This is a genomic window from Thermomonospora sp. CIF 1, from assembly GCF_001896795.1.
In the GTDB taxonomy this organism is placed as follows: Bacteria; Actinomycetota; Actinomycetes; order Streptosporangiales; family Streptosporangiaceae; genus Thermomonospora; species Thermomonospora curvata.
Window position 1 is genome coordinate 114,347 of record NZ_MOYN02000014.1, and the last position, 57,671, is coordinate 172,017.

Sequence of the window (57,671 nt, forward strand, 5' to 3'; positions counted from 1 at the left end):
GGCGTGGGGGCGGATCCGCACTACACTTTCACAGGCTGCGGTTGCCGTCTCCGTTGGGGCATGCGGCCGCGGGCCGGGGTGTGGCGCAGCTTGGCTAGCGCGCGTGCTTTGGGTGCACGAGGCCGTGGGTTCGAATCCCGCCACCCCGACGCGAACTCGCAGGGCAGAGGCCTGATCGCCGAAGCGGTGGTCAGGCCTTCGCGCGTTTTCGGGGGCGGTGTCACCTGGTCGGCGCCGGCTTGGTCTCCCTGGGAACTTCGGGGCCGGTGCACATGGCGGGAGACGCCTGCGAGAAGGGGCGTCCGTCTCGGACGGCCGGAGGTGTTCTCCGTGGGGCCGTTCAGGAGCGGTCGGGGGCGTTGCAGGGGGAGGAGCGGGCGATGCGGATCATGGCGCGGTACAGGGCCTGGGGGTCTGGGGCGTCGGGGAGAGGGGGGAGTGGGGCGCCGGGGGTGGCGTAGGAGCGGAGCATGTGGCCTACCAGGCGGCGCCAGGCGTCGGGGGCGGCGTCGGCGGTGGCGGCGATGACGCCGGCGTTGGCCATCAACAGGATGGGCAGGTCGCGGTCGGTGAAGTCCTCGCGCAGGTGGCCGGTGGCCTTGGCGCGGGCGATGAGTTCGAGGAAGCCGCGGTAGGCGCGGTCGCGGCGGGACTCCAGGGCCTTGGCGGTGGGGAAGGTCATGGTGAGGACCTCGGCGAAGCCGCGGTCGGCGGCCTGCATGGCGCATACGGCGTAGACGTAGCGGACGAAGCCGTGCCAGGGGTCGGGGTCGGCCAGGGCCTCGGTGACGGCCGTGAGGTAGGCGTCCATGCGGTCGGCGAAGACCGCGGTGATGAGGTCTTCGCGGGTGGCGAAGCGCCGGGACAGGGTGGCCTTGCCCACGCCGGCCTCGCGGGCGATCGCCGCCATCGGCACGTCGAGCCCTTCGGCGGCGTACAGGCGGCGGGCGGCGGCCAGGATCCGGTCGCGGTTGCGTTCGGCGTCGGCCCGCAGCCCGCACCCGGAGCGCCTGCCGGTGTCCGGCTCGAGGACGTCGTCCCGGGGGACCTTCGCGGAGGCCATGAATTCATCCTAATTAAGTGGAACAACCTTCCCACTTGTCTGGTTACGCTGTACGGCACCCAAACGGGAAGGTCGTTCCACTTGTGCCGGGACGGTCCCCGCCGTGCCGCTGTTTTCCCTGGTTGGTGAGGACGAGGCGATGCGGTCGAGAGGCCGGAGCACGGGCCTGCCGGCGACCGCCCCAAGAGACCTCGCCGAGGACGAAGGACGTGCGCGATGAACGTTTTCCTGTGGATCCTGCAGGCGCTCCTGGCCGTGATGTTCGCCATGGCCGGGGTGATGAAGTCCACCCGGCCCAAGGACAGGCTCGCCCCCAAGCTGCCGTGGGTGGAGGACTTCCCCTCCGGGATGGTCAAGTTCATCGGCGTCGCCGAACTGGCCGCGGCCCTCGGCCTGATCCTGCCGGCGGCCACCGGCATCGCCCCCGTCTTGACCCCGCTGGCGGCGGCCGGCCTGGTCATCGTGATGATCGGCGCCATGATCACCCACGCTCGCCGCAAGGAGCCCCAGGCCATCGCCTTCAACGTCGTCCTGCTCATCCTCGCGGCCGTCGTCGCCTGGGGCCGCTTCGGTCCCTACTCCCTGTAGCGCCCGCCCCTGCACCGCAACCTTCGGGAAGCCCCCGGCTCTTGGGACCGTGCCGTCAAAGACCCGCACCGGATCCGCCCGCCGCGCGGCCGGGCAGGCTGAACATCGCCCGACGGGCACGGACTCAAGCGCCAGGGTTCAGCCGCCCCTGCACTTTCGAAGACTTCGGGGGCGGGCGCCGGAACCGCCGTTCGCATCGTGAACCGCGGGACGTCCGGCAAGCCCCGCCGCCCGCACCGGCCGCCACCGGCGGCCGGTCACCGAACGAGGAGGAAACCCCGTATGACCATCGCGATCATCGGCGCCACCGGACAGCTCGGCGGCCACACCGTCGATGCCCTGCTCGCCCGCGGCGTCCCCGCGGGCGACATCCTGGCCCTCGGCCGCAACACCGACCGCCTCGCCGCGCTCGCCGAACGCGGGCTGCGCACCGCCACCGTCGACGTGGACGACATCGACGGCACCGCCGCCACCCTCACCGGGGCCGACAAACTGCTCCTGATCTCCTTCGACAGCGTGGGCGCCCGCGTGGCCCAGCACGCGAACGCCATCGAGGCCGCCCGCCGGGCCGGCGTGAACCACCTGGTGTACACCTCGGTCCTGCACGCCCCGACCACGCGTCTTCGGCTCGCCGCCGACCACAAGGCCACCGAGGAACGCATCACCGCCTCCGGCATCCCCGCGACCTTCCTGCGCAACGGCTGGTACACCGAAAACCACCTGCCGGACTTCTCCGCGGCCCGCGAACGCGGCGTCATCGCCAACAGCGTCGGCCCCGGCCGCATCGCCACCGCCCCGCGCAAGGACTACGCCGAGGCCGCCGCCGTCGTCCTCACCACCCCCGGCCACGAGGGCAAGGCGTATGAGCTGTCCGGCGACGTCGCATGGAACTTCGCGGAGTTCGCCGCCACCGCCCAGGAGCTGCTCGGCACCCCGGTGCGCTACCAGGAACTCACCCCCGAGGCCGAACGCGAGCAGCTGCTCGCGGCCGGCCTCGACGAGGGCACCGCGGACTTCGTGGTCGGCCTCAACGCCGACCTGCGCGCGGGCGCCATCGCCGACACGCCCGGCGACCTGGCCCGCCTCATCGGCCGGCCCACCGAGCCGCTGGCCGAGACCATGAAGACCTGGCTTTGATCTCCCGGTGGTGAAGCCCCGTCCCCACCCGGACGCGGGCGTTCCGACCTCACCGGCGGCGGGCGGCGTGCGAAGACGGCGACACGGCGTTCGGACGGAGGCGACGGAAACACGGCGCCCGCCGCTCACCGGTGATGGGGTCAGCGTTCGGGAGCCCGGCAGGTGTCGGTGGTGGGTCCAGGGGCCAGGACGCTGAGCTCGACGCGGGACGCGGTGGTGATGCCGGGGATGAGGAAGGTGCGCGAGTTGGTCTCGTCCGGCAGCCGCTCTTGAAGCTGTTTGACCGGCTCGGTGCGTCCGTCCTGCAGCACGCTGATGACGAGCATGGCGGGCCCGGGGAAGCGCACCTTGACCTCCAGGCCCTTGGCCGTGGAGGTGTAGAAGGCGGTGGTGCACAGCGGCGTCCCGCCCTGGGGGTCGTCTTGTTTGGCCAGCAACCCGCCCTGCCCGCCGGCAGGCGGCGAGGCGGTGGGCGCCGATGCCGGCGGAGGCGAGGCGGCCGCCTTCGGCGAGTCCCCGCCGCAGCCCGCGGTCCCCAGCGCGAGCGCGGCGCAGCATGCGATCCCGGCGAGCCGGGCCCGCCTCGGTGGGATTCCGTCACGTGTCATGGTCGTCCTTCCCGGCCGTGAACGTCATTGCGTGGGACGGCCCGCACCGCCGCGCCGTCCGGACCCCGGGGGCGGCCCCGGGCCCGGACGGCGCGGCGGTAAGGGGGCGGGTCAGCGGCCGAAGATGCCGCCCGCCCGGCGGTCGGTGCCCTCCTCGGCGGCGCCGGCGCCGCGGATCTTCTGCGCGGCGAACTGGGCGGCCCGGCCGGCCTCGGAACGGTAGGCCAGGTGGGCCGCGATGTTGACGCCCGCGCCGCACACCGGGTCGCCCTGGTTGCAGATGTCGAGGGTGCGGTCGGCGAACTCACCGGTGTCCGGCTCGCCGGGGCCCAGCCGGGCCGGGTTGCCGAACAGCAGGACGGCCGCGATCTGCGGACGGACCTCGCGGGGCAGCTCGGTGGCGCCGCCCACGACGCCGGTGCCGATGGCGCCGTTCACCACGCTGGCGCCCTGGGAGTAGCCGACCAGGACGAACTTCTGGTTCGGGCATTCACGGGCCTGCTGGGTGACGTGCCGCACCAGGTCCTGCACGCCCTGCCGGGGCGAGGTGGGGCTGGCGTCGGCCGGGTAGTCCACCGGGTAGGAGGTCAGGTCCGTGCCGCGCAGCTCGCCCTGCAACGCCCGGAAGACCGGGTCGCCGACGATCACCCCCAGCCGCCCGGGTTCGAAGGTTCCCCGGGCGGCGACCATCTCCACCTCCGAGCACGCCGCGGCGGCCGGGGAGGTCGTCGCCAGGGCGACCAGGCCGCCGGCCGCCACCCCCGCGAGCGCGGTCACCCTGGCGATGAGACGGAAGGCGGCGGACGTGAAGGAACGCATGCGATTCACCTCTTGGCTGGATCGGACGGGCGCCGCCCCGCAGCGCACGGCGGACGAATCGCCGCGGGGGATGCGCCTTAGAACACATTGGCAAGAGATGGTGGGCGGGCCGCCGCGCGCCTCTCTACACGTCCGTCCGAGGAAAAATCCCGATAACAATGTGGCCGGCTGCGAAACCATGACGGGGGTGTTGTACGTATCACCCGGATCGGCTCGCCTTGCCGAGCCGGACGGCCATAGCCGGACCGCGAGGGGCGATGTGCGTGCGCACAACGACTCATGGGAGGCGGCATCGCGATTGCCCTTCCCGCCGCGGTCCGCACCCGGCAAGGCGCCCTTTGACGTCGGGTTTTGCGTCCCCGATGGACTCTGGCGTCAAAACCGTCCGCTGTTTTTGTCAGATGGGCCGGCATTTCCTCACCGGGACGCGGCGTACAAACGTCACGCCCGCACCCGTCCCCGAGGAGGAACTCATGCGGATCTTCCCCAGCCGTGCCAAGGCGGCCGGCCTGGCCTGCGCGGCGCTGGCCGCTGCCGGGGCCGTCGTCGCCGTCGCCCCACCCGCACAGGCGGCCTGCGCGGATGTGAGCATCATCTCCGCGCGCGGCACCGGTGAGCCCCAGGAGGGAAGCTGGCTGCTGCAGCCGATGGGGGAGCGGATCAGAACCGGGCTCACCGGGCTGAACACCACCTACACCGAGCTGCAGTACCCGGCCCGGCTCACTTTCGACACCAGCGCCACCGAGGGCGTGACCAACCTGGTGCGGCTGCTGAACACCTCCGCCCAGGAATGTCCGGACCAGCGTTACGTCCTGCTGGGCTACTCCCAGGGCGGCGGCGTGGTCGGCGACGCCCTGCTGCCGAACGGCCAGCGGATCTGGGGCAAGAACGCCCCGCAGGTCTCCTCGGCGGCCTCCTCACGGATCGCCGCGATCGTGATGTTCGGCGAGATGCGCTTCACCGCGAGCGACCCGTTCAACGTCGGCGACTTCGACCCGAACAAAGAGTCCATCCGGCCGCGTCCCCGGGGCGCGCTGAACGCCTACGCCGACCGGATCCGCAACTACTGCGTCGCCGACGACTTCGTCTGCCAGGACCCCGGCAGCACCCTCGCCCACCTGCGGTACTTCGTCAACGGCATGCCCCGTGACGGCGCGGACTTCGCCGTGTCGAAGGTCCGGGCCGCCCTGGGCCGGTGACCTGAGGAGAACCGGGCCTCCTCACCGCGTGCGTCCCAGAGCGACGGGGGCCTCAAGGCGCTCCGGCTCCCGCATCGGTCAAAAGGGTCGCCCTGCGGAAACGGCGTCCTCCCGGAACGCTCTTCGACGGCTTCCCCAGGACGCCGGACAGGCGACCCCTGGGCACGGCGACTTCCCCTCGGCCGTCAGCGCCGCTCGCCCCGGTCCCGCTCATGTGACGCAAGGCGTGCCCGTCCGTTCCCGCATCGGGCGGGCACGCCCGGCGGCGGTCAGCCGGGGAACCGTTTGCCGAGCGCTTGCGACAGGGCCTGATCCAAGCCCAGCCGTTCCCCGGCACGGTAGGACTTCTCAAAGGAAGCCTCGCCGAGCATCCGCCGGATCTGCTGGACGCCGCGGTCGCGGTACCGCACCAGGTGCGAAAACCCCCACAGCTGGGGAGCTCCGGCCGGACGCCAGGTGGTGTGGGCCGCCCCCAGCAGCAAAGCCGCGGTGTGCGGGTCGCCGCTTTGCGCCAGCACCCAGGCGAGGGTTTCGCTCACCGTGGCCATGCCCAGCAGGTCGCCGAGCTGCATCTTGAAGTCCAGGCTCTGCCGCAGCAGGGGGACGGCCTCCCGGGCGCGGCCCTCTTCGGTATAGGCGATGGCCAGCGTCCACAGCAGGTAGGAGCGGTGCCAGGTCTCGCCGCACTCTTCCGACAGCTCGATCGCCCGCCGGATGAAGTGCACCGCCTCCTCCCCGGCTCCCCGCACCGCCGCCGACAGCCCGATCTGGGCCAGCGCCTGCTGGGTGGTGAGCAGCCCGGGACGGTGCCCGCCGAAGCGCAGGGCCTCGTGCGAATGCCGCTCGGCCCGCTCGGTGTCGCCGCGGAACAGCGCCGACAGGCCGCGCTGCTGGTGGACGGCGGCCTGCAGCCCGGCCCACTCGGCGCCGCCGTCGCCGGCCCGGGAGGCGGCCGACTCCACGCGGTCCAAGAACGCGGCGCAGCCGCCGTGGTCGCCCTGCAGCAGCAACGCGAACGCCGCCGCCCACATCGCCCAGCACCAGGCGGTGGTCAGGTCGGGACGGGGCGGCTCGGGGAACCGTTCGCTCAGCCGGCGCATCCAGTGCACGCCCTCGCCCACGTTCCCGCAGGCGATCCAGTACAGCCACAATGCGCGGGCGCCCTCGAAAAGCAGCGGGGAGGGCTGCTCGTCGGCCAGCGCGTAGCGGAACGCCTGCCGCAGGTTGGCGTGCTCCTCCCGCAGCCGCAGCAGCCGCCGGCACTGCCGGGGCGAGGCGTACTCGTCCTCGGCCCGCCGGGCAAGGCCCAGGTAGTGCTCCAGGTGCCGGCGCCGGGCCTGCTCGTCCCGGCCGGAGGCGGCCAGGTGCTCCCGCCCGTACATGCGGACGGTCTCCAGCATGCGCAGCCGGGTCCGTCCCCGCACCTCGATCCGGGTCAGCAGCGACTTGTCCACCAGCCCGGCGATCGCCTCCAGGGCGGGCTGGGCGGCGGGCCGCTGGTCGGCGCACAGCGCCTCGGCGTCGGCCAGCGACACGGTGCCGGCGCACACCGACAGCCGCTCCCAGGCCGCCCGTTCCTCGGCCGAGCACAGTTCGTGGCTCCAGTCGAACACCGCCCGCAGCGTCCGGTGCCGCGGCGGCGCGGTGCGGTCGGCGCCCGCCGCGCCCAGCAGGGCGAACCGCTGGTCGAGCCGTTCGGCCAGCTCCTGGACGGTCAGCAGGCGCAGCCGGCGCGCGGCCAGCTCCAGCGCCAGCGGCAGGCCCTCCAGCATGCGGCACACCCGCACCACCGCCTCCCGGTTGGCGTCGGTGAGGCGGAAGTCCGGCACCGCCGCCTTGGCCCGGTCGACGAACAGTTCCACCGCCGCCGAGCAGCACTGCTCCGCCGAGCCGTCCCGGTGCGGCAGCGGCAGCGGATCGACCGCCAGCACCTGCTCGCCCGCCTCGTTCAGCGGCTGCCGGCTGGTGGCCAGCACGCGCAGCTGCGGCACGGCGTGCAGCAGGGCGCGCGTCAGCGCGGCGGTCGCCTCCAGCAGGTGCTCGCAGTTGTCGAGCACCAGCAGCGTCCGCCGCCCGCGCAGCGCCTCGGCCATGGCCTCCAGCGGGGTCCGCTCGGCCTCGGTCTGGACGCCGAGCGCGGTGGCCACGGCGCGGTCCACCATCGTCGGTTCGGTCAGCTCCGCCAGCTCCACCAGGTGGACGCCGCCGGGAAAGCGCACGGCGACGGCCTCGGCCAGGTGCAGCGCCAGCCGGGTCTTGCCGACCCCGCCGATCCCGGTCAAGGTCACCAGGCGGCTTTCCGACAGCAGCCGCAGCCCGGTGGCCAGTTCCGCTTCCCGTCCCACGAACCTGGTCAGCGTCGCCGGCAGCCTGCCGGGCGCGCCTGCGGCGAACCGGTCGGGGGAGCGGGCGCCCGGCTGGGCGGCGGCCGGCTCGCCGGACAGTGAGATCGCCTGCCAGCGCGCCGTCCAGATCGCCAGCAGGTCGTCGGTCTTCCATTCCCCCGCGGCGCTGTCGGCGCGGCGGGGGTGTTTGCGGGCGAAGGCGACGCAGGCCCGCACGAACATCTCGGTGACGTCCCAGGACGGCCGGGTGCGTCCGGAGGCGGCGTTGCGCAGCGAGGTCGCCGAGTACGGAGAGCCCAGCTGTTCGGTCTCCCGGGCCAGCGCCTCATAGCTCGGATCCCCCGCCTGATCCCGCAGCTCGCGCAGCCCTTGGGCGAACCTTCCCAGCGGGCTGTCGGGGTCGGGAACGGGGGAAGGCCGTCGCCCGGGACGCGCCACCCGCCCCATGCAGCCTCCGTCCCGAGGGTTCCCAGCAACAGGGCACTGATTTTAACGGCGCCTTAAGCGGTTCCTCTCTGAGAGGAGGGGGCGCGTCTTTTCCGCCTGCTATGTCTTATGTGTTCGAGAAGGGGGCGGTACGCCCGCGCCCCTGTAACGGGCGTACCGTAAACCGTGATTGCGGGGACTGTTTCGGGCCCCCGCGCCGGCCCGCCTCCCCCTCCTCAGGCGGGCCAGCGCAGGGAAGCACTGCACGTCCCGGTCCACTGCGGCGGCCAGCTCGGAGGAAGCTCCTGGTCGACCGTGGAGGTCGCGGCGGCCGAGTGATAAATCCCCGGCCCGGGCGGGGTGAAGGAGTAGGGGCCGCAGCTTCCCTCGTCCTCCTCCGATTTCAGCCTCATCCGGCATTTATGCAGGCTGGCCCGGTATTTGGTGTTCTTGTCGTTGGCGATCCACACCCAGACGGTGACCGGTCCCGGGGTGCCCTGCGGTTCCAGCGCCTTGACGTTCACGATCATGTCCAGCCCGCTCTTGGTGGCGCGGATGCACGGGCTGATGGCGACCTTGTCCTTTTCGACCGGCGCGTAGACGCGGCAGTTCGCCCAGGCGGGCGGGACGGGCTGCTGGGACGGGCCGGGCCGCTGCCGCGGCGCCCGGGAACGCTCCCCGCGCGGAGCCGCTGACGAGGGAGCGCCGGCCGGCGGGGATGCGGTGGAGGAGGGGTGATCGCCTGCCGGCTCCGCCGCCGCCGATCGCTGCGGCGCGGCCGTCCCGGCCGGGGAGAGCGCCGCGGCGACGGACGGCACCGCGGAGGCCACGGCCACCGAACGCGAGCCGGAGTCGGAGGAGGCCGCCCGCCACCACGTCGTGCCCGCCGCGCCGGTGGCGACCAGCAGCACCGGGACGCCCGCCAAGGCGACCGTCCGCCACCTGCGGCGCCGCACGGGGTGAGCGGGCCGCGCAGGCCCGGGGGGCGCGGCCGCGACGGCGGGCGGTTCTTCCGGCAGCGTCGACCTGTCGGCGATCATCGAGGCGACCGCCGGCGGCAGCCAGCCGGCGGTGATGGTCGCCCGTCCCCCGAGCCGCTGCAGCAGCTGCGGCACGCCGGGCCGGGCGGCCGGGTCCTTGGCCAGGCAGTCGGCGATCAGGCTCCGCAGCGGCGCGGGCACCCGCCTCAGATCGGGCTCCTGGTGCAGGATCTTGTGGACCACGGCCGCCAGGGAACCGGCGTCGAACGGGCCGTGCCCGCAGGCGGCGAAGGCCAGCACGCAGCCGAAGGAGAACACGTCACTGGCCGGCCCGGGCGGCTCGCCGCGGGTCTGCTCGGGCGAGGCATAGGCCGGGGTCCCCACGAAGGCGCCCGTCGCGGTCACCGTGGAGGCGTCCAGGGCGCGCACGATGCCGAAGTCGATGATCCGGGGGCCGTCGGGGGCCACGATCACGTTGCTGGGCTTGAGATCGCGGTGCACCAGCCCGCAGGCGTGCACCGCGGCCAGCCCCTCGGCCAGGCCCGCCCCCAGCCGCGTCAGCGCGTTCAGCGGCAGCCCGCCGTGCTCGGCCACGATCTCCTGCAGCGACAGGCCCGGCACATAGGCGGTGACCAGCCAGGGCGGGTCGGCGGCCGGATCGGCGTCGACGACCTGGGCGGTGTAGAACCCGCCGACCCGCCGCGCGGCCTCCACCTCGCGGGCGAACCGGGCGCGGAAGTTCGGCTTGGCGGCGACGGCCGGGTGGATGACCTTCACCGCGACCGGGCGGCCTCCCGGCGAGCGTCCCAGATAGACCTGGCCCATGGCGCCGCTGCCCAGGCGCGCCGAGAGCCGGTACGGGCCGATCTGCCGCGGGTCGGTGGGCTGGAGGGGTTCCATTGACGTGTCGGTTCCTGTTCGGCTCGGCCACGGGCGGCGGATCCGGCGGCGCGCCCTCCGGGCCCGCCGCCTTCGTTCGTTTGAACGACCTGCATGTCAAGCTTGGTCGGTCCCGCTGTCAGGAACCGGCTTCGCCGCGATCTCTCCGGTAAGGCTGCGCAATCACCGCGCAATTACGGAAAGCCCGGCCCTGCAGGACGCCCGGAGCGGCCGCCGGTGCCCGTGGTGCACTATGGGCGGGTGAGCGGGAACGAAGGGCGCTGGGAGTTCTGGATCGACCGCGGAGGCACCTTCACCGACGTGGTCGGACGGCGACCGGACGGGGAGCTGGTCGCCTGCAAGCTGCTGTCGGAGAACCCGGGCCGCTACCGGGACGCGGCGGTGGCCGGCATCCGCCGGCTGCTGGGCGTGCCGGAGGGCGAGCCGATCCCCGCCGACCGCATCGCCGCGGTCAAGATGGGGACCACGGTGGCCACCAACGCGCTGCTGGAACGCAAGGGCGAACCCACGGTGCTGGTGATCACCCGGGGTTTCCGGGACGCGCTGCGCATCGGCTACCAGAACCGGCCGCGCATCTTCGACCGCGCCATCACCGTGCCCGAGCTGCTGCACACCCGGGTGATCGAGGTCGATGAGCGGATCGGCGCGCACGGCGAAGTGATCGTCCCGCTGGACGAAGAAGAGGTCACCCGGCAGCTGCAGCGCGCCTACGACGACGGGCTGCGCTCGGTGGCGGTGGTGTGCATGCACGCCTACCGCTACCCCCGGCACGAGGCGCGGATCGGGGAGATCGCCCGCCGCATCGGCTTTCCTCAGGTGTCGGAGTCGCACAAGGTCAGCCCGCTGATGAAGCTGGTGTCCCGGGGCGACACCACCGTCGTGGACGCCTACCTGTCGCCCATCCTGCGCCGCTACGTCGACCAGGTCGCCGACGAGCTGGGCGCGCGGCGCCCCGGCCGCGGCGGCGAGGGCGTGCAGCTGATGTTCATGCAGTCCAACGGCGGGCTCACCGAGGCGCACAACTTCCGCGGCAAGGACGCCATCTTGTCCGGCCCGGCCGGCGGCGTGGTCGGCATGGCCCGCACCTCGGCGGCGGCCGGATTCCACAAGGTCATCGGCTTCGACATGGGCGGCACGTCCACCGACGTGTCGCACTTTGCGGGCGAGTTCGAACGCGAACTGGAGACGCAGGTGGCCGGGGTCCGCATGCGGGCCCCGATGATGAGCATCCACACCGTCGCCGCCGGCGGCGGGTCGATCCTGCACTTCGACGGCGACCGTTACCGGGTGGGCCCGGACTCGGCCGGCGCGGACCCGGGACCGGCCTGCTACCGGCGCGGCGGCCCGCTGACCGTCACCGACGCCAACGTCATGCTCGGCCGCATCCAGCCGGCCCACTTCCCGCACGTCTTCGGGGAGAGCGGCGACCAGCCGCTGGACGCCGAACGGGTCCGGGCGGGCTTCGCCGAGCTGGCCGAACGGATCGGCGATGGACGCACCCCCGAGCAGGTCGCCGCCGGGTTCCTGGAGATCGCCGTCGCCGGCATGGCCAACGCGATCAAGAAGATCTCCGTCCAGCGCGGCTACGACATCACCGAGTACGCGCTGACCACCTTCGGCGGCGCCGGCGGGCAGCACGCCTGCGCCGTGGCCGACGCCCTCGGCATGACCACCGTCCTCATCCACCCGCTGGCCGGCGTGCTGTCGGCCTACGGGATGGGACTGGCCGACGTCACCGCCATGCGCGAGACGGCGGTGGAGGCCCCGCTCGGCGCGGACGTGCGGGTGGACGGCGTGCCGCTGGCGGAGGTGTTCGCCCGCCTGGAGGCCGAGACCCGCGCCGAGCTGAAGTCCGAGGGCGTGCCGGACGAGCAGATCACCGTGGTGCGCCGCGCCCACCTGCGCTATGAGGGCACCGACACCGCCCTGCCGGTGCGGGCGCCGGCCGAGCTGGACGAGGCGGGCGCGGCCGCCATGACGGCCGAGTTCGAGGCGGCCTACCGGCGCCGTTTCGCGTTCTTGATGCCGGACCGGCCGATCGTGGTGGAGGCGGTGTCGGTGGAGGCCACCGGCGCCTCCGGGGTCACCGAACGGCCGCCGGCCGCCCGCCCCCGCCGGGAGGGGCCGGTGCCCGTCCGCGACCGCGTCCCCTTCTACACCGGCGGCGCCTGGCGGCAGGTCGACCTCTATCACCGGGCCGACCTGCAATGCGGCGACAGGATCGACGGCCCGGCGATCATCGTGGAGGACAACGCCACCACGGTGGTGGAACCCGGCTGGCAGGCCACCGTCAACGAACTGGGCCACCTTGTGCTGCGGCGCGTCAAAGCCCGTCCGGCGAGCCGGGCGGTGGGCACCGACGCCGACCCGGTCATGCTGGAGATCTTCAACAACCTGTTCATGTCGGTGGCCGAGCAGATGGGGGTGCGGCTGCAGTCCACCGCCCACTCGGTGAACATCAAAGAACGCCTGGACTTCTCCTGCGCGATCTTCGACCAGCACGGCAACCTCATCGCCAACGCCCCGCACATCCCCGTGCACCTGGGCTCGATGGGCGAGAGCATCAAAGAGCTGATCAAAGACCGCCCCGACATGCGTCCCGGGGACGTCTACGCCCTCAACGACCCCTACCACGGCGGCACGCACCTGCCCGACATCACCGTGGTCACCCCGGTCTTCGGCGAGGACGGCGCCGTCTTGTTCTACGTCGCCTCCCGCGGCCACCACGCCGAGATCGGCGGGATGACCCCCGGGTCGATGCCCGCCTTCAGCACCCGCGTGGAGGAAGAGGGCGTCCTGCTGCGCAGCCTGCTGCTGGTGCGGGACGGCCGCTTCCGCGAAAGGGAGATCCTGCAGGCGCTGACCTCCGCCCCCTACCCGTCGCGCAACCCCGCCCAGAACATCGCCGACCTGCGCGCCCAGATCGCCGCCAACGAAAAGGGCGTGCAAGAGCTGCGCGCGATGGTGGAGCACTTCGGCCTGGAGGTGGTCCACGCCTACATGGGGCATGTCCGCGCCAACGCCGAAGAGGCGGTGCGGCGCGTCATCTCCGCGCTGCGCGACGGCTCGTTCGACTACGAGATGGACAACGGCGCCCACATCCGCGTGGCCGTGCGCGTGGACCGCCGCACCCGCAGCGCCGAGATCGACTTCACCGGGACCTCGCCGCAGCTGGAGGGCAACTTCAACGCCCCCTCCTCGGTGGCGATGGCCGCCGTGCTGTATGTGTTCCGGACGCTGGTGGACGATGACATTCCGCTCAACTCCGGCTGCCTGGCCCCGCTCAAGGTGATCATCCCGCCCGGCACCATGCTCTCGCCGCGGTATCCGGCGGCGGTGGTGGCCGGGAACGTGGAGACCTCGCAGGCGGTGACCGGGGCGCTGTACGGGGCGCTGGGCGTGCAGGCCGAGGGGTCGGGCACGATGAACAACGTCACCTTCGGCAACGAACGCCACCAGTACTACGAGACGGTCGCCAGTGGTTCGGGGGCCGGGGACGGCTTCCACGGCACCGATGTGGTGCAGACCCACATGACCAACTCGCGGCTGACCGACCCGGAGGTGCTGGAGTGGCGTTTCCCGGTGCGGCTGGAGTCCTATGAGATCCGCCGCGGCAGCGGCGGGGCGGGCCGCTACCGGGGCGGCGACGGCGGCCGGCGCCGGATCCGCTTCCTGGAGCCGATGACGGTGACCGTGCTGAGCGGCCACCGGCGGGTCCCGCCCTACGGCATGGCGGGCGGCGCTCCGGGCGCCCTCGGCCGCCAGTGGGTGGAACGCGCCGACGGCACGGTCACCGAGCTGCGCGGCTGCGACAGCGTCGAGGTCGCCGCGGGCGAGGTGTTCGTGCTGGAGACCCCCGGCGGAGGCGGCTACGGCGCGCCCTGACCGTCCGCCCCGGAGGATTTCCCGGCACCGGGCGTGCGAGGGCCGTCCGTCTTTTGCGGGGTGACCGGGCGGAGGGCCCGGCGGGAGCCGGTGGCGGGCCCGGGCCGGGACGTTCAGTTCGGCACCGGATGCGCTTGATGAGGCCGGGGCGGCGGAGGGGAGGGGCGCTCCGCCGCCCCGGATCTGGTGTCAGCGTTTGCGGATCTTCTCGGCGGCGAACCGGGCCGCCCGGTCGGCGTCGGAGCGGTAGGCCAGGTGGGCCGCCATGTTGGTGCCGCCGCCGCAGACCGGGTCGCCCTTCTTGCAGATGTCGAGGGTGCGGCCGGCGAACTTCTTGGCGACGCCGCTCTTGCCCGCCATCCGGTTCGGGTTGCCGAACAGCAGGATGGCCGCGATCTTGGCGTGGGTGTTCTTGGGCAGCTTGGTGCCGCCGCCGACGGCTCCGCCGAGGGCGCCGGTGACGACCATGGCGCCCTGGGAGTAGCCGACCAGGACGAACTTCTGCTTCGGGCAGGCCCGGGCCTGCTTGGTGACGTGCTTGACCAGGGCCTGCACGCCTTTGCGGGGCGAGGTGGGGCTGGCGTCGGCCGGGTAGTCGACCGGGTGGGCGCTCAGCTTCTTCTTGGGGAACCTGCCCTGCAGGGCCTTGAAGACCGGGTCGCCGACGATCACTCCCAGCCGCCCGGGCTCGAAGGTGCCCCTGGCGGCCACCACCTCCACCGGTGAGCACGCCGCGGACGCGGGGGCGGCACCCAGGGCGACCAGTCCGCCGGTCGCCGCACCCGTGAGCGCGGTCACCGTGGCGACGAGACGGGCGAGGGTGGACGTACGGGAACGCATGGATTCACCTCTTCGGCTGACGTCGGGCAGACGCCCTCCCCGCGGTGCACGGGCGGGCGCCGGTCACCGCCCTTTCCGGGCGATCCGTTGCAAGGGCGCGCCTTGAACGGCGGACCGAAAGGCGGACGGCCGCGGACGCTCAGGCGCGCCTTACCGCAGGGAATTCCTGGCGACTGCCCGGCAACCATACAACAGTCACAAAAAGCACAAAAGCAACACCAGAGTGGAAACGGGCCTGAAGTCCAGGTGAAATGTGCCGCTGCACAACGGCCTGCGCGTGGAATTGTTTTCCTTCACCTCTGTGATCAGGGAAAAGGAGGATTTCTCGTCATGTGGATCATGAATCCAACGCGACGCATGTGCGGTGCGCAGACGTCTCGTCCCTCCGCGGAAGGAGCCCGCCACCTCGCCGGTGAGCAGGCAGAACGAGGAGGAAAGCGTCCCCGGCGGCACGGCGTGGACGCCCCCGGCGGACCTTTGCGCGCGGAAGCCTCCGACTCGAAGACCCAAAGAGTCTTGAAACTGAAAAACAGGGCTTCGGGGATCGGAGGCGGCCCCATGTGCGACAGTGGACCGCGGTCGAGGCCGAAGGTCCGGTGAGCCTTCGGCATTCCCCGCGGAGGCTCTTCAGCCCTTCTCGATGAGACGCCGCATGCCCTAGCCGGAGACGTCCGGAAGAATCCGGAAGACGGGGATCTGCGGCGCGATCCGCTCGAACTCCTCCAGCGGCGCCCGCCGGTCCACCGGGATATGCGGCCGGGCTCCGGGCGCGCAATCCAGATAGCGGCGGATGATGGGAGCGCGCTCGGCGGGCGGGACCTCCTCCAGCCGCACCCGCTCGATGCGGCCGTGGCGCAGCGTGGCCCGTCCGCCCGCCGCCCGGACGTTCTTCGGCCAGGCCGACCGCTCCCCGAGCATCGCCACCAGGTAGCGCTCGCCCGCATAATCGGCCACGACCAGCGGGAACGACAGCATCCGGCCGGTGCGGCGGCCGGGCACCCGCATCGTCACCAGCCGTTCGGGCATGATCAGCCCCGGTTCCTGCACGATCACCTGGATCCGGTTCATCACCCGGGCCAGGCGGCTGGGCCGCCCGCCCCGGTAGAGCCATCGCTGGAACCGGTACAGCGGGGCCGTCGGACGCCCGCCGGCCGACAGTTTCGCCACGGCCCCTCTGATCGCGCGCACGGCCGTCCTCCTCGATGCGGGGACAAGACGGTTCTGCCCGTCCAGTATGGGCGGGAACCCGGCGGCGCGACACGGTCCAAGGTCCCTCGGCGCCGGCGCGCCGCGCGACGGGCTCAGCCGCCGGGGCCCACCCGGTTGTCGGGAGCGCCGTCGCCATGCGGGGGCAGATCTCCCCGCGGAGGCATCTGGGGTGCGCCCCCAGAGGAGCCCGCAGCCAGCATCTCGTCGAGTTCCTCCCTGGTCGCCGGGCGGGCCTTGACCGCGGCCTCCCGGAGCGACTCGAACGCCACGGCGCCCGCCTGCCCGCTCACCCGGACCAGGAGCTCCCCGCGGGTCAGCGCGTACTCCAGCCGGTTGCCGCTGCTGCGCCGCCAGCCCTCCCCGTCTCGCCCGCACCGGACGGCGGCGCCCGAGGCGGCGGGGACCGGCAGGGACGGGCAGTCGGCGGCGGTGATCGTGCGCCGCTCGACGGTCAGCCGTACATCGCTCTCGCCGTAGAGGTAGATGTCTTGAAAACCCGCATCGCCATAGGCGCCCATGGCCCCCGTGGCGCGCCGGTAGCCCTCGAGGTCGATGACGTAGATGAGTTCCACGGGCACGCCCAGCCGCTGCGCCCGGGCGCTGTGCTCGGCGGTCGGCGGCGCCGCGGTCTCCTCCCCGCAGCCGGCCGCAAGCCCCGACGCCAGAACCAGCAGCACGGCGGCCCGGCGAAACCGCCCGGGACCTGATCGGTGAGGCGCCCGCTGCCGGGCACGTGGGGTGGTGTTCCGCGGCTCCCGGGAGGTGCCGCAGGGGCGTGAGCGCATGGGCGGAGTCTCCCATAGACCCCCGTTCGGACAAAGCGGTTACGGCGGGTGTTGGGATGACGGTGAAGTCCTTTTCTCTCGGTTCCCGGCGTCCGGCTTCAAACGGGGCACCACCTCTGGACGCGCGCATCGCCCCGCCTGCGGGGAATGCCCCTCGAGGCGGCGATGTTCAGCAGGACATCCGCGCCGCAGGCACCGAGCCCGATGAGGGGGACCCATGCCCGACTACGGCCACGACCTGATCTTCGGTTCGTTCATCACGCCCACCGCCGCGGCTCCCCAGGAGGTCGTGGCCCTGGCCCGGCACAGCGAAGACGCCGGGCTGGACCTGGTGACCTTCCAGGACCACCCCTACCAGCCGCGCTTCCTGGACACCTGGACGCTGCTGTCCTACGTCGCCGCCCGCACCGAGCGCGTCCATCTGTCGGGGAACGTGGTCAACCTGCCGCTGCGCCCGCCGGCCGTGCTGGCCCGCGCGGCGGCGAGCCTGGACCTGCTGTCGGGCGGCCGTTTCGAGCTCGGCCTGGGCGCCGGCGGGTTCTGGGACGCCATCGCCGCCATGGGCGGACGGCGGCTGGCCCCCGGCCAGGCGGTCCAGGCCCTGGAGGAGGCCATCGACATCATCCGCGGCATCTGGGACGCCGACGCCAGGGCGCTGCTGCGGACGGACGGCGCCCACTACCGCGTGGACGGCGCCAAACGCGGTCCCGCCCCCGCCCACGACATCCGGATCTGGCTGGGCGCCTACAAGCCCCGCATGCTGCGCCTGGTCGGCCGCAAGGCCGACGGCTGGCTGCCCTCGCTGTCCTACCTGCAGGGCCTGGACGACCTGGCCGCCGGCAACACGATCATCGACGAGGCCGCCGAGGCGGCCGGACGCGACCCGTGGGCCGTCCGCCGCCTGCTCAACATCGACCCCTCGCTGCACCGGGAGCCCGCGCGCCTGGCCGAGCTGGCCCTGGAGCACGGCGTCAGCGGCTTCATCCTCGCCGGCGACGATCCGCAGGCCATCACGGTCTTCGGACGGGAGACCGCCCCCGCGGTCCGCGAGCTCGTCGCCGCCGAGCGCGCCGCACGGGCGCCGGCGCATGACCGGGCGTCGGGCACCATTGAGGGATGAGTCTGGTCGCTGGCAGGGGCCTCGGCGGAGCCGGGGCGCCGGGCGTTCCGGCCGGCGCCTGCCCGCAGACGCTGGCCGCGCTCGTCGCCGACGGCGATGTGGTGGTCTTGAGCGGGGCCGGGCTGTCGACCGAATCGGGCATCCCCGACTACCGGGGGGAGAGCGGACGCCGGCGGCGGGCCGAGCCGATGACCTACCAGACGTTCGTGGGCAGCGCGGCGGCCCGGCGGCGGTACTGGGCGCGCAGCCACCTGGGCTGGCGGCACATCGCCCGCGCCGAACCCAACGCCGGTCACCGCGCGGTCGCCGAGCTGCAGCGGCGCGGGCTGGTCACCGGGATCATCACCCAGAACGTCGACGGGCTGCACCAGGCCGCCGGGGCGCGGGATGTGATCGAGCTGCACGGCTCGCTGGACCGGGTGGTGTGCCTGGGCTGCGGGGAGCGCACCCCGCGCCGGCTGCTGCAAGAACGCCTGGAGCAGGCCAACCCCGGCTGGGACGCCCGCGCCGACGCGGTGGGCCCCGACGGGGACGCGGCGTTGTCTGAGGAGCAGATCGCCGGCTTTCGCATCGTGGACTGCCGGCGCTGCGGCGGGGTGCTCAAACCCGATGTGATCTTCTTCGGCGAGAACGTGCCGCCCGCCCGCGTCCAGGAGTGCTATGCGCTGACCGAGCGCGCCGCCACCCTGCTGGTGCTCGGCTCCTCGCTGACCGTGATGTCCGGTCACCGCTTCGTGCGTCACGCCGCCCGGCACGCCATCCCCGTGGCGATCATCAACCGGGGGCCGACCCGCGGGGACGACCTGGCGCTGGTGAAGTGGGACGCCCCGCTGGGCGCCGCGTTGAGCGCACTGGTGGCGGCCTGCTGATCAGCTTTCGCCCTGCCAGCCGTTGACGTGCAGCACCTCCTCCAGCGGCCGGCGGGGAGCGGGCCGGAAGGTCTCGCCGGTGTAGTAGGCCGTCGGGATCAACGCGCCCTGGCGGACCTGCGGCGGCAGCCCCAGCAGCTCGGCGATCTGCTGCTCATACCTCAGGTGCAGCGACGTCCAGGCGGTGCCCAGGCCGCGGGCCCGGGCGGCCAGCATGTAACTCCACACCGCCGGCAGCAGCGACCCCCACACCCCGGCCTGGTTGCCCTCCCCGAGCCGTCCGTCCGGCAGCTCCAGGCAGGGGATGAGCAGCACGGGAACCCGGCCCATGACCTCGGCCAGGTAGGCGGCGCTGGCGCCCACGCGCCGCTGCACCTCGGCGCGGGCGGGATCGTCCTGAAACAGCGCGCCCGCGAACGACTTGGAGGCGGCGTAGGCGGTGAAAGACCGCCGGTAGTACTCGCCGATCCGCTCTTTCAGGTGCGGATCGGTCACCACGACCCACCGCCAGTTCTGCTGGTTGCCGCCGCTGGGCGCCTGGAGCGCGATCCGCAGGCACTCCTTGACCAGCTCCATGGGGACGGGCCGGTCCAGGTCCAGTCGCTTGCGGACGGAGCGGGTGGTCGTCAGCAGCTCGTCAGGGGTCAGCGGCAGTGTCGTCATGCCCGCCATCGTGGCACACCGTCCTTCCCACGCTTTGGGAGGCGGCTCAGCGCTGCGCTTTCGGGCCGAAAGGCACCGCTGCTGAGGCCGGCTCCGGTTCATCGAGCCGTACCCCGGGGCGGACGTCCTGCAGCAGGCGCAGGAACGTGGGCTCATCGATGATCGGGACGCCCTCCGCGCGGGCCCGGCGGGCCTTGGCGGAGGCGGCGTGCACGTCGGCGGCCACCAGCACGCTGGTGAACCGGCTGACCGTGCTCATCACGTTCAGGCCCGCCCCGGCCGCCCGGTCGGCCAGCTCCTGCCGGGGGGTGAGGGTCTCGCCGGTGAAGACCACCTTCATGCCCTGCACGAGGGGACCGCCGGCCCTCATGCGCCCCGGGCAGCGGAACGCGCACGGCGTCTTGCGGATCGGCGGGGGGTATCCGTTGCGTGCGGCGCCGTTGCGCAGGACGCTGTGGAAGGAGCACCTCTCCAGCGGCAGCGGCACTCCGAGCGCGGCGGCGTCGGCCAGTGAGGCGCGCAGCACCCCGGCCAGCACCCGGGCGTCGTCCAGGGCGTCGTGCGCCCGGTGCTGCGGGACGCCGTAGTGGGCGGCCAGGGTGCTCAGCCGCAGGTCGGGCGTGGGCAGGCCGATCCTGCGGCCGAGCGCCAGCGTGCACAGGCGCTGCTCCACCGGCAGGTGCAGGCCGGCCCGGCCGAATTCATGGGCCAGGAAGGCGTAGTCGAAGGCGGCGTTGTGCGCCACCATCACCCGGCCGCTGAGCAGCTCCGCCACCCGCTCGGCGACCCGGTCGAACGTGGGCGCGCCCCGCAGCCGCTCCGGGGTCAGCCCGTGGATGTGCACCGGGCCGGGGTCGCAGCCCGGGTCCAGCAGCGTGGAGAACTCCTCCACCAGATGGCCGTCCGGCCGCAGGGTGAGCACCGCCAGCGAGAGCACGCGGTGGCGGTCCGGCCGCAGGCCCGAGGTCTCGACGTCGACGACCGTCCAGTCGTGGGGGTAGGGGAGCGGGCCGGAGGCCGGGAGCTGCTTCATAGGGGGAAGGATGCCCTATCCGGGGGTGTCTTGGCGTCGATGGTCTCGCCGGAACGTTGAACCTCCGTCCCGGGGGGAGCCGTACCACCGACCGACGCCCTGCCCGGACGTCAGGGCACCGCCACGCCGTCCGGGCGCCTGTGCCCCGACCGCCCGCAGGCGCCCGGACCGCCCGCACCACGAGCGGGCGACGCGCCGGACCTTTTCGGCGCATGGCCCAAGACACCGGGGACGGGAGCCCGGGTGGTCTCCGGTACCGCGGGGCGTTGCGGGTCACGGCGTCGCCCCTGACGGCAAGACCCCCGGCTCGACCTGCGGAGGCGGCGCGTTGAAGAAGGCCCGCCGATCGCGTGGTTAACGCAGCGTTCACACAAGGGCAATGCGTCCGAAAAAGCCCATTTCTACCGTTCTGGGAGCTGAGACCCTCGATGCGGCCGGCCGCCGGGAGGGCGCGGCCCGGCCCGGCCCGCGAGGGCGGCTGCGGCCGGATCGCCGGTGGGGCCCGGGGCCCGCGGCACCGCGATCCGGGCGGAGGTCTTCGCCGACCGGGATCGGCGCGGCCCGCCCTCGACCGGGACCGCGCCGTCCGCACAGGACGAGGGGATCCCGGAGCGGGGCGCTTCCGGGATCCCCTCTCATGCTCGCGCCGGCCCGCCGGGCGCTCGTGCGCGCCCGCCCCGGCGAACGCTCACTCGGGTCGCCGGTACTTGGGCCGGTAGGGCTGCTCCTCGTCCAGCGCACGCGAGCGCGCGCCGATCCGCGCAGACGGCCGGGGGCGCTTGTGCTCCTCCTGCGGCGGCTCATTCCGCACCACCGGCATCTCCCCGGTGTGGAAGCGCCCGGCGCCCGGCCGGCCTTCCGGGATGCGCGACGGCTGGGCGCCCACCACAGGAATTTCTCCGGTATGTGACCGTTCGCTATTCCGTGTATTCGTCTGACCGTTCCGGTGAGAATTCACCGCGGGGGCTTCTCCCGGGCCTCCGGCGGCCGGACCGGGATTCACAATGGGATTTTCCCTGGTCGGAGACTGCCCATTGGGCATTGCGTCCGCCCGCCGACTCTGTTCCGGGACGACCGCGGGCATTTCCCCGGTGGCGGAACGTCCGGCGGACGGCTCGTTTTGCGACGTGGGAGCCTGCGCGGGCGAGCCCGCGATGGGGGACCATTTGACGCCCGCCGCATACGCCTGCACCTGCTCGTCCCCGATGAGAGGCAGCGGCCCGGTGCTTTCCACGGCGGGCGCCTGGGGCGAGTTCACCGGGGCCGCCAGGGGGACCTCCACCGCGTGGGGTGGCCGCACGTCCGGGGTGCGCACCCCTGCGCCGGGGACGCGCGTCCGCCCGCCGGGCGGCGCGGCCTGGTCGAAGGAGCCGGCGGGGCGCGCCCGGCCCGCGCCGCGCCGCCACTCCGGCTCCGGCGGACGAGTCCGGCCGGGCTCCCGATCGGGCTCGGCGCCTGCGGAACGCTCGGCCCGGGGACCCTCACCCGCCGCGTCACGGGACTTTCCGGTCCCGTCCCCTTGCGGGCGTGCGCTGCGGGCCTGCGGCACCGGCGCGACCGCCGGAGCGTCCGGCCAGGTGTCCTCCACCGCGCGCGGCCGGGGCGGCTGCGCGGCGCCCGCCCGGTCGGCGTTCCGCTGGGAGGCGGCCGGTTCGGCGGCCGCCGCCGGGCGCTGCCGGTCGTCGTGACGGGGGAACAGCAAAAGCGCGTAGATCGCCAGCGCCAGCGCCAGGATCCGCAGCACGGCCTGGCCGGCGTCCGGCCACGGCTCCCCGTACAGGACGGTGCCCACCACCAGCAGGTAGGTCTTGGCGCTGATCGTCATCACGGTGGTGACGATCGAGACCCGGCAGCGCTGGTAGCCGACCATGATGATGCCCAGCCCCAGCGCCGCGGCCACCACCGCCAGATACGGGTAGGGGGTCCGCAGGAACTGCAGGTCCGCGATGGTGTCGCCCCAGCCCTTGATGGCCAGCTCGGCGGTGCCGATCGGAAAGCCCGCGCTCATCCCGTAGGCGATGCCGGTCACCGGACGGGCATGCCGGCCGTCGGGACGGTAGTCGCCGAAGATCATCAGCATCAGCGGCACCGTCAGCGGCGGGATCACCGCCACCGCCAGCTTCCAGGGCTCCACCTCCGCCGCGTTGATGGGGGCGGGATTGCCGATGGACAGCGCGAGCAGCAGCATCGCCGCGGCGATCAGCCCCAGGCTGGCCCACTCGCGGGCGCGCAGCCGCTCCCCGAACACCGTCAGCGCGATCAGCAGCAGCGGGACCAGCCCGGAGACGAAGATCGGGACGGCCACGCTGATCGCCAGCTCGCTCAGCGCCAGGATCTGCAGCACCAGCCCGCCCAGCAGCAGCACCAGCCCGCCCAGGAAGATCCAGCTGCTGAGGATCACCCAGGTCATGTGCAGGATGCGGTGGCCCCGCATCGGCTCCATGCGGTCGGCGGCGACCTTGAAGATGGCGAACGCGACGTAGTACAGCCCGGTGGCCGCGAAAGCCGCAAGCATCCCGTCCATCCTGCCAAAGTAGGGGCAACACCCCCCACATGTCACACCCCCGTAACAAAACATTCGGATTGGCGACCTGTGCCCAAGTGAGTAGACGCGGGTGAAGAAGCGCATCAACCGACAAAACAATGGCGATCCGGTCGCTTCTGTGGCGGAACGGACGGGCGGCTCCGGGAGTCTGAAAACCGGGGGCGGATGCAGGCCGCTCCGAACGTGGCGAATGCCCTTGTACAGGCGATCTTGAGCCGTAGGGTTGGCGCACAGCGGCGCGGCTCGGATGAGCCGATCCCCGGTAAGGAGGTTTGCAGGTGCGCGGTTTCGGCAGGTTCCGCGGCGACGGGCCCGGAGCGGAAGGACTCGGGCGGACGCAGCGGCACGGCGCGCGGCGGGCGACCGCGCTGGCCGCCACCACCGCCGTGGCCTGCGGCATCGGCGGCGGCTGCGGCCAGACCGTGCGGCTGCGCATAGCGGCCTCTCAAGACAAGGTCGGCCTGCTGCAGCAGGCCGCCGACGACTTCGCCGAAGACCGCCGGATCGACGGCAAGTGCGTGGAGATCCAGGTCGACTCCAAGAACTCCGGCACCGCCATGCTGGCGCTGGCCCGCGGCTGGGACGAGCGCACCGACGGCAAGCGCCCGGACGTGTGGAGCCCGGCGGCCAATGTCTGGCCCGCCATGCTGCGGCTGCGCACCGGCGCCGAGGACAAGCCCTCACCGGTGCCGGACGGGGAGTTCCCGCCGATCATGACCTCCCCGCTGACCATCGCGATGCCCCGTCCCATGGCCGAGGCGCTGGGCTGGCCCAAGAAGGCGATCGGCTGGTCCGACCTGGCCGCGCTGGCCACCGATCCCGAGGGCTGGAAGAAGTACGGCCACCCCGAGTGGGGCGAGTTCCGGCTGGGCAAGACCAACCCCAACCTGTCCACCTCGGGCCTGCACGCCACCGTCGGCGCCTACTTCGCGGCCACCGGAACCACCTCCGACCTCACGGAGGGCGACATCACCGCCGCGGACAACCGCAAGTTCGTCTCCGACATCGAAAAAGCGATCGTCCACTATGGGCACACCACGCTGACGTTCCTGAGCAACCTGCTGCGGGCCGACGACCGCGGCCAGGCGATGTCCTATATCTCGGCCGTGACGGTCGAGGAGAACTCGGTCTGGAACTACAACCAGGGCAATCCCGCTCTTGACCCCAAGGACCTCGGTAAACGCCCCAAGCCCAAGGTTCCGCTGGTGGCGATCTACCCCAAAGAGGGCACGATCTACTCCGACCATCCCTACGTCCCGCTGAACTGGATGGACGCCGAGAAGCGGAAGGTCGCCGACGAGTTCCTGAAGTTCCTGCACACCGAGCGGGTGCAAAAGCGCTTCACCGACCACGGCTTCCGCGACCACCAGCGCCGCCCCGGCAGGCACGTCACCGAGGCCAACGGGCTGCTGCCCGGCGAGCCGAAGACCACGCTGTCGCTGCCGTCGGACCAGATCCTGGACCTGATCCTCAAGACCTGGGCGGAGCTGCGCAAGCCGGCCAACGTGCTGCTGGTCATCGACCGCTCCGGCTCCATGCAGCAGACCGTCCCCGGCACCGGCAAGAGCAAGGGCGACCTGGCCAAGGAGGCCGCGGCCGAGGCGCTGGCGGAGTTCCGCGGCCAGGACCAGGTGGGACTGTGGGTGTTCTCCGCCGCCCGCAGGCAGGGCGAGCGGGACTGGCAGGAGGTGGTCCCGCTGGGGCGGATGACCGAGGCGCACCGCTCCCTGCTGCGCGAACGCCTGCTGGGCCTCACGCTCAGCGGCGGCACCGGCCTGTACAACACCACCGCGGCGGCCTACGAGAAGATGACCGGCTCCCGCAGGGGCGACGCCATCAACGCCGTGGTCGTCATGACCGACGGCAAGAACGAACGGCCCGGCGGCCTGGACCTGGACGGCCTCATCGCCAAGCTCGGCGCCCGGCGGGAGGAATCGGTGCGGGTGTTCACCATCGGCTACGGCGAGGACGCCGACCAGAACGTGCTGCGCCGCATCGCCGAGGCCGCCGACGGGGCCGCCTACGACTCCTCCGACCCCAACACCATCGGCGACATCTTCACCGAGGTGATCTCCAACTTCTGAGACCGTTTCCCAAGGCCGCACGCGGTCTTGACCGCGCCGCGCCCCCTGCGGCCCCTCCCTTCTGATTACCTGTTCACAACCGTCGCAGGGGACGCGGCGCACCCCTTGAGGGGAACCGAGTGTCAGCGCGCGCCGCGCGAACGCCATAGACTTGGCCCGCGAAGGCGCGAGGAGCCGCTCGTCGGCATGCCCGCGCCCGGGCACCGCAACCGGCGGCAACGCGTCTGAACGCCGCGGCCGGCAGTTGAGAACCCGCGCCTGTGACCGTGCCGGACAAGGAGACCGACCCCAGTGAAGACCGATGTCGAGGAGCTGTCCCCCACGCGGGTCAAGCTCACCGTCGAGGTTCCGTTCGAGGAGCTCAAGCCGAACCTCGACAAGGCGTACAAGGAGATCAGCAAGCAGGTCCGTATCAAGGGCTTCCGCCCCGGCAAGGCGCCGGCCCCGCTGATCGACAGGTACATCGGCCGTGGCGCGGTCCTGCAGGAGGCGGTCAACGACGCCCTGCCGGAGCTGTACGGCCGCGCCGTGGAGGCCAGTGAGATCTTCGTGCTCGGCCAGCCCGAGGTGGAGATCACCAAGCTGGACGACGGCAAGGAGATGACGTTCACCGCCGAGGTGGACGTGCGGCCCAAGTTCCAGGTGCCCGACTACGACAACCTCGAGGTGACCGTGGACGAGGCCAAGGTCACCGACGAGGAGGTCGAAGAGACCCTCGGCAACCTGCGCGAGCGGTTCGCCTCGCTGACCACCGTCGAGCGCGCGGCCGAGACCGGCGACTTCGTCACCATCGACCTGTCGGCCCAGGTCGACGGCGAGGCCGTGGAGGACGCCGCCGCCACCGGCTACTCGTATGAGGTCGGCAGCAACAGCTCGGTGGAGGGCCTGGACGAGGCGCTGACCGGCATGAGCGCGGGCGAGTCCAAGACCTTCACCTCCAAGCTGGTCGGCGGTGAGCGCGCCGGGCAGGAGGCGGAGATCACCGTCACCGTGCAGAGCGTCAAGGTCAAGAAGCTCCCCGAGGCCGACGACGAGTTCGCCCAGCTGGCCAGCGAGTTCGACACCATCGAGGAGCTGCGCGCCGACCTGCGCACCCGCCTGGGCCGCACCAAGCGCATGCAGCAGCTCTCCCAGGCCCGCGACAGGGCCTTGGAGGCGCTGATGGAGCAGATCGACATCCCGCTGCCGGAGAAGGTGGTTCAGGCCGAGATCGAGCGCCGCAACGAGCAGCTGGAGCAGCAGCTCAAGTGGAGCGGCCTGTCGAAGGAGGCCTACCTGAAGCAGCAGGGCAAGACCGCCGAGGAGTTCGACGCCGAGATCGCCGAGGCCGCCCGCCGGGCGGTCAAGGGCGGCTTCGTCCTCGACCAGCTCGCCCTCGACGAGGAGCTGGGCGTGGAGAACGAGGAGCTCAGCGAGTACGTGGTGAGCCAGGCCATGCAGATGGGCGTGCAGCCGCAGCAGCTGGCCGACCACCTCACCCAAAGCGGCCAGCTCCCGGCCCTGGTCTCGGAGGTGCTGCGCAACAAGGCCCTCAACCTGCTGGTGGAGCACGTCAAGATCACCGACGAGGCCGGCAACGCGGTCGACATCGAGGCCCTGCGGCGCGAGCTGAGCGGCGAGGCCGCCCAGCCGGAGGCCGAGGCGGCCGAGGAGTCCGCCGGCAAGGCCGAGGAGACCAAGGCCGAAGCCAAGGACGAGGAAGCCAAGAACGAGGCCGAGGACAAGTCCGAGTCCTAAGGCCCGGGGCGACGCTTCCGGCGGGCCGGGGTCGCGCGCATCCGCGCGGTCCCGGCCCGCCCGTGTTCCGGTCACCTGGCGTATCCGGAGCGTCACAGGGTATCGACCCTCACGACCGCCGCGGGCGGGCCGTCCGTGCCCTCTGGACCGAGGAGGCTTTCAAGATCGTGAGGAGCGGGCGATCTTGAGGACGAGCGGGGAGGGGCGTGCGTCGCCGGCCCGCCGGGGAGGCCGCCGCACCGGCGGCACGGCCCCGGGAACCGGCTGCGGCCCGCCGTGCCGCGGGCGTCTGCACGGGCCGCCGCGCCGGCGACGCGCCCGCGGATACGCCGCAAGCGAAAAGGGCGGGCTCGCGGCTTAAGCGGATGACGGGGCGCGTTAATGTCCAATCAACTGACCCGATACACATGACCGGAGGAACCCGGTGAGCATGCCTCCGATTTTCGAACAGCCGCAGCCGGTCACCTCACGGGTGACCGAGGCGGCGCCGCTGCTGCCGCTGGGCGACCAGCTGTTCCAGCAGCTGCTGCGCAAGCGGATCGTCTTCCTGGGCCAGCAGGTCGACGACGACATCGCCAACCGGATCTGCGCCGAGCTGCTGCTGCTGTCGGCTGAGGACGGCGAGCGCGACATCTACCTGTACATCAACTCGCCGGGCGGCTCGGTGACGGCCGGGATGGCGATCTACGACATCATGCAGTACGTCCCCAACGACGTCGCCACGGTGGGCATCGGGCTGGCCGCCTCGATGGGGCAGTTCCTGCTGTGCGCGGGCGCCCCGGGCAAGCGGTACGCGCTGCCGCACGCCCGGATCATGATGCACCAGCCCTCCGGCGGGATCGGCGGCACCGCCTCGGACATCAAGATCCAGGCCGAGCAGATGCTGTACGTCAAGCGGACGCTGGCCGAGCGGATCGCACTGCACACCGGCCAGACGGTGGAGCAGATCGAGCGGGACTCCGACCGGGACCGCTGGTTCACCGCCGAGGAGGCCAAGGCCTACGGCTTCGTCGACCACGTGGTGCGCAGCGCCAACCAGGTTCCCTCCGAGGGCCCTGTCTCATGACGTGCCCGGCGCCCGGCGCCGAGCCTCGGTAACCAAGCGGACTAGCGGAGGCAGACAAGTGAGCGATCTCATCAGGCCGGGCATGCGGGTGGGCGGCACCGCGGCGCCCGTGGACAACCGGTACATCATCCCCTCCTTCGTCGAGCGCACCACGTACGGGGTCAAGGAGATGAACCCGTACAACAAGCTCTTCGAGGAGCGGATCATCTTCCTCGGGGTGCAAATCGACGATGCCTCGGCCAACGACGTGATGGCCCAGCTGCTGACGCTGGAGTCCATCGACCCGGACCGGGACATCAGCATGTACATCAACTCGCCGGGCGGCTCCTTCACCGCCATGATGGCGATCTACGACACGATGCAGTACGTCCGGCCCGACATCCAGACCGTCTGCATCGGCCAGGCCGCCTCGGCGGCGGCGGTGCTGCTGGCGGCGGGCACCCCGGGCAAGCGGGCGGCGCTGCCGAACTCGCGGATCCTCATCCACCAGCCGGCCACCGAGGGCACCTACGGGCAGTCCAGCGACATCGAGATCCAGGCCCGCGAGATCATGCGGATCCGCGAGCTGCTGGAGGAGATCATCTCCCGGCACAGCGGCCAGCCGATCGAGAAGGTCCGCAAGGACATCGAGCGGGACAAGATCCTCACCGCCGAGGACGCCAAGGCGTACGGTTTGGTGGACGATGTCTTCGTCAGCAGGAAGCGCCGGCCGGCGGTAGTGTCGCCTTGAGGGTGACCGGGCGGGTCGCGGCCCCACCGGGCCGGGCCGGCCCGGTGCCGCGGGCGGTCCGGGCGACCCTCGGACCCGATCCTGCAGGGGAGACTTCCCGGTGGGGGGCTCACCAAGTCCTCCGGAGGCGGTAACGTCGAAGCCGACGGCGAAAGCCTTCGAGACCACAGATGACCGGCGGGATGGAAACGAGCGGGATGGAGGCGATGCGGATGCGACCGGCTCTGCGCCGCCCGTCTTGCGACGTGGGCGTCCCGCGCGATCATAGGTATCAACGTGAGGTGACGGGTGGCCCGGCCGCGGGCCGGCGCGGCCGCCGGCCGGTACCGGGCGGCTCCGTCACCTGACGCGAGGCAAGCAACCGCGCCGCATCCTCTCAGGCGGGCGGCCCCACGAAAAGGAGACGGTTGGGTGGCACGCATCGGCGACGGTGGTGACCTGCTCAAGTGTTCGTTCTGCGGAAAGAGCCAAAAGCAGGTCAAGAAGCTCATCGCGGGTCCGGGCGTGTACATCTGCGACGAGTGCATCGATCTCTGTAACGAGATCATCGAGGAGGAGCTCTCGGAGACCTCCGAACTCAAGTGGGACAGCCTGCCCAAGCCTCGGGAGATCTACGAATTTCTCGACAGCTACGTGATCGGGCAGGAGGCGGCCAAGAAGGCGCTGTCGGTGGCCGTCTACAACCACTACAAGCGGATCCAGTCCGGCGACAGCGGCCGTGACGACTCGGTGGAGCTGGCCAAGTCCAACATCCTGCTGCTGGGCCCCACCGGATCCGGCAAGACCCTGCTCGCGCAGACTCTCGCCAAGTTGCTCAACGTCCCGTTCGCCATCGCCGACGCCACGGCGCTGACCGAGGCCGGCTATGTCGGCGAGGACGTGGAGAACATCCTGCTGAAGCTGATCCAGGCGGCCGACTACGACGTCAAGAAGGCCGAGACCGGGATCATCTACATCGACGAGGTCGACAAGATCGCCCGCAAGAGCGAGAACCCGTCGATCACCCGGGACGTCTCCGGGGAGGGCGTGCAGCAGGCGCTGCTGAAGATCCTGGAGGGCACCACCGCCAGCGTGCCCCCGCAGGGCGGCCGCAAGCACCCCCACCAGGAGTTCATCCAGATCGACACCACCAATGTGCTCTTCATCTGCGGCGGTGCCTTCGCCGGCCTGGAGAAGATCATCGAGGCCCGGATCGGCAAGCAGGGCATGGGCTTCGGCGCGGTGATCCGCTCCAAGGACGAGGCGTCCTCCTCCTCGGACATCCTGTCCCAGATCATGCCGGAGGACCTGCTGAAATTCGGCATGATCCCGGAGTTCGTGGGGCGGCTGCCGGTCATCACCAACGTGCACAACCTGGACCGGGACGCGCTGATCGCGATCTTGACCGAGCCGAAGAACGCGCTGGTCAAGCAGTACAAGCGGCTGTTCGAGCTGGACGGGGTGGAGCTGGAGTTCACCCCTGACGCCCTGGAGGCCATCGCCGACCAGGCCATCTTGCGCGGCACCGGCGCCCGCGGCCTGCGGGCGATCATGGAGGAGGTGCTGCTGTCGGTGATGTACGAGGTGCCCAGCCGCCAGGACGTGGCCCGCGTCGTCATCACCCGCGAGGCCGTGCTGGAGCACGTCAACCCGACGTTGGTGCCCCGCGAGCGCGCCAACAAGCGGGAGCCGCGCGAAAAGTCCGCCTGAGACCTGGCGGACGCCGAGCCCCGGCCCGCCGGCCGGGGCTTTTCGCATGCCCGCCGTCAGGTGGTGCCCAGCCCGGCCTCGCGGGCCAGGACGATCGCCTGGGCGCGGTCGGCGACGTGCAGCTTCATGAAGATGTTGGAGACGTGGTTGCGGACGGTCTTGGGGGACAGGAACAGGGTCTGGGCGATCTCGCCGTTGGAGCGGCCCTGGGCGATGAGCTGAAGGACCTCGCGTTCGCGTTCGGTCAGCTCGGGGAAGGCCGTCTGCTTGGGGTCGGGCATGTCGGCGAAGTAGGTCAGCACCCGGCGGGCGATCTCCGGGCCGTAGATGGCCTCCCCGGCGGCCACCGCGCGCACGGCGCGGGCGATCTCCTCGGCGCCGGATTCCTTCAGCAGGTACCCGCGGGCGCCGGCGCGCATGGCGGCGAAGACCGAGTCGTCGTCGCGGAACATGGTCAGCACCAGCACGCCGATGCGGGGGCTGGTGCGGGTGATGGTGCGGGTGGCCTCGATGCCGTTGCCGCCGGGCATGTGCAGGTCCATGACGACCACGTCCGGCTGCAGTTCGGCGGCCAGCTGCACCGCCTGCGGGCCGCTTTCGGCCTCGCCCACCACCTCCACGCCCAGGGCCTCCAGCAGCCCGCGCAGCCCTTGCCGGAAGACCGGGTGGTCGTCGGTGATGAGGACACGGATCGCCTCGTTGCCGGGCAGCGCGGTCATGTTCGGGGAACTCCTGATGACGGGGAAAAAGGGGACGAAAGAAACAGAAGACGCACGGCGACCCGGGCGCCGCCGCATCGCGGGCCGATAGTACAGCCACCGTCCGGTCCTGCGGCCGGCCGCGGCGCTTTCCCGCCGCTTGCGGCTGCACTCGCCGCTCCCGGCGGGCCGCACGCGTCCCGCCGGCGCAGGGGACGGTGATCGATGCCGGTCATGCCATGCTCACCTCGCCTCGCCTTCGTTCTTCGCGGTGCCGGAACGGGCCGGACGACGGAGGATCCTCGGAGGCAACGGCCAGCGGCAGGCGGGCCCGCACGGTGGTGCCGCCGCCCCGGCGGGAGGCGACGGTGAGATCGCCGCCCACCTCGGCGGCCCGCTCCCGCATGGACCGCAGCCCGCCGCCCACCTGAAGCGGCTCCGGCAGGCCGCTTCCCGAGTCGCTCACCGTGACCTGCAGGGCGTCCGGCGTCCGGCTGAGGCACACCCACGCGGCGGCTGCCCGCGAGTGACGGACGACGTTGGCCAGCGCCTCCTGGACGATCCGGTAGGCGGCCACCTCCACCGCCGCCGGCAGGTCGGCCACCTCGCCCCGCAGGTCCACCTGCACCGCGACGGGCCCGCAGCGGTCGGCCAGCGCCCTGAGCGCGCCCTCCAGCCCCAGGTCGTCCAGCGCGGGCGGACGCAGGCCCTCCACCAGGTCGCGGATGTCGCCGATCGCGGCGTCCAGCCGCCGGCGCAGCTCGCACAGCAGCGGCTCGACCCGGGCGGGGGTGCGGGCGATGGTGAGCCGGGCGACGTCCACCGACATCGCCAGCGACGCCAGCGTGGGGCCGAGCCCGTCGTGCAGTTCCCGGCGCAGCCGCCGGCGCTCCTCCTCCCGGGCGGCCACGATCCGCTCCCGGGAGCGCTGCAGGTCGGCGGCCAGTCGCACGCCGTGCGCCACATCGGCCATGTGCACCGCCAAGATGCCCAGCAGCCTGGCGTCCAGGCGGCGCAGGCGGCCGGCGGGACGGGCCACCAGCATCCGCCCCACCGGCTCGCCCTGCCAGGTCAGCGGCACCTCATAGGGCCGGTCGCCGAGTTCTCCGTCCCGGTGCACCGTCGGCTCGCCCGCGGCCCCGATGATCTCCACCGAGGCCCCCGGGACGTGCAGGGTCCGGCGGATCAGGGCGACCGCCCCGTCCAGGGCCTCCACCGGGCCGCGCGCCCGCTGGACGGTGCGGCTGAGCCGGTCCGCCAGCCGGTAGGGATTGCGTTCCGCCCGCAGCATCCGGTCCGCGGCCCGCCGCAGCCGGGCGCGCAGCGGGTGGCACAGCACCCCGGCGGTGAACGCCCCGGCCGCCGCGGCCGCGTCGCGGACCGGCGGCCCCTGACCGCCCGCCAGCGCGGCCGAGCCGAGACAGACCGCGCCGAGCAGCACGGCCGGCAGCCCGTATTCCAGCGTCCCGGCGATGAGCAGGCCGAGGCCGCGCCGAGGGCCTGGAGGATCCGGCCGCGGCGCATGCGAGCGGCAGGCCGGCACGAGGGCGGCGGTGATGAGGCCCGCCAGAGCGACCGCCACCCACATGGAACCCTCCCGTCCGGTCGTCGCTTGAATCGACCTTCGGGGAAGGGGCGTCCCTCCGTCACGGGACAGGTGTCACCTGTGTCCCGGGAAAATCACCGCGACTTCCTTGGACGCCGAGAGGGGGACGACGGTTCCCCGTCGTCCCCCTCTCGGTGAGCGGGATTCCGCCGGCTCGCCGGCGAGGGCTTTCAGTCCTCCACGTCGGCCCGGATACGGCGCATCACCTCGGCGACCTCAGAGGCGGTGTAGTTGGGCGGGGAGGTCAGCGAGGTCCGCTCGGGCGCCGGGTAGATCGCCCCGAAGGAGGAGGCGGTGGCCCAGGTGCACAGCGCGCTGCTCATCTGGGGGCCGGTCGGGAGGGTGGTGCGGATCTCCGCGCACACCCCCACCCCGTCCCCGCCGGGGTCGTCCAGCTTGTCGACGGTGGCGCTGATGGTGCTGTTGTTGCCCGCGGTGACCGCCCGGCGGAAGTTCTCGATGAACTCATCGGGGCTTTCGATGTCGCCGGTGCCGCCCACGAACAGGTACCGCTCATCGCCGCTGCCGTAGACGGCGGTCTTCAGGTCCTTGAGCCGGGCGCCGGCCGACCGCTCCATCTGCGCGCGCTGCTGGCCGATCTGGGCGTTCATCTCCCGCTCGGCCTCGTAGTTGCGGCTCAGCCCACCGGCCGTGGCGGGGGTGTCGATGGTGTGGCTGCCGCCGGAGTCGCCCAGCAGCGTGACCACACCGGCCAAAATGCCCACCAGCACCACACCGCCGACCACCAGCCCGATGATCAGGCCGGCGTTGGAGCGGCGCGGCGGAGGCGGCGGCACCGGAGGCTGCGGGAACGGAGGGGGCGTGCCGGGGCCGCCGTAACCGGGCTGCTGGCCATAAGGCGGCTGCTGCCCGTAACCCGGCTGTCCATAGCCGGGCTGGCCGTAGCCGGGCTGCTGCCCGTACGGGGGGACCGGGCCGCCGGGCTGACCTCCATAGCCCGGCTGCGGAACGGGACCGGGGGGGCCGCCGTAGGGACCGCCTTGGCCTGGCGGGGGGTTCCAAGCGCTCATGACTTCTCCTCAGCCCCGCCGGTACTGGGAGCCGCGGCGAGACGTTTCCATCATCCGTGCAAAGCGCGTGTTAGGCGAACATTGTGACGCATACGGGCAGCGGCGGGTTCGCACTCCGGCCCCCTCGAGTGTGGAATTTTCCATCTTCACAGGTCGCGCCGAAGGCGGGTGGACGTGGCATTCGGCACTGCCGCGGCGACCGTAGACTTTGGGCCCGTGACACAGCCCAAGGATCGCCAGACCGCACAAGTCGACCTGCCCACCCAGTACCGGCCGGCTGAGGTCGAGGGCAAGCTGTATGAGCGCTGGGTGTCGGCAGGCCTGTTCACCGCCGACCCGGCCCGCGATCCGGCCCGCCCGGCGTTCTCCATCGTGATCCCGCCGCCCAACGTGACCGGTTCGCTGCACGTCGGGCACGCACTGGACCACTCCATCCAGGACGCGCTCATCCGGCGGCGCCGCATGCAGGGCTATGAGACGCTGTGGCTGCCGGGCACCGACCACGCCGGCATCGCCACCCAGAACGTCGTGGAGCGGGAGCTGGCCAAAGAGGGGCTGTCGCGTCACGACCTGGGCCGCGAGGCGTTCGTGGAGCGGGTCTGGCAGTGGAAGGCCGAGTCCGGCGGCAAGATCCTGGGCCAGATGCGCCGGCTGGGCGACAGCGTGGACTGGACCCGCGAGGCGTTCACCATGGACGAGCCGCGGGCCCGCGCGGTGCGCACCATCTTCAAGCGCCTGTTCGACGACGGGCTGATCTACCGCGCCGAGCGCATCATCAACTGGTGCCCGCGCTGCCTGACCGCGCTGTCGGACATCGAGGTCGAGCACGCCGAGCGCGAGGGCGAGCTGGTGTCCATCCGCTACGGCTCCGGCGACACCGAGATCGTGGTGGCCACCACCCGGGCCGAGACGATGCTCGGCGACACCGCGGTGGCCGTCCACCCCGACGACGAGCGCTACCGCCACCTGGTCGGCAAGGAGGTGGAGCTGCCGCTGACCGGGCGGACCATCCCGATCGTCGCCGACGAGCACGTGGACCCGAACTTCGGCACCGGCGCGGTCAAGGTCACCCCCGCCCACGACCCCAACGACTTTGAGATCGGGCGCCGGCACTCGCTGCCGTCCATCACCGTGATGGACGAGCACGGCGTGATCACCGCGCACGGCCCCTTCCAGGGGCTGGACCGCTTCGAGGCCCGCCCGGCGATCGTGGCCGCGCTGCGCGAGCAGGGCCGCATCGTCAAGGAGGTCCGCCCCTACCTGCACGCGGTCGGCCACTGCCAGCGCTGCTCCACCGTGGTGGAGCCGCGGGTGTCGCTGCAGTGGTTCGTCAAGGTCGCCCCGCTGGCCAAGGCCGCCGGCGACGCCGTCCGCGACGGGCGGGTGCGCATCCACCCGCCGGAGATGGCCGCCCGCTACTTCGAGTGGGTGGACAACATGCACGACTGGTGCATCAGCCGCCAGTTGTGGTGGGGCCACCGCATCCCGGTCTGGTACGGCCCCAACGGCGAGGTCTGCTGCCCCGGCCCCGATGAGGAGCCCCCGGCCGGGTGGACGCAGGACCCGGATGTGCTGGACACCTGGTTCTCCTCGGCGCTGTGGCCGCTGTCCACGCTGGGCTGGCCGGACCGCACCGCCGACCTGGAGCGCTTCTACCCGACCTCGGTCCTGGTCACCGGGTACGACATCCTGTTCTTCTGGGTCGCCCGGATGATGATGTTCGGCCTGTACGCCATGGACGGTACGCCATGGACGGGGTCGAGCCGTTCAAGGTCATCGCCCTGCACGGCATGGTGCGCGACCAGTACGGCAAGAAGATGTCCAAGTCGTTCGGGAACGTGGTCGACCCGCTGGAGTGGATCGAGCGGTACGGTGCCGGCGCCAACCCCGGCGGGGACGTGCCGATCGCCGAAGAGTGGGCGCAAGGGTCGCGCAACTTCTGCAACAAGCTGTGGAACGCCACCCGCTTCGCCCTGATGAACGGCGCCCACGTGCGCGGGGAGCTGCCGCAGGAGCTGTCGGACGCCGACGCCTGGATCCTCTCGCGCCTGCAGCACGTCATCGCCGAAGTCGACCGGCACATGGAGGACTTCGAGTTCGCCAAGGCGTGCGAGGCCCTCTACCACTTCGCCTGGGACGAGGTCTGCGACTGGTACGTGGAGCTGGCGAAGGTCCAGTTGCAGGACGAGCGCGCCGAGGCCACCCGCCGGGTGCTCGGCGAGGTCCTCGACAAGCTGCTGCGGCTGCTGCACCCGATCGTCCCGTTCGTCACCGAGGAGCTGTGGACCTCGCTGACCGGCGAGCAGACCCTGGTCACCGCCGCCTGGCCGGCCCCGGCCCAGGAGCTGGTGAACAAGGACGCCGAGATGCTGCTGGAGTCCCTGCAGCGCCTGGTCACCGAGGTCCGCCGGTTCCGCGCCGACCAAGGGCTCAAGCCCGGTCAGCGGGTCGCCGCCGCGCTGGAGTTCGCCGGCTCCCCGCTGGCGGCCCACGAGCAGGCCGTCCGCTCCCTGCTGCGGCTGAACCCGCCCGGGGAGTCCTTCGCGGCCACCGCCTCCCTGCAGGTGGAGGGCGTCACCGTGCGCCTGGACACCGCCGGCGCCATCGATGTGGCCGCCGAGCGCAAACGGCTGGAAAAGGATCTGGCCGCCGCCCGCAAAGAGGTCGAGCAGGCCCGCCGCAAGCTGGGCAACGCCGACTTCCTGGCCAAGGCGCCCGAGGCCGTGGTGGCCAAGACCCGCGACCGCCTGGCCCAGGCCGAATCCGACATCGCCCGCCTGGAGGCCCAGCTGGCCGCGTTGCCGACCGCCTAGCCTCCCGGCGGCCGTGACGGCCCCGGCGGCCGGCCGCCGGGGCCGCGTCCTCCCGTGGGTGAGTGAGCAGGTCCTGTGGGTGAGTAGGCTTTGCGCGTGTCAGATCCCCACCTCGACGATTACCGGTCCACCGTGGCCGCGATCATGGCGCGGGGGGTGGAGTGGAAGTTCGACCCCACCCTGGACCGCATCGCGGACCTGATGGACCTGCTGGGCCGGCCGCAGGACGCCTACCCGGTGATCCATGTGACCGGCACCAACGGCAAGTCCAGCACCGCCCGGATGATCGAGACGCTGCTGCGTGAACGCGGGCTGCGCACCGGGCTGTCCACCAGTCCGCACCTGACCACGATGCGCGAGCGGATCGTGGTCGACGGGGAGCCCATCAGCGAGGAGGCGTTCGTCGCCGCCTACCGGGACGTGGCGCCCTACCTGGAGATGGTGGACGCCAAGCACGAACGTCCCCTGTCGTACTTCGAGACGCTGACCGCCATGGCGTACGCGGTGTTCGCCGACGCCCCGGTGGACGTGGCGGTGATCGAGGTCGGCATGGGCGGGGTCTGGGACGCCACCAACGTGGCCGACGGCACCGTCTCGGTGGTCACCCCCATCTCCCTGGACCACCTGCGCCACCTCGGCCCCACCATCGAGGACATCGCCGCCGAGAAGGCCGGGATCATCAAGCCCGGCGCGATCGCGGTGCTGGCCCAGCAGCAGCTGCCCGTCGCCCAGGTGCTGCTGCGCCGGGTCGTGGAGGTGGGCGCCACCGCGGCCCGCGAGGGCATGGAGTTCGGGGTGCTCGGCCGCGATCTGGCGGTGGGCGGCCAGCAGCTGCGGCTGCAGGGGCTGCACGGGGTCTATGAGGAGATCTTCCTGCCGCTGTTCGGGTCGCACCAGGCCGGCAACGCCGCCTGCGCGCTGGCGGCGGTGGAGGCGTTCGCCAGCGGGGCGCCCTCGCGGACCGGCGGCGACCTGTCGGCCGCCACCCGCATCGCCGCCGGCGAGGACTTCGAAGGCGACCACGGCCAGCTGGACCCGGCCCTGGTGCGCTCGGCGTTCGCCAAGGTCACCTCGCCCGGACGGCTGGAGATCGCCCGCACCGGGCCCACCGTGCTGATCGACTCGGCGCACAACCCCGCCGGCATGTCCGCCACGGTGAACGCCATCACCGAGGACTTCGGCTTCACCCGCCTGATCGGGGTGGTCGCCGCCGCCGGCGACAAGGACGTGGCCGGCATGCTGGAGCAGCTCGAGCCGGTGCTGACCGAGCTGATCGTCACCCGCAACACCTCGCACCGTTCGATGCCGCCCCGGCAGCTGGGCGAGCTGGCCGAGGGCATCTTCGGCGCCGAGCGGGTGCACGTGATAGACCGGCTGGACGACGCCATCGACCGGGCCGTCGCCCTGGCCGAGGAGACCGGCGAGTACCAGGGAGCGGGCGTGCTGATCACCGGGTCGGTGGTCACCGCGGGCGAGGCGCGCACCCTGCTGCGCGTGGAGGAGAGACGATGAGCAACCGGGCACCGCAGGCGCCGCCGCGCCCGACCTCGCTGCTGGCGTCGGTGCTGGCCTGCGAGGCGGTGGTGATCGGGCTGGCGATCCCGGTGGCCGTGGTGGTCCAGGGGACCGGCGGCCGGACCGCCGGGCTGGTGTGCGGCACGCTGGCGGTGGCCGCGCTGCTGCTGGCCGGGCTGGTGCGCCGCCGGTGGGCGGTCGCGGCCGGCAGCCTGCTGCAGATCCTGATGATCGCGGCCGGATTCATGGTTCCCACCATGTTCTTCCTCGGCGCTCTTTTCGGCGCGCTGTGGGTCACCTCGCTATGGCTCGGCCGTTCGGTGAGCCGCAAAGCAGAACAATGAGATTCCCGGCGTCTTGATAAGGAAGCGTCCGGCACGTTCGGTAATGCCACACTTCCATCTTCTCACATGCTGAGAAAATCTCTGGAAAAGTCCTTGTAGAGGAACGGTGGAAGTGCGTTGAGTGTTCTCGTCCGGTAACGGTCCGCAGCGGTGGGGTTCTTTGCACGGACCGCGGCGGCGCCGGGTGCCCACCCCGGCGCGGCCGGCCCGCGGCGCCCCGCCCGCCGCGCCGGACCGGCGCCGGGCGTGCGCTCACCGTGAGGCACCGCCCCGGTTCCGGGTAGGCTTCGCGCGCAACCGTCGTTGCGGGCCGGCACCCCGCCGGCGGGGCCGGCATCGAGCGTTCCAGAAGGCTATCTGAGGAGAATCTGTCGTGTCCGAGCGCACCCTGGTCCTGGTCAAGCCCGACGGCGTCCGGCGCGGTGTCGTGGGCGATGTCATCTCGCGCATCGAGCGCAAGGGCCTGAAGATCATCGCGATGGAGATGCGCACGCTGTCCCGGGAGACCGCCGAGGACCACTACGGCGAGCACCGCGAGCGCCCCTTCTTCGGCGAGCTGGTCGACTTCATCACCGGCGGCCCGCTGGTGGCCATGGTGGTGGAGGGCCCCCGGGCGATCGAGGCGTTCCGCGCCCTGGCCGGCGCCACCGACCCGGTCAAGGCCGCCCCGGGCACCATCCGCGGCGACCACGCCCTGGAGATCGGCGAGAACATCGTGCACGGCTCCGACTCGCCGGAGTCCGCCGCCCGCGAGATCAAGCTGTTCTTCCCCGAGCTGGCCTGAGACCAGTCGGGCGCCGGCGGGCGCAGGCCGAGGACGGACACGCGCGGGGGCCGCAACGGCCCGTCCGCGCGTGTTCGCGTCATGGCGCGTGTGTCGGCGTGAAATTCGCCTGCTCATCGGCGATTATTCGGGCATGGTGGGGCAGCGTCGCGTCTGCCCCACCGGGTTGCGGCGCGTTACGATGGGTATGCCGCTCTGCACGTCCGCCAGTTATGAGAGGGCTCCCTTTCTTCATGGGTAACAAGCTGTCGTTTCTCGGCCGGGACATGGCGGTCGACCTGGGCACGGCGAACACATTGGTTTATGTGCGCGGACGCGGTATCGTGCTCAACGAGCCCTCCGTGGTGGCGATCAACACCAACACCGGCAAGATCCACGCGGTGGGCATCGAGGCCAAGCGGATGATCGGCCGCACTCCCGGCAACATCGTGGCGGTCCGCCCCCTCAAGGACGGCGTGATCGCCGACTTCGACGTCACCGAGCGCATGCTGCGCTACTTCATCCAGAAGGTGCACAAGCGACGGCACTTCGCCAAGCCGCGCATCGTGGTGGCGGTGCCCAGCGGGATCACCGGGGTGGAGCAGCGCGCCGTCAAGGAGGCCGGCTACCAGGCCGGCGCCCGCCGGGTCTACATCATCGAGGAGCCCATGGCCGCCGCGATCGGCGCCGGGCTGCCGGTCTGGGAGCCGACCGGCAACATGGTCGTCGACATCGGCGGCGGCACCACCGAGGTGGCCATCATCTCCCTGGGCGGCATCGTCACCAGCCAGTCGGTGCGGGTCGGCGGGGACGAGATCGACCAGGCCATCATCGCCTTCTCCAAGAAGGAGTACTCCCTGATGCTGGGGGAGCGCACCGCCGAGGAGATCAAGATCGCCATCGGCTCGGCCTACCCCAGCGGCGATGATGAGCCCAACGCCGAGATCCGCGGCCGGGACCTGGTCACCGGGTTGCCCAAGACCGTGGTGATCTCCGCCGAGGAGGTCCGCCGCGCCATCGAGGAACAGGTCAACGCCATCGTGGACGCGGTCAAGACCACCCTCGACAAGTGCCCGCCGGAGCTGTCCGGCGACATCATGGACCGCGGCATCGCGCTCACCGGCGGCGGCGCGCTGCTGAAGAACCTGGACGAGCGGCTGCGGGAGGAGACCGGGATGCCCATCCACCTGGTCGACAACCCGCTGGACTCGGTGGTGCTCGGCACCGGCAAGTGCGTGGAGGACTTCGAGGCGCTGCGCGACGTCCTCGTTCCCGAACCTAGACACTGAACACCTTTTTTCACGGGCCGGAACGGGTAGGTCACGGTCAGGGGTGAGGCGGTGACCCAAGGTGACGATTGCGCCGGGCGCCGCCGAGCCCTCCGTTCCCGGTCCCTGGGGCCAGGTGTCGACGAAGGTTCACTGACCCCACGCCCCCAGTTCGCACAACCGAAGACGAAGGCCGCCGGCGAGGAACGTGCCGGCGGCCTTGGACACGAACGGGAGGCCCGGCGGTGAGAGACACCCGGCGCACTCGCGTGGTGTTCGGCACCCTGCTGATCATCGCGCTGGTGCTGATCACCGTTGACTACCGCGGCGGGGAGAACTCGCCGTTGCGCGGGCTGCGCAGTGCGGGCGAGGCGTTCTTCGGGCCGATCGAGCGGGTGTCGGCGGCGGTGGTCCGCCCGGTCGGCAACGCCTTCGACGCCATCACCGACGCGCCCGGCGAGCGCCGCCGCGCCGAGCGGCTGGAGCGGGAGAACCAGCGGCTGCGCGAGCAGCTGCGCGCCCAGCGCATCGACGCCGACCGGGCGGCCCAGCTGGAGCGGCTGCTGGGGGCGGCCGGGCTGGGCGGCTACAAGATCGTCCCGGCCCAGGTGATCTCCGCCGGGCAGGGCCTGGAGGACACCGTCACCATCGACGTCGGCAGCAGCAGCGGGGTGCGGCCCGACATGACCGTGATGACCGCCGAAGGGCTGGTCGGCCGGGTGATCCGGGTCGGCCCGGCCACCGCCACGGTGCTGCTGGCCACCGACGCCTCCTCCACGGTGGGCAGCCGGCTGGAGGACTCCAAGGAGATCGGCGTGGTGCAGGGCGTGGGCCGCCGCGGGCTGGGCCGCGGCGACGCCACCCCGCTGCGTTTCCAGCTGCTGAACGCCAACGCCCCGCTGCAACCCGGCCAGCGCCTGGTGACCCTCGGTTCTCAGGGCGAACGCCCCTATGTGCCGGGGGTGCCGATCGGGACGATCGAGCGTGTGGAGAAGTCGCTGGGCTCTCTCACCCGCACCGCCTACGTCCGCCCGTTCGTGCGTTTCACCACCTTGGACGTGGTGGGCGTGGTGGTCGCGCCGCCCAAGTCCGACCCCCGTGACGCCGTGCTGCCGCCCAAGCCGAAACCGGTGGTGACGCCCACGCCCGCTCAGACCCCCGAACCGAGCGAAAGCCCCAGGCCGTCGAAGTCGCCCAAGGCCGCCAGGACACCGAACGTGAGGGACTGAACGTGCTGACTGCCAGCGATGTGTCGCCGACGGGACGGAACCTGACCGCGGCGGTGGTGATCGTGGTGGCGCTGGTGCTGCAGGTGTCGGTGGCCAACCGGCTGCCGCTGCCGGGCGCGGTCACCCCGGATCTGGTGCTGCTGAGCGTGGTGGCGCTGGCGCTGACCTGCGGCCCGCTGATGGGCGTGGTCGCCGGGTTCGGCGCCGGGCTGGCCGCCGACATCGTCCCGCCCGCCGACCACACCATCGGCCGCTACGCCCTGGTCTACTGCGTGATCGGTTACCTGTGCGGGCTGGCCAGCGATGAGATGGACCGCTCGGCGGTGGTGCCGTTCTTTGCGGTGGCGGTCGGCGCGCTGGCCGGCACGGTGCTGTACGCCGGGGTCGGCATGATGCTGGGCGACCCGCGCGCCGACTGGCACATCGTCGCCCGCGTGGTGCCGCTGCAGGTCGTCTACGACGTGCTGGCCAGCCCGTTCGTGGTGTGGGCGGTGCTGCGGGCGATGCGCCGCTATGAACGCGAACGCGCCCGCGACCGCTTCGACCTGCCGCCCGCCCGCTACCGTGCGCTGTCTCGGATGTGAGCGATGAACCCCAAGACGCATTCCCGGCTAGTGATCTTGCACATCGTGGTCGTCGCGATGCTGCTGGTGCTGCTGGGACGGCTGTGGAACCTGCAGGTGGTCAACGGCGAGCACTATCGCCAGGTCGCAGCCCAGAACCGCATCCGCGACATCGTCGTCCCGGCCGTGCGCGGCATGATCCTCGACGTGCACGGCCGGCCGCTGGTGCGCAACCGCACCGCCCTGGTCGTCTCGGTGGACAAGACCGTGCTGTCGCGCATGGACGACGGCGGCAGGGCGGTGCTGACCCGCCTGGCCGAAACGCTCGGCACCACCCGGGAGGACCTGGAAAAACGCATCCGGCTGTGCTCGCCGACCGTCAAACGTCCCTGCTGGCCCGGCTCGCCGTACCAGCCGATCCCGGTGGACGACCGGGTGGACCCCAAGAAGGCGCTGCAGATCATGGAGCGCGCCGAGGACTACCCGGGGGTGATCGCGCAGGTCCAGGCCGTCCGCGAGTACCCGCGCCCAGAGGGCTCCTCGGCCGCGCAGACCCTGGGCTACCTGCAGCCCATCACCCAAGAAGAGCTGGACAAGCGGCGCAACCTGAAGGTCACCGGCTACAGCCAGGTGGACCTGATCGGCCGGGACGGGCTGGAGGCGACCTACGACGCCGACCTGCGCGGTGAACCGGGCGTCCGCAAGGTGCTGGTCGACAGCCAGGGCCGGGTCACCGGCACCGCCGGGGAGCAGCCCCCCGTTCCCGGCTCGTCCCTGGTGACCAGCCTGGACGCCAAGGTGCAGGCCGCCGCCGAAAAGGCCATCGAAGGCGCCGTCCGCAAGGCCCGCGCCGCCGGCTCCAAGGCCGACTCGGCGGCCGCCGTGGTGATGGACGCGCGCACCGGCCGGGTGGTGGCGCTGGCCAGCTACCCCACCTACGACCCCAGCGTCTGGATCGGCGGCATCTCCCAGGCCGAATACGACGCGCTGCTGGGCAAGTCCCGGGGGCAGCCGCTGATCTCCCGCGCCATCCAGGGCCTGTTCCCGCCCGCCTCCACCTTCAAGATCTCCTCAGTGGCGGCGGCCGTCCACGACGGCTACGACCTGCACGGCATCTACCCGTGCCCGGGCTCCTACCAGGTCGGCAACCGCGCTTTTCGCAACTTCGAAGGCCAGGCGCACGGCAACATGAACCTGCACCGGGCGCTGGTGGTCTCCTGCGACACGATCTTCTACAAGTTCGCCTACGAGGCGTGGCTGCGCGACGGCGGCACCCGCCCGGTCAAGAACCCCAAGGACCCGATGCAGGCCATGGCGCGCAACTTCGGGTTCGGCTCGCGCACCGGCATCGACCTGCCCGGCGAGGCCGCCGGCCGCATCCCCGACCGCACCTGGAAGAGGGAGTACTGGGAGGCCACCAAGGACGACACCTGCAAGGCCGCCAAGACCGGCTACCCGGAGGTGGCCCGCACCGACCCCGCGCGGGCGGCCTACCTGAAGGCCATCGCCGTCGAGCACTGCGCCGAAGGGTATGTGTGGCGGCCCGGTGACGCCGCCAACTTCTCCATCGGCCAGGGCGATGTGCTGGTCACCCCGCTGCAGCTGGCCAGGGCGTACGCGGCGCTGGCCAACGGCGGCAAGCTGGTGGTGCCGCGGGTGGGGCTGGCGGTGATCCGCCCCGACGGCACGCTGGTGCGCCGGATCGACCCGCCCGAGCCCAAGGAACTGCCGGTCGACGGCAAGGTCCTGGCCTACATCCGCCGGGCCCTGGCGGACGTCCCCAAGACCGGCACCGCGGCCGGTGCCTTCAACGGCTTTGAGTTCGACAAGGTCGAGGTGGCCGGCAAGACCGGCACCGCCGAGGTCTACGGCAAGGGCGACACCGCCTGGTTCGCCTCCTTCGGCCCGGTCGACAAGCCCCGCTTCGTGGTGGTGGCGATGGTCTCCCAGTCCGGCACCGGCGGCACCTACGCCGCCCCGGCGGTCCGGGAGATCTGGGAGGCGATGTACGGGCTGAACGGCAAGAAGGCGGCCCTGCCCGGCGGGCGGCTGCCCGACAGGCTGCCCAAGCTCCGCGAGGACGGCACGGTGGGCGCGCCCGAGGGGACCGCCCCGTGAGGCCGGCGAAAGGGGAGGCGTCATGATCGGGGGTATCGGCGCCGCCGACGTGGTGGAAGGCTACGGGGCCCGCCAGACCTGGCGGCACCGCCTGGTCGCGCTGCGCCGGCTGGACTGGAAGCTCATCACGGCCGTGGTGGCGCTGTCGGTGCTCAGCGCCCTGCTGGTGCGCTCGGCGACCTTCGCCGAGCTGGCCGAACAGGGCAGGGACCCCAACGGCTTCGTCAAACGGCACCTGCTCAACCTGGCGCTGGGCCTCATCCTGGGCGGCGTGGTGGCGATGCTGGACTACCGGCTGCTGCGCGCTTATGCGCCGATCGTCTACGGGCTGGCCTGCGTCGGCCTGGTGGCGGTGCTGTCCCCGCTGGGGGAGACCATCAACGGCTCCCACTCCTGGATCGTGCTGGGCGGCGGCTTCCAGGTGCAGCCTTCGGAGTTCGCCAAGGTGGGCCTGGTGGTGCTGCTGGCGATGCTGCTGGCCGAGCCCCGCGACGGCGAGCCCCGCGACACCGACTCCGGTCCCGGCGGCCGCGACATCGTGCTGGCGCTGGCGCTGGCCGGCGGGCCGGCGGTGCTGGTGCTGGCCCAGCCGGACCTGGGCACCACGATGGTGTTCGGCGCCGTGGTGATGGGGATGCTGGCGGTGGCGGGCGTGCGCAAGCGCTGGCTGGCCGGGCTGGCGGGGGCCGCCGTGCTGGCCGCCTTCGCCGTCTGGTTCTTCGGCCTGCTCAAGCCGTACCAGATCGCCCGCTTCACCGCGTTCATCGACCCGGAGGCCGACCCGCGCGGCGCCGGCTACAACGCCCAGCAGGCCCGCATCGCGGTCGGCTCGGGCGGGCTGACCGGCAAGGGCCTGTTCGAGGGCGAGCAGACCGGCGGCCATTTCGTGCCCGAGCAGCAGACCGACTTCATCTTCACCGTGGCCGGCGAGGAGCTCGGCTTCATCGGCAGCGCCCTGCTCATCGGGCTGCTGGGAGTGGTGCTGTGGCGGGGGCTGCGCATCGCCACCGCCGCGGCCGACCCGTTCGGCGCCCTGGTGGCCGCCGGGGTGGTGTGCTGGCTGGGCTTTCAGACCTTTGAGAACATCGGGATGACGCTGGGCATCATGCCGATCACCGGGCTGCCGCTGCCGCTGGTGTCCTACGGCGGCTCGGCCACGTTCGCCAACATGATCGCCCTCGGCCTGTTGCAGGCCGTCCATCTGCGCGCCCGTCCCTTCCCGGCTTAAGGCGCATCGCCGCGGCGAACCAGGTCACGCCCGCGGGCGCGTTAGGGTGAGGAGTTGATCCCATTTCTGATTCCGGAGGACCTCCACATGCCCGTCGAATCGCTCTTCGCGCGTCTGGAGCCGCTGCTCCCGCGCGTCAGCAAGCCGATTCAGTACGTCGGCGGGGAGCTGAACTCCCAGGTCAAGGACTGGGACGCGGCCGAGGTCCGGTGGGCGCTGATGTACCCGGACGCTTACGAGGTGGGCCTGCCCAACCAGGGCATCCAGATTCTTTACGAAATCCTCAACGAGCGGGAGGGCGTGCTCGCCGAACGCACCTACTCGGTGTGGCCCGACATGGAGAAGCTGATGCGCGAGCACGGCATCCCGCAGTTCACCGTGGACGCGCACCGGCCGGTGGGGGCCTTCGACCTGCTGGGCGTCAGCTTCGCCACCGAGCTGGGCTACACCAATCTGCTGACCGCCCTGGACCTGGCGGGCATCCCGCTGGAGGCGGCCGACCGCACCGACGAGCACCCGATCGTGATCGCCGGCGGGCACGCCGCCTTCAACCCCGAGCCCATCGCCGACTTCCTGGACGCGGCCGTGCTCGGCGACGGCGAGGAGGTCGTGCTGGCCATCACCGAGGTGGTCCGCGAGTGGAAGGCCGAGGGCCGGCCCGGCGGGCGCGATGAGCTGCTGATGCGGCTGGCCGCCTCCGGCGGCGTGTACGTGCCCAAGTTCTACGACGTGACCTACCTGCCGGACGGGCGCATCCAGCGGGTGGCGCCCAACCGGCCGGGGGTGCCCTGGCGGGTGGCCAAGCACACCGTGATGGACCTGGACGCCTGGCCGTACCCCAAAAAGCCGCTGGTGCCGCTGGCCGAGACCGTCCACGAGCGCTACAGCGTGGAGATCTTCCGCGGCTGCACCCGCGGCTGCCGGTTCTGCCAGGCCGGCATGATCACCCGCCCGGTGCGGGAACGGTCGATCACCACCATCGGCGAGATGGTGGACAACGGACTCAAGCAGTCCGGTTTCACCGAGGTCGGGCTGCTGAGCCTGTCCAGCGCCGACCACAGCGAGATCGCCGACATCGCCAAGGGCCTGGCCGACCGCTACGAGGGCACCAACACCTCGCTGTCGCTGCCGTCGACCCGCGTGGACGCCTTCAACATCGAGCTGGCCAACGAGTTCTCCCGCAACGGGCGGCGCTCGGGGCTGACCTTCGCCCCGGAGGGCGGCTCGGAACGGCTGCGCCGGGTGATCAACAAGACGGTGTCGGAGGAGGACCTGATCCGCACCGTCACCGCCGCCTACGCCAGCGGCTGGCGGCAGGTCAAGCTGTACTTCATGTGCGGCCTGCCCACCGAGACCGACGAGGACGTGCTGGCCATCGCCGACATGGCCCGCCGCGTCATCGCCGCCGGCCGCGAGGTCACCGGCCGCCGCGACATCCGCTGCACGGTCTCCATCGGCGGGTTCGTGCCCAAGCCGCACACCCCCTTCCAGTGGGCCGCCCAGTGCGACCACCAGACCATCGACCGCCGGCTGCGCGCCCTGCGCGATGAGCTGCGCCGCGACCGCGAGTACGGCCGGGCCATCGGGCTGCGCTACCACGAGGGCAAGCCGTCCATCATCGAAGGGCTGCTGTCGCGCGGCGACCGCCGGGTCGGCAAGATCATCCGCGCGGTGTGGGAGGACGGCGGCCGCTTCGACGGCTGGAGCGAGCACTTCTCCTACGACCGCTGGGTGGCCTGCGCCGAGAAGGCCCTGGCCGACGAGCCGGTGGACCTGGACTGGTACACCCTGCGCGAGCGGGACGAGGTCGAGGTGCTGCCCTGGGACCACCTGGACGCCGGGCTGGACCGCGAGTGGCTGTGGCAGGACTGGCAGGACGCCCTGGAGGAGGTCGAGGTCGAGGACTGCCGGTGGACGCCCTGCTATGACTGCGGGGTGTGCCCCACCATGGGCACCGAGATCCAGATCGGCCCGACCGGCCGCAAGCTGCTGCCGCTCACCGTGGTGTGATCACCCGGAGCGTCAACTGACGCCGGTGCTCGGGCGTCACAGTTGTTGCGGTGCACCACCGGCCGCATCCGTCACGGGGCGTCGCCTCGGGGTACGAGTGCGCCGGATGGGCCTTACCCTGGAGGCAGACGTTTTCGACTCGACACGAGTAGGAAGGACTAAGACCCTGGCACCCATGCCGGACGGTCCAGCGCCGGCTCCCGTGATCCAGCGCCTGCGCGTGCGCTACGCCAAGCGCGGCAGGATGCGCTTCACCAGCCAGCGCGATATATCCCGGGCCGTGGAACGCGCGGTGCGGCGCGCCGGGATCCCTGTGGCGTTCAGCGCCGGATTCACCCCGCACCCGAAGATCTCGTACCTGGGAGCGGCTCCGACAGGGGTGGCCAGCGAGGCTGAGTACCTCGAACTCGGGCTGACCCGCGCCTGTGACCCTGAGCAGGTGCGGGCCGACCTCGATGCGGCGTTGCCGGCGGGCCTGGACGCCTTGGACGCGGTGGTCGCCCCGGCGGGCACCTCGCTGGCGGACCGGCTGCAGGCATCGGCATGGCGGGTCCGGCTGGACGGGGTGCACCCCGATGCCGCCGAGCAGGCGGTCGCCGCTTTCCTGGCCGCCGAGCGGGTCGAGGTCGAACGCCTGACCAAGAAGGGACGCCGCCGTTTCGATGCGCGAGCCGCAGTAGCCGTCTGCGAGCTGGACCGCGGCGCGTCGAAGACGGCCGACGGCCCTTCTGCGATACTTCGAATGGTTGTTCGGCATGTCGATCATGCCGTTCGGCCTGACGACGTCCTCGCCGGACTGCGACAGGTCGCAGACCTGGCGCCGCCGTCACCGCCGCTGGTGACCCGGCTGGCGCAGGGGCCCCTGGACGAAGGTACCGGTGAGCTGGCGGACCCGCTGGATCCCGACCGGGACGCCGCCGTGCCATCGCCCGGCGACGACGCCGAAGCGGCCGACGGGGCCGTGCCACAGCGGCCGGCGGGCACCGGGAGCGTGGACGTCGTCAGCGCCCGGCGATAGGAGCGGCCCCGTGGTGTTCACGGAGCCACTTCACCGGGGCGGGGGCGCACAGACGCGCCGCGCCCCTTCAGGGACGGCCGGGCGTGCCCAAGACGACTTGTGCCGTCGTCACCGGACCGGGGTCCAGGCGACGGCGGCGACGATGACTGACGGAGAGCGCTCCCGCGCGGCGCACCGTGCCGGACCGCCCATGGCGGACCGTCCGGTAGCGCCCGGGAGCCTGACGGGAGATTGCCCGCATGCGCGAAAACGACCGCGAGAACGACAACGACTCGGCCGGCACCGGGAGTCCCGCCGAAACGACCACCGGTAGCCCCGTGATCACCACGGTCCGCTCCGGGCGGCGCCGCGCGGCCAGCCGGCCGGCCGGCCCGCCCCCGGAGATCGATGACATCCCCGCGGTGATCAGCCCGGCCGCTTCGGCCACGCCGCGGACCGAAGCGACGGGAGCGGACCGGGACCGGCAGGAGCCGGCCACCGAGCAGACCGAGACCGCCCAAGCCCAGGCGGAACCCGCCCCGGAAGAGGGCGATGAGCCGGCCGGGGCGTCGGCGGAGCAGACCGACGGCGCCGAAGAGCAGCCGGAGACCACCGAGGAGCAGGCCGAGGCCGCCGCAGAACGGCAGGACGCCGAGCCGGTACCGCCGGAGACCGCCGCAGAGCAGGCAGAACATGCCCAGGAAGCGGAGGAGCCGGCCGAAGCCGCCGCCGAGGGGGACGAAGCCGCGGTAGAGCGGCCGGACGCCGAGCCCGCCCCGCAGGAGCCGGCGGCGGTGCCCCGGCCGCAGTCCGCCCGGGACGAAGAGGAGACCGCCCAAGAGCCGGACCACGACGAGCCCGAGGCGGCGGAAGCGGCGAAGGAAACGATCGACCCGGTGCGCTCCCCCTTCGGGGCGGTGAGCGCCGTGCAGACCACCGAGCCCTCCCACGAGGGCGCGGCGTACCGGCCCGCCGGGCCGCCGCCGCCCGTTCCGCTGGTGCCCCCCGTCCCCACCCTCGACGTGCCGGCCCAGCCGGAGACCCCGACGGTCCCCTCGGTCACCTTCCAGCCCCCCATGGTGGTCTTCCAGCCGCCGCAGCCCATCCCCAAGGCCGAGGTGCCGCCCAAGCACGCCGCCGTCGTCGAGGACGAAAGCGAGGACATCGAGCCGGTCGACCTCGACGAGGAGGACGAGGGGACCGCCCTGCGCCGCCGCCGGCGCCGCCGCAGGGGCGGCCGGGGCCGCGGCAAGTCCGCCGACAAGGGCGGTGAGAAGGCCGAAGAGAGCGCCGACGGCGAGCCGGAGGCCGCGGAAGGGACCGAAGAGCAGCAGGCCGAGGCCGCAGAGGAGGACCGGCAGGCCCGTCCCGGCGAGCAGCCCGAGGCCGAGCCGGAGACCGCCGAGGAGGGCGGTGGCGAGACGGCCGGCGCCGAGCAGCCCGAGGGTGAGACGGCCGAGGCGGCGCCGGAGGGCGCCGAGGACACCGAAGCGGCGGGCGCCGCCCCCGCCACCACCGGCACCAGCCGCCGGCGCCGCCGGCGTCGCCGCCGCTCCGGCACGGCCGAGGTGGAGGAGCAGGCCCCCGACGACCCGCCGAACACCGTGGTGCACGTCCGCCCGCCCCGCGAGCTGCGCGACGTCACCGACGAGGTGCAGGCCGTCAAGGGCTCCACCCGCCTGGAGGCCAAGAAGCAGCGCCGCCGGGAGGGCCGCGAGCAGGGCCGCCGCCGCCCCGCGGTGATCACCGAGTCGGAGTTTCTGGCCCGCCGCGAGTCGGTGGAGCGGGTGATGGTGATCTGCCAGCGCGGCGAGCGCACCCAGATCGCCGTCCTGGAGGACGGCGTGCTGGTGGAGCACTATGTGGACCGGGCCAGCCACCAGTCGTACGTCGGCAACGTCTACCTCGGCAAGGTCCAGAACGTGCTGCCGTCGATGGAGGCCGCCTTCGTCGACATCGGCAAGGGCCGCAACGCCGTCCTGTACGCCGGCGAGGTCAACTGGGACGTGGCCGGGCTGGTGGGGCAGCCGCGCCGCATCGAGCAGGCCCTCAAGTCCGGCCAGTCGGTGCTGGTGCAGGTCACCAAGGACCCGGTGGGGCACAAGGGCGCCCGGCTGACCAGCCAGATCTCCCTGCCCGGCCGCTATTTGGTGTACGTGCCGGACGGGTCGATGACCGGCATCAGCCGCAAGCTGCCCGACAAGGAGCGCAGCCGGCTCAAGCAGGTGCTCAAGAAGATCATGCCGGACAACGCCGGGGTGATCGTGCGCACCGCCGCCGAGGGCGCCACCGAAGAAGAGCTGGCCGGCGACATCGCGCGGCTGTCGGCCCAGTGGGAGCACATCCACAAGCAGGCCAAGACCGCCAGCGCCCCGGCGCTGCTGCACGGCGAGCCGGACCTGACCATCCGGGTCGTCCGCGACATCTTCAACGAGGACTTCAGCAAGCTGGTGGTCTCCGGCGACACCGCCTGGGACATGGTCTCCGAGTACGTCGGCTACGTCGCCCCGCACCTGGCCGAGCGGCTGGAACGCTGGGAGTCCGACCAGGACGTGCTGAGCGCCTACCGCATCGACGAGCAGATCGCCAAGGCGCTGGAGCGCAAGGTCTGGCTGCCCAGCGGCGGCTCCCTGGTCATCGACCGCACCGAGGCGATGACCGTGGTGGACGTCAACACCGGCAAGTTCACCGGCCAAGGCGGCAACCTGGAGGAGACCGTCACTCGCAACAACCTGGAGGCGGCCGAGGAGATCGTCCGCCAGCTGCGGCTGCGCGACATCGGCGGCATCATCGTCATCGACTTCATCGACATGGTGCTGGAGAGCAACCGGGAGCTGGTGCTGCGCCGGCTGCTGGAGTGCCTGTCGCGGGACCGCACCAAGCACCAGGTGGCCGAGGTGACCTCGCTGGGCCTGGTGCAGATGACCCGCAAGCGGGTCGGCCAGGGCCTGCTGGAGGCCTTCTCCGAGCCCTGCGAGTGCTGCAACGGCCGCGGCATCCACATTCAGACCACCCCGGTCGAGCACGGCTCCGACAAGTCGGGCGGCCGCCGCCGCAAGCGCAAGGGGGACGTGGAGCGGGCCGTCGAGGAGAAGCTCGCCAAGCACGAGGCCGAAAAACGCGCCGCGGCCAAGCGCGAGCAGGAGACGCAGGCCGCCTCCGCCGAGCCCGCCCAGCCGGCCGGGGAACCGGCTCAGGAGCCCGCGCAGACCGTTGCGGAGGTCCCGCAGGCCGCTCCCGCCGCCGTGGAGACGGCCGAGGCGGAGACGGCCGAGCCGCCGGTCGAGGTGCCGGATGCGGCCGCCGGCAACGGACGCCGCCGGGTCCGCCGCTCCCGGGCCAAGACCAAGGACAAGGCCGAGGTCGCGGGCTCCGCAGAGAGCTGACCGCCCCCGCTCGTGCCGCCGCCCACGACCGGCGGCGGCACGAGCGGGACGCCCCCGGCACGCGCCGGGCCGAGGGCGATCGGGCCCGCGTGTGCGCGGCCGGGTCGTTCTCCATGTACCCTAGGGACGTTCCCTGGATATCTTGGGAACAGTGCCGTGTCCGACGACGCGGCCGTTGACTTGTGCACTCGGGTCTCCGTGAGGGCTGCGAACCGGATCGCGGATGCTCGGGGCGGCCCTCGCCGCAGCCGGCGAGGCGAAAGCAAAGAGCGCCGAGGGAACCCCTCCCTCGTGCGTGCCGCCTTCGGTCGCAGCCGGAGGCAGGCCCTCAACCGAGGGCTGGTGAAGACCACGTGTGGGACCGGTTGATTCCGGAAGCGCGCGAGTAACGAAGGGTTTCCGCGGTGTACGCGATTGTCCGCGCAGGCGGCAGGCAGGAGAAGGTGACCACGGGCGACGTGCTCACCGTCGACAAGCTCAAGCAGGAGGTCGGCGCCACCGTGACCTTCCCCGCCGTGCTGGTCGTCGACGGCGACAATGTCGTGACCTCCCCGGCCGAGCTGGCCAAGTACAAGGTCACCGCCGAGGTGCTCGGCGCGGTCAAGGGACCGAAGATCAACATCATGCACTACCGCAGCAAGACCGGGTACAAGCGGCGGATGGGCCACCGCCAGCCCTACACCCGGGTCAAGGTCACCGGCATCACGTCCGGCGAGTGAGAGGGAGGTCGACCGATGGCACACAAGAAGGGCGCCTCGTCCAGCCGGAACGGCCGTGACTCCAACGCCAAGCGGCTGGGGGTCAAGCGGTTCGGCGGGCAGGTGGTCAACGCCGGCGAGATCCTCGTCCGCCAGCGCGGCACCCGTTTCCACCCCGGCCGCAACGTGGGCCGCGGCGGCGACGACACGCTGTTCGCGCTGGTCGCCGGGACGGTCCAGTTCGGCCGTTACCGGGGCCGCAAGGCCGTGAGCGTCATCCCGGCGGCGGAGTAGTCCGCCTGCGGAAAGCGTTGCACAGAGGGCGGACCGGCAGGTCCGCCCTCTGCCATGTCGGCCAAAGGGCCGGCTGAGAGCAGGCGAGCGCACCGCACAGGGTCCGAGCACAGGCGACACATCACGAGGAGACACCATGGCCGCTGGCGCGCAGTTCATTGACCGGGTGGTGCTGCACGTCGCGGCGGGCGACGGCGGGCATGGCTGCGCCTCGGTCCACCGGGAGAAGTTCAAGCCGCTGGGCGGCCCCGACGGCGGCAACGGCGGCCGCGGCGGCGATGTCATCCTGGTCGTCGACACCGGCACCGCCAGCCTGCTGGAGTACCACCGCCGCCCGCACCGCCGGGCCGGCAACGGCAAACCCGGCCAGGGCTCGCACCGCAACGGGGCCGACGGCGAGGACGTGGTGCTGCCCGTCCCCGACGGCACGGTCGTGATGACCACCGACGGCCAGGTGCTGGCCGACCTGGTGGGGGAGGGCACCCGGTTCGTCGTCGCCCGCGGCGGCCGGGGCGGGCTCGGCAACGCGGCGCTGGCCTCCCCCAAACGCAAGGCCCCCGGTTTCGCGCTGCTGGGCGAGGAGGGCGAGAAGCTCGACATCGTCCTGGAGCTCAAGAGCGTCGCCGACGTGGCGCTGGTGGGCTTCCCCAGCGCCGGCAAGTCCTCCCTGATCGCGGCGCTGTCGGCGGCCCGCCCCAAGATCGCCGACTACCCGTTCACCACGCTCACCCCCAACCTGGGGGTGGTGGAGGCCGGGGACACCACCTTCACCGTCGCCGACGTGCCCGGCCTGATCGAGGGCGCCAGCCGCGGCCGCGGGCTGGGCCTGGAGTTCCTGCGCCACATCGAGCGCTCCTCCACCATCGTGCACGTCCTGGACTGCGCCACCTTGGAGCCCGGACGCGACCCGCTCACCGACTATGAGGTCATCGAAAAGGAGCTGCAGGCCTACGACCGGGCGCTGGGCGAGCACGTGCGCCCGCTGTCGGACCGCCCCCGCCTGATCGCCCTCAACAAGATCGACGTCCCGGACGGCCGGGAGCTGGCCGAGCTGGTCCGCCCGGAGTTCGAAGAACGCGGCCTGAAGGTCTTCGAGGTCTCCGCCGCCACCCGCGAAGGGCTGCGCGAACTGTCGTTCGCCATGGCCGAGATGGTGCGCTCCTACCGGGCCAGCCTGCCGCCCCCCGAGCCGACCCGGCTGGTGATCCGCCCCGAGCCGGTCGCCGGCGCCGACTTCACCATCAAGCCGATGGGCGACAACACCTACCTGATCAGCGGCACCAAGCCGCTGCGCTGGCTGCGCCAGACCGACTTCACCAACGACGAGGCGGTCGGCTACCTGGCCGACCGGCTGGCCCGGCTGGGCGTGGAGGAGGCCCTGGCCGAGGCCGGCGCCAAACCCGGCGCCACCGTCATGATCGGCACCGAGGACGACGCGGTGGTCTTCGACTGGGAGCCGGAGATCGCCGCCGGCCAGACCCAGGCCCTCGGCCCGCGCGGCACCGACCACCGGCTGGAGGGCCGATGAACGAGCACACCGCAAAGGAGTCCGTTGCGTCCGCAAGGCTTCAGCCCGCCGAGCACCGCAAGACCGCACACGCACATGAGCCGACGAAGGGAAAAGGCGGCGTCTGAGGGCATGCCGGAGGCGAACGGGGGAAACGCATGATCATCGAAGCGGAGACGGCGACTCCCAGGATCCGTGAGGCCATCGCCTGCGCCCGGCGGGTGGTGGTCAAGGCCGGCTCGTCCTCGCTGACCACCCCGCAGGGCACCATCGACGCCGACCGCATCGACGCGCTGGTGGACGTGCTGGCGGCGGCCAAGAACGCCGGCCGGCAGATCGTGTTCGTCTCCTCCGGCGCCATCGCCGCCGGCATGGGCCCGCTCGGCCTGACCCGCCGCCCCACCGACCTGGCCACCCAGCAGGCCGCCGCCAGCGTCGGCCAGGGACTGCTGGTGGCCCGCTACACCTCCTCCTTCGCCCGCTACGGCATGCGCGTCGGGCAGGTGCTGCTGACCGCCGACGACCTGATGCGGCGCGCCCACCACCGCAACGCCCGCCGCGCCCTGGAGCAGCTGCTGGCGATGGGCATCGTCCCGATCGTCAACGAAAACGACACCGTCGCCACCGACGAGATCCGCTTCGGCGACAACGACCGGCTGGCGGCGCTGGTGGCGCACCTGGTCCGCGCCGACGCCCTGATCCTGCTGTCGGACGTGGACGCCCTCTACACCGGCGACCCCCGCCACGGCGACGCCCGCCGCATCACCGACGTGCACGGCCCCGACGACCTGGCCGACGTCAAGCTCGGCGGCTCCGGGCGGGTCGGCACCGGCGGCATGGTCACCAAGGTCGAGGCGGCCCGCATCGCCGGCGGCGCCAGCGTCCCGGTGGTGCTCACCAACGCCGCCTCCGCCGCCGCCGCACTGGCCGGCGAACCGGTCGGCACCTACTTCCACCCCACCCGGGCCCAGCGCCCCTCCACCCGGCTGCTGTGGCTGGCGCACGCCACCACCGGCCAGGGCCGGCTGATCCTGGACCCGGGGGCGGTCGACGCGGTGGTGCGGCGCCGCAAGTCGCTGCTGCCGGCCGGGGTCACCGGCGTGGAGGGCGACTTCTCCGCCGGCGACCCGGTGGACGTGGTCGATGGCGAAGGGCGCGTGGTGGCGCGCGGTCTGGTGAACTATGACGCGGGGGAGATCCCGGCCCTGATGGGCCGCTCCACCCGCTGGCTGGCCCGCGAGCTGGGCCCCGAATACCAGCGAGAGATCATCCACCGCGATGATCTGGTCATCTTGGACCGGCGAGGAGACGAAGGAGCACGGTGATGAGCGAGCGCGAAGACTTCCTGCGGGTGGCCGGTCTGGCCCGGGAGGCGTCGGCGACGCTGGCGCCGCTGCCGCGGGCCGCCAAGGACGCCGCCCTGCACGCCATCGCCGATGCCCTGCTGGCGCACGTCCCCGAGATCGTCAAGGCCAACGGGGCCGATGTCGCCGCCGCCCGCGAGAACGGCATCTCCGAGTACATGATCGACCGGCTCAGCCTGGACGAGGGCCGCATCCAGGCGATCGCCGCGGCCGTCCGCAAGGTCGCCGCGCTGCCCGACCCGGTCGGCGAGGTGGTGCGCGGCACCGTGCTGCCCAACGGCCTGGAGCTGCGGCAGATCCGGGTCCCCATGGGCGTGGTCGGCATGATCTACGAGGGCCGCCCCAACGTCACCGTGGACGCCGCCGCGCTGTGCCTCAAGAGCGGCAACGCGGTGCTGCTGCGCGGCTCGTCCTCGGCCTACAACTCCAACACCGCGCTGGTGCGCATCATGCAGGACGCCCTGGCCGGCACCCAGGTGCCCGCCGACGCCGTGCAGCTGGTGCCCGGCACCACCCGCGAGTCCGCCAAGCACCTGATGCGGGCCCGCGGCCTGGTGGACGTGCTGATCCCCCGCGGCGGCGCCTCGCTGATCAACTCGGTGGTGGAGGAGTCCACCGTGCCGGTCATCGAGACCGGCGTGGGCAACTGCGCCGTCTACGTGGACGCCGCCGCCGACCTGGACATGGCCGTCGACATCGTCATCAACGCCAAGACCCAGCGCCCGTCGGTGTGCAACGCCGCCGAGACGCTGCTGGTCCACCGCGACATCGCCGACGCCTTCCTGCCCCGGATTCTCGCCGCCTTCCAGGACAAGGGCGTCACCGTGCACGGCGATGAGCGCGTCCGCGCCTACTCCGACGCCGTGGTGCCCGCCACCGAGGACGACTGGTACGCCGAGTACCTGTCGCTGGACATCGCCGCCCGCGTGGTCGACTCCCTGGAGGAGGCCGCCGCCCACATCCGCAAGTACGGCTCCGGCCACACCGAGGCGATCGTCACCGACTCCCAGCAGGCCGCCCGCCGCTTCATCGCCACCGTCGACTCCGCCGCGATCATGGTCAACGCCTCCACCCGCTTCACCGACGGGGAGGAGTTCGGCTTCGGCGCCGAGATCGGCATCTCCACCCAGAAGCTGCACGCCCGCGGCCCCATGGGCCTGCCGGAGCTGACCTCCACCAAGTACGTCGTCACCGGCGAAGGCCAGCTGCGGGGCTGAGAAAACCCGCACCGCCGCCCGGCCGCCGCGGCGGCCGGGCGGCGCGCCCGTTCAGCCGCGGCCGCGGGTCTGGCCGGTGACCCGCGACAGCAGATCACCGGCCAGGCCCGCGGCGCCGTCGGCGATGTCGCGGAGCTTGCCGATGAACGGGTCGGCCGTCTCGTTCCAGGACTCCCGGTAGGCCTTGGCGGCGTTGCGGATCTCGTCGGTGACCTTCGCCTCCTCATCGCCGTCCCGGCGCGGATAGTCGCCCTCCAGGATCCGCCGGTACTCGGGGCCGGAGGCCCACTTGTCGATCTCGGCGAACCGCACCACCGGGTACGGGTGCGACCGCTGCAGCAGGTTGAGGAACTTCAGCAGCCCGTCGCGCACGTCCCCGGCCGCGTCGTACTCGCGGGCCTGCCGGTGGAAGGCGTCGGTGTTCATCTCCGCCAGGCGCGGCCCGCCGGCGATCTTCATCAGCGCCCGCTTGACCGCGTCCGGGTCCTGGCTGGTCAGCAGCCCGGCCCGGTCGGCCGACAGCTCCGCCTTGCGCTGCCACTCCTGCAACCCGATCACGATCGCCCCGATCGCCAGGTTGCCCAGCGGCAGCCACGCCAGCCGCGCCCCCAGCGAGGTGAGGATCAGCAGCATCGTCCGGTACACCGCGTGCCCGGACAGGATGTGCCCCACCTCGTGCCCCACCACATACCGCAGCTCCTC

At 72.1% G+C, this 57,671-nt stretch carries 42 protein-coding genes, 1 tRNA gene and 2 pseudogenes (1 of these 45 cut by a window edge); 30 read left to right on the top strand and 15 right to left on the bottom strand.

Features of this window, described 5'->3' with window-relative positions; genetic code table 11:
• Positions 1-74: 74 nt before the first annotated feature.
• Positions 75-149 (top strand) — tRNA-Pro (locus BUE48_RS07440).
• A 191-nt stretch (positions 150-340) separates the two neighbouring features.
• Here the strand turns inward: BUE48_RS07440 and BUE48_RS07445 are convergent.
• The gene (locus BUE48_RS07445; RefSeq protein WP_012851870.1) at positions 341-1,063 is read right to left on the bottom strand and encodes a TetR/AcrR family transcriptional regulator; all 723 of its coding nucleotides are present in this window, start codon (positions 1,061-1,063) and stop codon (positions 341-343) included.
• Between the two features lie 216 nt (positions 1,064-1,279).
• On the opposite strand from BUE48_RS07445, the gene BUE48_RS07450 reads away from it, so the two are divergent.
• The gene (locus BUE48_RS07450) at positions 1,280-1,651 is read left to right on the top strand and encodes a DoxX family protein (protein ID WP_012851871.1); all 372 of its coding nucleotides are present in this window, start codon (positions 1,280-1,282) and stop codon (positions 1,649-1,651) included.
• A 282-nt stretch (positions 1,652-1,933) separates the two neighbouring features.
• The gene (locus BUE48_RS07455; protein WP_012851872.1) at positions 1,934-2,788 is read left to right on the top strand and encodes an SDR family oxidoreductase; all 855 of its coding nucleotides are present in this window, start codon (positions 1,934-1,936) and stop codon (positions 2,786-2,788) included.
• Between the two features lie 140 nt (positions 2,789-2,928).
• On the opposite strand, the gene BUE48_RS07460 is transcribed toward BUE48_RS07455, so the two are convergent.
• Together BUE48_RS07460 and BUE48_RS07465 are read right to left on the bottom strand one after the other, a co-directional pair.
• The gene (locus BUE48_RS07460) at positions 2,929-3,396 is read right to left on the bottom strand and encodes a hypothetical protein (RefSeq protein WP_012851873.1); all 468 of its coding nucleotides are present in this window, start codon (positions 3,394-3,396) and stop codon (positions 2,929-2,931) included.
• A gap of 111 nt (positions 3,397-3,507) precedes the next feature.
• Positions 3,508-4,215, bottom strand: coding sequence for a cutinase family protein (locus BUE48_RS07465; protein WP_286989446.1), 708 nt, complete (start codon positions 4,213-4,215; stop codon positions 3,508-3,510).
• A 473-nt stretch (positions 4,216-4,688) separates the two neighbouring features.
• Between BUE48_RS07465 and BUE48_RS07470 the strand changes: the two genes are divergently transcribed.
• A complete protein-coding gene (locus BUE48_RS07470) occupies positions 4,689-5,414 on the top strand; it encodes a cutinase family protein (RefSeq protein ID WP_286989447.1) in 726 nt (241 codons plus the stop codon).
• Between the two features lie 269 nt (positions 5,415-5,683).
• Here the strand turns inward: BUE48_RS07470 and BUE48_RS07475 are convergent, their stop codons facing one another.
• Positions 5,684-8,206, bottom strand: a complete 2,523-nt coding sequence (locus tag BUE48_RS07475; protein WP_286989448.1) for an ATP-binding protein — start codon at positions 8,204-8,206, stop codon at positions 5,684-5,686.
• A gap of 215 nt (positions 8,207-8,421) precedes the next feature.
• Positions 8,422-10,065: a serine/threonine-protein kinase gene (locus BUE48_RS07480; protein WP_286989449.1), complete on the bottom strand. Its 1,644-nt coding sequence runs from the start codon at positions 10,063-10,065 to the stop codon at positions 8,422-8,424.
• 240 nt (positions 10,066-10,305) lie between these two features.
• Between BUE48_RS07480 and BUE48_RS07485 the strand changes: the two genes are divergently transcribed.
• The gene (locus BUE48_RS07485) at positions 10,306-13,950 is read left to right on the top strand and encodes a hydantoinase B/oxoprolinase family protein (RefSeq protein WP_286989451.1); all 3,645 of its coding nucleotides are present in this window, start codon (positions 10,306-10,308) and stop codon (positions 13,948-13,950) included.
• A gap of 189 nt (positions 13,951-14,139) precedes the next feature.
• On the opposite strand, the gene BUE48_RS07490 is transcribed toward BUE48_RS07485, so the two are convergent.
• From BUE48_RS07490 to BUE48_RS07500, 3 genes are all read right to left on the bottom strand, one after another.
• Positions 14,140-14,790, bottom strand: a complete 651-nt coding sequence (locus BUE48_RS07490) for a cutinase family protein (RefSeq protein WP_012851879.1) — start codon at positions 14,788-14,790, stop codon at positions 14,140-14,142.
• 657 nt (positions 14,791-15,447) lie between these two features.
• Positions 15,448-15,978, bottom strand: coding sequence for a hypothetical protein (locus tag BUE48_RS07495; RefSeq protein WP_012851880.1), 531 nt, complete (start codon positions 15,976-15,978; stop codon positions 15,448-15,450).
• A 113-nt stretch (positions 15,979-16,091) separates the two neighbouring features.
• A complete protein-coding gene (locus BUE48_RS07500) occupies positions 16,092-16,676 on the bottom strand; it encodes a hypothetical protein (RefSeq protein WP_041439402.1) in 585 nt (194 codons plus the stop codon).
• 325 nt (positions 16,677-17,001) lie between these two features.
• Here BUE48_RS07500 and BUE48_RS07505 point away from each other — a divergent pair.
• Both BUE48_RS07505 and BUE48_RS07510 read left to right on the top strand, forming a co-directional pair.
• Positions 17,002-17,886: pseudogene (locus tag BUE48_RS07505) on the top strand (LLM class flavin-dependent oxidoreductase); the annotation flags it as partial.
• A 14-nt stretch (positions 17,887-17,900) separates the two neighbouring features.
• Positions 17,901-18,773 (top strand): NAD-dependent protein deacetylase, encoded by an 873-nt coding sequence (locus BUE48_RS07510; RefSeq protein ID WP_286989454.1) that lies wholly within the window; start codon positions 17,901-17,903, stop codon positions 18,771-18,773.
• Here BUE48_RS07510 and BUE48_RS07515 read toward each other — a convergent pair whose 3' ends face one another.
• The 3 genes from BUE48_RS07515 to BUE48_RS07525 form a co-directional block, all read right to left on the bottom strand.
• Positions 18,774-19,436 (bottom strand): nitroreductase family protein, encoded by a 663-nt coding sequence (locus BUE48_RS07515; RefSeq protein WP_286989456.1) that lies wholly within the window; start codon positions 19,434-19,436, stop codon positions 18,774-18,776.
• 46 nt (positions 19,437-19,482) lie between these two features.
• Entirely contained in the window at positions 19,483-20,469 is a 987-nt protein-coding gene (locus tag BUE48_RS07520; protein WP_012851885.1) for a DEDDh family exonuclease, read from the bottom strand.
• Between the two features lie 688 nt (positions 20,470-21,157).
• Positions 21,158-22,984, bottom strand: a complete 1,827-nt coding sequence (locus tag BUE48_RS07525; RefSeq protein ID WP_012851886.1) for a hypothetical protein — start codon at positions 22,982-22,984, stop codon at positions 21,158-21,160.
• A gap of 308 nt (positions 22,985-23,292) precedes the next feature.
• Between BUE48_RS07525 and BUE48_RS07530 the strand changes: the two genes are divergently transcribed.
• From BUE48_RS07530 to clpX, 5 genes are all read left to right on the top strand, one after another.
• Positions 23,293-25,098: a substrate-binding and VWA domain-containing protein gene (locus BUE48_RS07530; protein WP_286989460.1), complete on the top strand. Its 1,806-nt coding sequence runs from the start codon at positions 23,293-23,295 to the stop codon at positions 25,096-25,098.
• Positions 25,099-25,389: 291 nt separating this feature from the next.
• The gene (tig, locus tag BUE48_RS07535) at positions 25,390-26,835 is read left to right on the top strand and encodes a trigger factor (protein ID WP_286989462.1); all 1,446 of its coding nucleotides are present in this window, start codon (positions 25,390-25,392) and stop codon (positions 26,833-26,835) included.
• A 424-nt stretch (positions 26,836-27,259) separates the two neighbouring features.
• Positions 27,260-27,901, top strand: coding sequence for a ClpP family protease (locus BUE48_RS07540; RefSeq protein WP_012851889.1), 642 nt, complete (start codon positions 27,260-27,262; stop codon positions 27,899-27,901).
• 82 nt (positions 27,902-27,983) lie between these two features.
• Positions 27,984-28,631: an ATP-dependent Clp protease proteolytic subunit gene (locus tag BUE48_RS07545; protein WP_086014600.1), complete on the top strand. Its 648-nt coding sequence runs from the start codon at positions 27,984-27,986 to the stop codon at positions 28,629-28,631.
• Between the two features lie 411 nt (positions 28,632-29,042).
• The gene (clpX, locus tag BUE48_RS07550) at positions 29,043-30,320 is read left to right on the top strand and encodes an ATP-dependent Clp protease ATP-binding subunit ClpX (protein ID WP_012851891.1); all 1,278 of its coding nucleotides are present in this window, start codon (positions 29,043-29,045) and stop codon (positions 30,318-30,320) included.
• Between the two features lie 56 nt (positions 30,321-30,376).
• Here the strand turns inward: clpX and BUE48_RS07555 are convergent, their stop codons facing one another.
• The 3 genes from BUE48_RS07555 to BUE48_RS07565 all read right to left on the bottom strand — a co-directional run bounded on the left by BUE48_RS07555 (position 30,377) and on the right by BUE48_RS07565 (position 33,655).
• A complete protein-coding gene (locus BUE48_RS07555) occupies positions 30,377-31,039 on the bottom strand; it encodes a response regulator transcription factor (protein ID WP_012851892.1) in 663 nt (220 codons plus the stop codon).
• A gap of 211 nt (positions 31,040-31,250) precedes the next feature.
• Positions 31,251-32,600, bottom strand: a complete 1,350-nt coding sequence (locus tag BUE48_RS07560) for a sensor histidine kinase (protein ID WP_286989465.1) — start codon at positions 32,598-32,600, stop codon at positions 31,251-31,253.
• Between the two features lie 194 nt (positions 32,601-32,794).
• Positions 32,795-33,655 (bottom strand): hypothetical protein, encoded by an 861-nt coding sequence (locus BUE48_RS07565; protein WP_012851894.1) that lies wholly within the window; start codon positions 33,653-33,655, stop codon positions 32,795-32,797.
• 309 nt (positions 33,656-33,964) lie between these two features.
• Here BUE48_RS07565 and BUE48_RS07570 point away from each other — a divergent pair.
• From BUE48_RS07570 to BUE48_RS07655, 18 genes and pseudogenes are all read left to right on the top strand, one after another.
• A pseudogene (locus tag BUE48_RS07570) lies at positions 33,965-35,350 on the top strand (valine--tRNA ligase); the annotation flags it as partial.
• A gap of 53 nt (positions 35,351-35,403) precedes the next feature.
• On the top strand, positions 35,404-36,468 hold the full coding sequence (locus tag BUE48_RS07575) for a class I tRNA ligase family protein (protein ID WP_286989467.1): 1,065 nt from the start codon (positions 35,404-35,406) through the stop codon (positions 36,466-36,468).
• Between the two features lie 144 nt (positions 36,469-36,612).
• Positions 36,613-37,980, top strand: coding sequence for a bifunctional folylpolyglutamate synthase/dihydrofolate synthase (locus BUE48_RS07580; protein WP_052305649.1), 1,368 nt, complete (start codon positions 36,613-36,615; stop codon positions 37,978-37,980).
• On the top strand, positions 37,977-38,327 hold the full coding sequence (locus tag BUE48_RS07585) for a DUF4233 domain-containing protein (RefSeq protein ID WP_012851897.1): 351 nt from the start codon (positions 37,977-37,979) through the stop codon (positions 38,325-38,327). Before BUE48_RS07580 ends, BUE48_RS07585 begins: the two co-directional genes overlap by 4 nt.
• 373 nt (positions 38,328-38,700) lie before the next feature.
• Entirely contained in the window at positions 38,701-39,111 is a 411-nt protein-coding gene (gene ndk / locus BUE48_RS07590; protein WP_012851898.1) for a nucleoside-diphosphate kinase, read from the top strand.
• A 233-nt stretch (positions 39,112-39,344) separates the two neighbouring features.
• Positions 39,345-40,379: a rod shape-determining protein gene (locus tag BUE48_RS07595; protein WP_012851899.1), complete on the top strand. Its 1,035-nt coding sequence runs from the start codon at positions 39,345-39,347 to the stop codon at positions 40,377-40,379.
• Positions 40,380-40,603: 224 nt separating this feature from the next.
• Positions 40,604-41,587 (top strand): rod shape-determining protein MreC, encoded by a 984-nt coding sequence (mreC, locus tag BUE48_RS07600; RefSeq protein ID WP_012851900.1) that lies wholly within the window; start codon positions 40,604-40,606, stop codon positions 41,585-41,587.
• Positions 41,588-41,589: 2 nt separating this feature from the next.
• Positions 41,590-42,171, top strand: coding sequence for a rod shape-determining protein MreD (gene mreD / locus BUE48_RS07605; protein ID WP_012851901.1), 582 nt, complete (start codon positions 41,590-41,592; stop codon positions 42,169-42,171).
• A gap of 3 nt (positions 42,172-42,174) precedes the next feature.
• Positions 42,175-44,268, top strand: coding sequence for a penicillin-binding protein 2 (mrdA, locus tag BUE48_RS07610; RefSeq protein ID WP_286989469.1), 2,094 nt, complete (start codon positions 42,175-42,177; stop codon positions 44,266-44,268).
• Positions 44,269-44,290: 22 nt separating this feature from the next.
• Positions 44,291-45,496 carry a rod shape-determining protein RodA gene (rodA, locus tag BUE48_RS07615; RefSeq protein ID WP_012851903.1) on the top strand — a complete coding sequence of 402 codons (1,206 nt, stop codon included), beginning with the start codon at positions 44,291-44,293 and terminating at the stop codon, positions 45,494-45,496.
• An 87-nt stretch (positions 45,497-45,583) separates the two neighbouring features.
• Complete coding sequence (locus BUE48_RS07620) at positions 45,584-47,506, top strand: TIGR03960 family B12-binding radical SAM protein (protein WP_012851904.1); 1,923 nt, start codon at positions 45,584-45,586, stop codon at positions 47,504-47,506.
• A 175-nt stretch (positions 47,507-47,681) separates the two neighbouring features.
• The gene (locus tag BUE48_RS07625) at positions 47,682-48,524 is read left to right on the top strand and encodes a TIGR03936 family radical SAM-associated protein (protein WP_052305452.1); all 843 of its coding nucleotides are present in this window, start codon (positions 47,682-47,684) and stop codon (positions 48,522-48,524) included.
• A 239-nt stretch (positions 48,525-48,763) separates the two neighbouring features.
• Positions 48,764-51,889 carry an Rne/Rng family ribonuclease gene (locus tag BUE48_RS07630; protein ID WP_012851906.1) on the top strand — a complete coding sequence of 1,042 codons (3,126 nt, stop codon included), beginning with the start codon at positions 48,764-48,766 and terminating at the stop codon, positions 51,887-51,889.
• A 404-nt stretch (positions 51,890-52,293) separates the two neighbouring features.
• On the top strand, positions 52,294-52,608 hold the full coding sequence (rplU, locus tag BUE48_RS07635; protein WP_012851907.1) for a 50S ribosomal protein L21: 315 nt from the start codon (positions 52,294-52,296) through the stop codon (positions 52,606-52,608).
• Positions 52,609-52,623: 15 nt separating this feature from the next.
• A complete protein-coding gene (gene rpmA / locus BUE48_RS07640) occupies positions 52,624-52,881 on the top strand; it encodes a 50S ribosomal protein L27 (RefSeq protein ID WP_012851908.1) in 258 nt (85 codons plus the stop codon).
• Between the two features lie 136 nt (positions 52,882-53,017).
• Entirely contained in the window at positions 53,018-54,409 is a 1,392-nt protein-coding gene (gene obgE, locus BUE48_RS07645) for a GTPase ObgE (protein ID WP_286989474.1), read from the top strand.
• Positions 54,410-54,546: 137 nt separating this feature from the next.
• Positions 54,547-55,713, top strand: coding sequence for a glutamate 5-kinase (gene proB / locus BUE48_RS07650; RefSeq protein ID WP_012851911.1), 1,167 nt, complete (start codon positions 54,547-54,549; stop codon positions 55,711-55,713).
• Positions 55,713-56,969 (top strand): glutamate-5-semialdehyde dehydrogenase, encoded by a 1,257-nt coding sequence (locus BUE48_RS07655; RefSeq protein WP_286989477.1) that lies wholly within the window; start codon positions 55,713-55,715, stop codon positions 56,967-56,969. Before proB ends, BUE48_RS07655 begins: the two co-directional genes overlap by 1 nt.
• Before the next feature lie 51 nt (positions 56,970-57,020).
• Here the strand turns inward: BUE48_RS07655 and BUE48_RS07660 are convergent, their stop codons facing one another.
• On the bottom strand, positions 57,021-57,671 hold the 3' portion of the coding sequence (locus BUE48_RS07660) for a M48 family metallopeptidase (RefSeq protein ID WP_041439407.1). It continues 375 nt past the right edge of the window; 651 of the gene's 1,026 nt are visible here — the last part of the coding sequence; its start codon lies off the right edge, out of view; its stop codon occupies positions 57,021-57,023.

Coding starts and splice junctions, on each gene's coding strand:
- BUE48_RS07460 (WP_012851873.1), bottom strand. CDS start 3,396: ATGACACGTGACGGAATCCCACCGAGGCGGGCCCGGCTCGCCGGGATC.
- BUE48_RS07630 (WP_012851906.1), top strand. CDS start 48,764: ATGCGCGAAAACGACCGCGAGAACGACAACGACTCGGCCGGCACCGGG.
- BUE48_RS07480 (WP_286989449.1), bottom strand. CDS start 10,065: ATGGAACCCCTCCAGCCCACCGACCCGCGGCAGATCGGCCCGTACCGG.
- obgE (WP_286989474.1), top strand. CDS start 53,018: ATGGCCGCTGGCGCGCAGTTCATTGACCGGGTGGTGCTGCACGTCGCG.
- mrdA (WP_286989469.1), top strand. CDS start 42,175: ATGAACCCCAAGACGCATTCCCGGCTAGTGATCTTGCACATCGTGGTC.
- BUE48_RS07470 (WP_286989447.1), top strand. CDS start 4,689: ATGCGGATCTTCCCCAGCCGTGCCAAGGCGGCCGGCCTGGCCTGCGCG.
- BUE48_RS07580 (WP_052305649.1), top strand. CDS start 36,613: ATGGCGCGGGGGGTGGAGTGGAAGTTCGACCCCACCCTGGACCGCATC.
- BUE48_RS07450 (WP_012851871.1), top strand. CDS start 1,280: ATGAACGTTTTCCTGTGGATCCTGCAGGCGCTCCTGGCCGTGATGTTC.
- BUE48_RS07655 (WP_286989477.1), top strand. CDS start 55,713: ATGAGCGAGCGCGAAGACTTCCTGCGGGTGGCCGGTCTGGCCCGGGAG.
- BUE48_RS07625 (WP_052305452.1), top strand. CDS start 47,682: ATGCCGGACGGTCCAGCGCCGGCTCCCGTGATCCAGCGCCTGCGCGTG.
- rpmA (WP_012851908.1), top strand. CDS start 52,624: ATGGCACACAAGAAGGGCGCCTCGTCCAGCCGGAACGGCCGTGACTCC.
- BUE48_RS07475 (WP_286989448.1), bottom strand. CDS start 8,206: ATGGGGCGGGTGGCGCGTCCCGGGCGACGGCCTTCCCCCGTTCCCGAC.
- BUE48_RS07455 (WP_012851872.1), top strand. CDS start 1,934: ATGACCATCGCGATCATCGGCGCCACCGGACAGCTCGGCGGCCACACC.
- BUE48_RS07575 (WP_286989467.1), top strand. CDS start 35,404: ATGGACGGGGTCGAGCCGTTCAAGGTCATCGCCCTGCACGGCATGGTG.
- rodA (WP_012851903.1), top strand. CDS start 44,291: ATGATCGGGGGTATCGGCGCCGCCGACGTGGTGGAAGGCTACGGGGCC.
- BUE48_RS07510 (WP_286989454.1), top strand. CDS start 17,901: ATGAGTCTGGTCGCTGGCAGGGGCCTCGGCGGAGCCGGGGCGCCGGGC.
- BUE48_RS07565 (WP_012851894.1), bottom strand. CDS start 33,655: ATGAGCGCTTGGAACCCCCCGCCAGGCCAAGGCGGTCCCTACGGCGGC.
- BUE48_RS07445 (WP_012851870.1), bottom strand. CDS start 1,063: ATGGCCTCCGCGAAGGTCCCCCGGGACGACGTCCTCGAGCCGGACACC.
- BUE48_RS07465 (WP_286989446.1), bottom strand. CDS start 4,215: ATGCGTTCCTTCACGTCCGCCGCCTTCCGTCTCATCGCCAGGGTGACC.
- BUE48_RS07525 (WP_012851886.1), bottom strand. CDS start 22,984: ATGCTTGCGGCTTTCGCGGCCACCGGGCTGTACTACGTCGCGTTCGCC.
- BUE48_RS07585 (WP_012851897.1), top strand. CDS start 37,977: ATGAGCAACCGGGCACCGCAGGCGCCGCCGCGCCCGACCTCGCTGCTG.
- BUE48_RS07555 (WP_012851892.1), bottom strand. CDS start 31,039: ATGACCGCGCTGCCCGGCAACGAGGCGATCCGTGTCCTCATCACCGAC.
- BUE48_RS07620 (WP_012851904.1), top strand. CDS start 45,584: ATGCCCGTCGAATCGCTCTTCGCGCGTCTGGAGCCGCTGCTCCCGCGC.
- BUE48_RS07545 (WP_086014600.1), top strand. CDS start 27,984: ATGCGGGTGGGCGGCACCGCGGCGCCCGTGGACAACCGGTACATCATC.
- BUE48_RS07520 (WP_012851885.1), bottom strand. CDS start 20,469: ATGAAGCAGCTCCCGGCCTCCGGCCCGCTCCCCTACCCCCACGACTGG.
- proB (WP_012851911.1), top strand. CDS start 54,547: ATGATCATCGAAGCGGAGACGGCGACTCCCAGGATCCGTGAGGCCATC.
- BUE48_RS07595 (WP_012851899.1), top strand. CDS start 39,345: ATGGGTAACAAGCTGTCGTTTCTCGGCCGGGACATGGCGGTCGACCTG.
- BUE48_RS07490 (WP_012851879.1), bottom strand. CDS start 14,790: ATGCGTTCCCGTACGTCCACCCTCGCCCGTCTCGTCGCCACGGTGACC.
- BUE48_RS07515 (WP_286989456.1), bottom strand. CDS start 19,436: ATGACGACACTGCCGCTGACCCCTGACGAGCTGCTGACGACCACCCGC.